This window comes from Kitasatospora sp. NPDC034023, assembly GCF_055575795.1.
The window spans coordinates 113,748-161,074 of sequence record NZ_JBVIRY010000021.1; the positions used below are offsets into that span (position 1 = coordinate 113,748).

Here is a 47,327-nt window from a genome sequence, read left to right on the forward strand (position 1 = left end):
TAACCAACCTGAGGGGAGGTTAGCGCCACCCGGCCCGCTTGACCGCGCCCCCTCCCAAGAGGAGGGCAAAGTCACAGCTCCAAGCCTTGCTACCAGCGGGTATACCCATCCTTCCGCCGACCTCCCCACAGACCCCCCGAGCGCCCCCTTGACAACCGGAGGTTTTTCCGGCGCGTCGGCCTTCCGGCTACAGTCACGGCTGTTCGACCTCGACCGACGACGTCCGTGACCGAGGCCCACCGAGGAGGCAGCCCCCGATGGCTCCCGAAGCAGCCGCCCGTCCGACCCGTGCGCAGCTGCGCCTCGCCGCCCGCGAGCAGTCCCGCGCCGAGCGCCGCGGTGCCGCCAAGGCGGCCACCCGGACGGCGCTGCTGCGGGTCGCGCTCCCGTCGATGGCCGCGCTCGGGGTCGCCGGCGCGGCGGCCGTCACGGTGGTGCAGGAGCAGGACGGGCGGGTGCCGTCGCAGGCCTCGGCGGCCGACGCCCCGGACAACACCGCCGCCCGGACCGCGGCGCGGCAGGCCCTCGCGACCGGCGACCAGGCCCAGGCCTCGCGCGGCGACGCCCGCCGACCGCTGGCCGGCACCCAGCCCACCGACGCCCGGCCGAGCGACCCCCCGACCGCGCAGCCCGCCGCCGAGCCGGCCCCGGAACCGGTCAAACCCAAGGTGGTCATGCCGGTCGCGCAGCACGGCCTCGGCGAGCTGTTCGGCGAGGCGGGCACCCACTGGGCCAACCGCCACACCGGCATCGACTTCCCGGTCGACGGCGGCAGCCAGGTCATGGCCGTCGCCGACGGCACGATCCGCACCCAGTGGAACCCGTTCTACGGCTACATGTCGGTCCTCAAGATGTCCGACGGCACCGAGGCCTGGTACTGCCACCTGCGCGGCTACAAGATCCGCAAGGGGCCGGTGAAGCAGGGCGACGTCATCGCCTTCGTCGGCAGCAGCGGCAACAGCACCGGGCCGCACCTGCACTTCGAGATCCGGCCGGCCGGCAGCGGGCCGATCGACCCGCTGCCGTGGTTCCTGGCCAACGGCCTGGACCCCCGCTAGCGCTACAGCTTCTCGACGGGCGCGTAGCGCAGCAGCAGCTGCTTGCGCCCCTGCGTGCCGAAGTCGACGGTGGCCTGCGCCCGGTCGCCCACGCCCGTCACGGCCACCACCGTGCCCAGCCCGAAGCTGTCGTGGGTGACCCGGTCGCCGACGGCCAGCGAGACGCCGTCGCGCTCCACCACCTTGCCGCCGCGCCGCGCGGACTGCCCCCAGCCCGCCTTCGGCGAGGCCGAGGCCGAGAACGACGACGAGGACGAGGACCCCGAGGACGAACGCGAACTGCCGCCCCCGGACGAGGACTTGCCCCAGGACGAGCCCGAGGAGTAGCCGCGCTGGGCCGGCGCCTGCACCGCCCCGGTGCGCTTCCACTCCACCAGCGTCTCCGGGATCTCCTCCAGGAACCGCGAGGCCGGGTTGTACGCCGGCTGCCCCCAGGCGCTGCGCAGCACCGAGCGGGTCAGGTACAGCCGCTCGCGCGCCCGGGTCAGCCCGACGTACGCGAGTCGGCGCTCCTCCTCCAGCTCCTTGACCTGGTTGAGCGCCCGCATGTGCGGGAAGATCCCGTCCTCCATGCCGGTCAGGAAGACCACCGGGAACTCCAGGCCCTTGGCGGTGTGCAGGGTCATCATCGTGATGACGCCGCGCCCCTCCTCGTCCTCGTCCGGGATCTGGTCGGAGTCGGCGACCAGCGCGACCCGCTCCAGGAAGTCGGCCAGCGAGCCGACCGGCGGCGCGCCGTCCTCCTCGGCGTCCGGCCGCTCGCCCGGGTCCTGCTCGTACTCGAGGGCGACGGAGGCGAGTTCCTGCAGGTTCTCCACCCGGGTCTCGTCCTGCGGGTCGGTGGAGGACTGGAGCTCGGCCAGGTAGCCGGTCTCCTCCAGGACGGCCTCCAGCACCGCCGCCGGACCCGCGCCCGACTCGACGACCTGGCGCAGCCCGGCCATCAGGGTGTTGAACTTCTTGACGGCGTTGGCCGAGCGCGCGGCCATCCCGTACGCCTCGTCCACCCGCGCCAGCGCCTGGGCGAAGGAGATCCGCTCCCGCGCGGCCAGCGCGTCGATCATCGCCTCGGCCCGGTCGCCGATGCCGCGCTTGGGCACGTTGAGGATCCGGCGCAGCGGCACGGTGTCCTCCGGGTTGGAGAGCACCCGCAGGTAGGCCAGGACGTCCCGGACCTCCTTGCGCTCGTAGAAGCGCACCCCGCCGACCACCTTGTACGGCAGGCCGACCCGGATGAACACCTCCTCGAAGACCCGGGACTGGGCGTTGGTCCGGTAGAAGATCGCGACGTCGCCGGGCTTGGCCTCGCCCTTGTCGGTGAGCCGGTCGATCTCGTCGGCGATGAACTGGGCCTCGCCGTGCTCGTCGTCCGCGACGTAGCCGATGACCTTCTCGCCGTGGTCGCCGGCCGTCCAGAGCTTCTTCTCGCGGCGGTTGGCGTTGCGCTCGATGACGGCGTTGGCGGCGCTCAGGATGGTCTGCGTGGAGCGGTAGTTCTGCTCCAGCAGGATCGTGGTCGCGTTCGGGTAGTCCTCCTCGAACTGGAGGATGTTGCGGATGGTCGCGCCGCGGAAGGCGTAGATCGACTGGTCCGCGTCACCGACGACGCACAGCTCGGCCGGCGGCACCTCGGCGAGGTGCGCGGCGGCCGGGTTCACGAAGTCCCCGTCCGCGGTGCGCTTCGGCGCGGCCGCGACGGATCCGCCGCTCAGCTCCCGGACCAGCATGTACTGGGCGTGGTTGGTGTCCTGGTACTCGTCGACCAGGATGTGCCGGAACCGGCGCCGGTAGTGCTCGGCGACGTCGGGGAAGGCCTGCAGCAGGTTCACCGTCGTCATGATGATGTCGTCGAAGTCCAGCGCGTTGGCCTCGCGCAGCCGCCGCTGGTACAGCGCGTACGCCTCGGCGAGCTTCTTCTCCATCGGGTTGGCGGCCTGGTCGGCGAAGGTCTCCTCGTCGATCAGCTCGTTCTTGAGGTTGCTGACCTTCGCCGTGAAGGACTTCGGCGGGAACTGCTTCGGGTCCAGGTCGAGGTCGCGGCAGACCAGCGACATCAGCCGCTGCGAGTCGGCCGAGTCGTAGATCGAGAAGCTGGAGGTGAACCCCAGCTGCTTGGACTCGCGGCGCAGGATCCGCACACAGGCGCTGTGGAAGGTGGACACCCACATCGCCCGGGCGCGCGGGCCGACCAGTGCCTCGACGCGCTCGCGCATCTCGCCGGCGGCCTTGTTGGTGAAGGTGATCGCCAGGATCTCCCCCGGCTGCACCCCGCGGGCGCCCAGCAGGTAGGCGATCCGGTGGGTCAGCACCCGGGTCTTGCCCGAACCGGCGCCGGCCACGATCAGCAGCGGCGACCCCGCGTGCAGCACGGCCTCGCGCTGCGGGTCGTTCATCCCCTCCAGCAGCTGCGCCGGGTCGATCACCGTACGGGCGGCGCCGTTGCGGTACCAGGCGTCCCGCTCCGCGTCAGCGGAGTGGTCGGTCCGGAACAGCCCGTCCGGGATCGCCTCCTCGTACGCGTCGTACGGAACGTCGTCCTCGTACGGCGGGGGCTCCTCGTCGATGGGCGCGTCGGGCTGCTTCGACCCGGCGGCAAGTGCCTCGAAACCGGGGAGCGGAAGGTCGTCAAAGAGGCTACTCATGGCACTCCGAGTCTATGGCCACCCACCGACAAGCCCGCCCGGCCCGGAGGAACCGGACCGGGCGGGCTCGACGCCGGGGGTGATCAGACCAGGCGGCGGGCGGTGGCCCAGCGGGTCAGCTCGTGGCGGTTGCTCAGCTGGAGCTTGCGCAGAACGGCGGAGACGTGGCTCTCGACGGTCTTCACCGAGATGAAGAGCTGCTTGGCGATCTCCTTGTAGGCGTAGCCGCGGGCGATCAGGCGCAGGACCTCGCGCTCGCGCTGGGTGAGGCGGTCCAGGTCCTCGTCGACCGGCGGGGTGTCGGTGGCGGCGAAGGCGTCCAGGACGAAGCCGGCCAGTCGGGGCGAGAACACGGCGTCGCCGTCGGCGATCCGGAAGATCGCGTTCACCAGGTCGGTGCCGGTGATGGTCTTGGTGACGTAGCCGCGCGCGCCGCCGCGGATGACCCCGATGACGTCCTCGGCGGCGTCCGACACCGACAGCGCCAGGAACTTCACCCCGCCCTGCTCGCCCATCACGCCGACCGAGCGGCGCAGCACCTCGACGCCGCCGCCGCCGGGCAGGTGGACGTCGAGCAGGACCACGTCGGGCCTGGTCTCGGCGACCACGCGGACCGCCGAGTCCACGTCGTCGGCCTCTCCGACCACGTCGATGCCGGTCACGTCGGTGCGGCCGATCTCGGCCCGGACCCCCGTCCGGAACATCCGGTGGTCGTCCACCAGGACGACCCGCGCGGTACGCCCGGAGCCTTCGGCCGCGGGGACCCCCATCGGCGCTGCCTCAGTCATTCGTTCTCTCCATCTCCAGCTCGACCTCGGTACCGCCGCCCGCCGCCGGCCGCACCCGAGCGGTGCCGCCGTTGCGCTTCATCCGGCCGATGATCGACTCCCGTACGCCCATCCGGTCCTCGGGCACCGTGTCGGGGTCGAAGCCAGGGCCGTGGTCGCGGACGAACACCGACACCGTCCTCCCCTCCACCTCGGCGTAGACCTGGACCGGTCCCCCGCCACCGTACTTGGCCGCGTTGACGGTCGCCTCCCTCGCGGCCTGCATCTGTGCCGCGATCCTCTCGTCCATCGGGCAGTCGCCGACGATGACCAGCTCGACCGGGACGCCGTGCCGGTCCTCGACCTCGGCGACGGCGGCGCGCAGGCTCTCCGCCATGGTGTCCGGGGCGGCCTCGGCGGCGGCCTCCGGGCGGTACAGCCACAGCCGCAGCTCGCGCTCCTGCGAGCGGGCCAGCCGCAGCACCTCCTTGGGGTCCTCGGCCCGGCGCTGGATCAGGGTCAGGGTGTGCAGCACGGAGTCGTGGATGTGCGCGGCGATCTCGGCCCGCTCCTGGGCGCGGATGCGGGCGGTGCGCTCGGCGCCGAGGTCCTGCCACAGCCGCAGGCCGTACGGGCCGAGCAGTACCAGCACCCCGGCGAGCACCGCGAGCGAGGCCTCGATGACCGAGCCGAGCGCGGAACCGCTGCCCTGCATGGCGAGCAGCGCGATGGTGCCGGCCACCGTGAGCAGCACGCCCGCGCCGACCCGGGTGTAGGCGCCGCGCCGCTTCTCGCCCTCCTCGATGCCGAACCAGCGCTGCCAGCGCGAGTCGTCGGCCTGCCGCCAGACCAGCGCGACGCCGACGCCGATCGCCAGCAGCGGCCAGGTGTACGGCTTGGCGGTCTGCCAGCCGAGCACGTTGAGCAGGGCGATCAGGCCGATCACGACCATGACCAGGGCGGCGAGCTGGGCGAGGCCGCCCTGTCCGCTCTTGCCGGTCGGCGCCGCGGCTTCGCCCTCCGCGAGCGGCGCCACCGGCTCGCCCTGCAGGGTGTGCTGGAGCAGTTGACGCAGCCGCCCGAGCCAGCCGCCGGCGGGGCCCTTGCTCAGCAGGCCGCTCTGCAGCCCGGGCGCGGCCGGCACGAACACGCCGTTGAGGTACACCCATTGGGCGCCGCCGCGCTGCGAGGGCTCGCCGATGCCGATCGGCACCACGAACCAGAACGCGGCGTACAGCAGCGCGCCGATCCCCTGCGCGAAGAACAGCAGGACGAAGGCGAGCCGCACCCAGCGCACCGGCAGCCCGAGGTGCACCGCCAGACCGTGCGCGACGCCGCCGAGCATGCGGCCCTGCGGGCTGCGGTAGAGCCGGCGGTACGGCGGCTTCCCGCCGTCGGACGCGTTGGACTCGGCGCCGGCCGACGGCACGGCGTCGGAGGCGATGGTTCGGGGGTCGGTACCGGGGGCTGCCACGCCACCGATGGTTCCACGCGCGGCCCCGCGGGCGCATCAGGGTGTGTCCCTAGCCCGTATCAGGGACAAGTCAGGGTACGGGCAGGGGCGCTCCCGGTTGGGCCGGACCCGTACCTGCCGGAAGGATGGTGTCCATGACCGAGGACCCCCGCATCGAGGAGGCCGGGCCCGCCGCCCCGCCGGAGCCGGAACGCCCGCCGCTGACCAGGGCCGAGCACCGCCGTGTGGTGGCAGGCGTCTGCGGCGGCCTCGGCCGGCACCTGGACATCGACCCGGTGGTCTTCCGGGTGGTCACCGTGGTGCTCTGCCTCTCCGGCGGGCTCGGGCTGTTCCTGTACGGCCTGGCCTGGCTGATCGTCCCGACCGACGACCCGTCCAAGGGCCGCGGCGGGCGCACCGAGCTCCAGCGGGTGCTCACCGGACGGGTGGACGGCCAGTCGGTCGGCGCGGTGCTGCTGACCGTGATCGGCACCGGGGTGTTCTTCTCCTCGATGGGCGACGGCGACCAGATGTTCCCGCTGCTCCTGCTCGCCGGCCTGGTCTTCCTGGCGGTGCGCTACGACCCGGACCGCCGCCGCGGCCGGGGGCGTGGCCGCCGGCACGGGGGTCCGTACGACCGCCACTTGCCCGGGTCCGAGTCCGAGGGCCACCTCTGGCCGCAGTCGGCGCCGGACGAGGCTGCCCGCGCCCGGCACGCCGCCGACCGGGCCGCCGGAACGGTCCCCGCCGACAGTCCCGCCCCGGGCGCGAGCGGGTACCTGTGGGACCCGCGCCACCCCGAGCGCAACCCGTACGGCGCCACCTCCGCGACCGCGACCCCGCCGTTCGGCACCCCGGTGCCGCCGGTCGGCGGCCCGGCCCAGCCCTGGTGGCAGCGCGCCGACCTGCCCGAGGGCGACCCGCTGCGCAAGGAGCACCCGAAGCGCCGCTCCGAGCCCGCCGTCGTACGGCACCCCCGGGAGCGCTCGGCGCTCGGCTTCTTCGGCTTCCTGCTGGCGATCGGCGCGGCCGCCGCGGTCTGGTCCGCCTCGTCGAACCACCACAACCCCACCGTGCTGAGCGCGACGGCGCTGGCCGCCGCGCTGCTGGTGGTCGGCCTGACCCTGCTGGTCGGCGCGAAGTTCGGCCGGGCCCGCAAGCTGGCGGCGACCGGCCTGCTGCTCACCCTGGCGCTGGCCTTCGTCGGCCACTCGCCGGACTCGATGAGGAACGCCGTCGGCGATCGCGACTGGACGGTCACCGCGGCGTCCGACCTTCACGACCGGTACAACCTGGGGGCGGGCAACCTCCGGCTGGACCTGTCCGGGCTCGCCCCGGCCGGCGGCACCCTCGCCACCAAGGTCGACCTCGGCGCCGGCGACATGACCGTCACCGTGCCGGCCGACGTGACGGTGAACGTGACCGCCCGGGTCGGCCTCGGCGACGTCACCGTCCCCGGCGACCGCAGCAACAGCACCGGACGGCACAGCTATCTGATCGACCCGGCCGACGGCCAGGCCTCCAAGGGCACGCTCAACCTCGAACTCGGCATCGGGCTCGGCAACATCAAGGTGGTCCAGCAGTGAGGAAGCACCGGCTCGACCTGTTCTCGCTGATCGCGGGCGCACTGTTCACCGTGCTCGCCGTGCTCTACCTGGTCGCCGCGCTCAACGACCAGTCGGTGAACGGGCGGATCGTCATCCCGGTCACCTTCATCGTGCTCGGCGTCGGCGGCCTGGCCGGCGCGGTCGCGGCGGTGGCCCGGCGCGGCCGCCCCGGCCGCGAGGAGTAATCCGCCCCGAGTCGCCGCCCCCGGACTCCCGCTCCCGAGCGAGCCCCCGGCCCTGGGCCTCAGCTCTGCTGCGGGCCCAGGGTCAGCTTGTCCCCGTCCTTGGTGACGGTGTACTTCGGCAGCGGCTTGACCGCCGGCCCGTTCACCACCGCGCCGGTCGCGGCGTCGAACCGGGAGCCGTGGCAGGGGCAGTAGAGCCGGCCGTTCTTCGGGGCGTCCACGGCGCAGCCGGAGTGGGTGCACACCGAGGAGAGGCCGCAGTACTGGCCCGCCGTGGGCTGCACGATGTAGACGGCGTCCCCGGTGGCCGGGTCCTTGACCTGGGCCGAGCCGCCGACCGGCACGCTCGCGGCGGACACCGTGGGGGCGGGCCCCGGGGCGGCGGAGACCGGGGCCGCCGACTGCTTGGGCGCGGCGCCCTTGTCCCGGCCGAAGGTGCGGGTCAGCGAGCCGGTGAGCAGCCCGGCCCCGCCGATCGCGACGGCCGCGATCCCGCCGTCCACCAGTGCCCGGCGCCTGGCGTGGTCCTCGCCCAGCCCCCGCGCGCGGTCCCGGCCGGCCCGGCGGGCGAGGTAGCCGTCCACCGACAGGTACGGGGTGCCGGCCAGCACCAGCGGGGTCCAGGCCATCAGGTAGGCGAGGTCGTTGCCGAGGTAGTACGGCGAGACGCTCCAGCTGACGGTCAGCCAGAGGCTGAGGTTGAGGAGCGCGCCGCCGAGCGCGGCGGCCCGGCCCCAGAGGCCGAACAGGGTGCCGAGGCCGACCGCCAGCTCGCCGAAGGCGATGGCGAGCGCGAACAGGGTCGGGTGGTCGAGGGCGGGGCCGAGCAGGAACAAGATCGGGCTGCCGCCGGCCTTGGCCGCCTGGGTCTGGGAGACGAAGGAGGCCGGGTCGCCCGCCCCGGCCAGGTAGTGCGCGTCGGAGAGCTTGTCGAGGGCGGCGTACCCGAAGGTGACGCCGAGGAAGAGCCGCAGCGGGAGCAGTGCGTACCTGGACCCGAGGGCCCGCCGCTGCGCCGCCCGGTCGGCCCGGTCGGCCGCTCCCCCGCCGGCCGGCACCGAGTTGCTGGCCTCCGACATCCCGCACACCTTCCCTCTCGGCCTGTCACTCCCTGACAGGTCCGGTCCGCATTCTGCCCGCTCCTGACCGCTTTCGGTGGGAGGTCCCACCCGGGGAACGGCGCCCGCACCGCGAACGGCCGCGCCGCCGTTCCCTTCCATACGGGAACGACGGCGCGACCGTTCAGGCTCCGGTCGTCGGTCTAACGGCCGGCGGGAGTGGTCACTCCCACTCGATGGTGCCCGGCGGCTTGCTGGTGACGTCGACGACGACGCGGTTCACGTCGCGGACCTCGTTGGTGATCCGGGTGGAGATCCGGGCCAGCACGTCGTACGGCAGGCGCGACCAGTCCGCGGTCATGGCGTCCTCGGACGAGACCGGACGCAGCACGATCGGGTGGCCGTAGGTGCGGCCGTCGCCCTGCACGCCCACGCTGCGCACGTCGGCGAGCAGCACGACCGGGCACTGCCAGATCTCGCGGTCCAGACCGGCCGCGGTCAGCTCCTCGCGGGCGATCGCATCGGCGTCGCGGAGCAGGTCCAGGCGCTCCTCGGTGACCTCGCCGACGATCCGGATGCCCAGGCCCGGGCCCGGGAACGGCTGACGCTGGACGATCTCCTCCGGCAGGCCCAGCTCCTGGCCGACCATCCGGACCTCGTCCTTGAACAGCTTGCGCAGCGGCTCGACCAGCTGGAACTGCAGGTCCTCGGGCAGGCCGCCGACGTTGTGGTGGGACTTGATGTTGGCGGTGCCGGTGCCGCCGCCGGACTCCACGACGTCCGGGTACAGGGTGCCCTGGACCAGGAAGTCGACCGACTCGCCCTGCTCGCCGGCCTCGGCGATGATCTCGGCCTGGGCCTGCTCGAAGACCCGGATGAACTCCCGGCCGATGATCTTGCGCTTCTCCTCGGGGTCGGTGACCCCCTTCAGCGCGCTCAGGAAGCGCTCGGCGGCGTCGACGACCTTCAGCTGCACGCCGGTGGCGGCCACGAAGTCCTTCTCGACCTGCTCGGTCTCGCCCTTGCGCATCAGGCCGTGGTCGACGTAGACGCAGGTCAGCCGGTCGCCGATGGCCTTGTTGACCAGGGCGGCCGCGACCGCGGAGTCCACGCCGCCGGACAGGCCGCAGATCGCGCGCTTGGTGCCGACCTGCTCGCGGATCAGGGCGATCTGCTCCTCGACCACGCTGCCGGTGGTCCAGGTCGGAGCGATGCCGGCGCCGCGGTAGAGGAAGTGCTCCAGGATCTGCTGACCGTGGTCGGAGTGCAGCACCTCGGGGTGGTACTGGACGCCGTACAGGCGGGCCGCGTCGTTCTCGAAGGCCGCGACCGGGACCACGTCGGTGGAGGCGGAGACGATGAAGCCCTCCGGCGCGGCCGAGCAGGCGTCGCCGTGCGACATCCACACCGAGTGCTGCGCGGGGACACCCTCGAACAGGGTCGAGCCGGAGCGGGAGACGGTCAGCGGGGTGCGGCCGTACTCGCGGGCACCGGTGTTGTCGACAGTGCCGCCGAGGGTCACGGCCATCAGCTGGAAGCCGTAGCACATGCCGAAGACCGGGACACCGGCCTCGAAGATCGCGCGGTCGATCTGCGGCGCGCCCTCTTCGTAGACCGACGACGGGCCGCCGGAGAGGATGATCGCCTTGGGGTTCTTGGCGAGCATCTCGGCGACCGGCATGCTGCTCGGCACGATCTCGCTGTAGACCCGCGCCTCACGCACCCGACGGGCGATGAGCTGGGCGTACTGGGCACCGAAGTCGACCACCAGGACGGTGTCGTTGTCCGGCGCGGACTGGACGGGAATTGCAGAGGACACAGACGGCCTTCCGGCAGCGGTATCGAGGTGTCACGCGGAGCCGCCTCCCCCTGCGGGGCTGCGGTGGCGACGGGCGTGGGGTGTCTGGCTCCGATTCTACCGGGCTGTCCGGTTTCACTCGTCTGCCCATCCAAAGGACCGTGACCGGACGGGGCCGCGATTCGTTGCTTCAGACGACCGCACGGCCGCGCCGCGTCCGCCAGACGCGCCGACCGACCCCCGCGGGGGCATCGCCGTACGGCTGCAGGACCACGCGTGGAGCTTCACCCCAGTCCACCGGCGCATGTGGCGCCGCCGCCCGGCTCCGCCGGGAGCGCGGCTCCGTGGGACCGTGCGCGGGTGCCGCGGTCGGCGAGCAGGGGACAGCGAACCCGGCCGCGACTGGGCCGAGAGGTGGGACGGCCGGAGTCCGGGGACGCCCGGGACCGGCCGTCGCACCCCCGGCCCGATCCGGGGCACACCCGGCGCACGCCCCCGGCCGTCCCGCGCCGCTACGCGCGTCCCCGTGCGCCGCACCCTCCCGACCACTACGCACCGTGATCATCGGCGGTCGCCCTGACAGCAAATGGACAGGGTCGAACTGTGCCGAATCGGTTGCAGAGCGAGCCCCTCGTCCAGCACGATGCTCGTTGTAAGCGGTTCTCCCGGCGACCTGACGGCTCACCGAGAGGGCCCGCCGACGACGTTCCGCAGCCGCCGCCCAGCCAGGCGACAGCGGTTTTCACTTCACGCTCCGTGAGCGAGGGACCGGCGCAGACCTGCGCGCCGCCTGCCGCTCCACGAGCGCGCGCCCCAGACCGCCGGCCACCCACGCCGGAGCCGCGAGGGCGCGACCCCAGGCCAACCGACACGACGGCGCTCCTCCCCCGGCGCCGTCACCCCAGCACCGGCGCGGCCCTGACGCCGAGTGCTGAACGACAAAGGGCCCCGCTCCCCCGCGGGGCCCTTTGCCCGTTCCGGACGCCTCCGCCCCCCGGTCCGGCCGCCCTGTGCCGTCCGGACCCTTCGGACCTCAGGGGTGCTCGCGCCAGACGCTCGGGTCCACCGACTCCTCGCCCCGGGCCTGCGGCGCGTCGGCGGGGACCGGAGTCCCGGCCGCGGGGGTGGGCGGCGCCTCGTGCGAGCCCAGCACCTCGCTCACCCCGGCCCCGGGGGCGGTCGGCCCGTCCTGCGGCACGGCGGCCTGCGCGGGGACACCGTGCGGCGGACCGCTCTGCACGGGAGCTCCCTGCGCCGGACCGCCCTGCGCGGGGACGCCGTGCGGCGGCGTCGGCCCGTACGGCACCTCCGGCGGCACGGGCGCGGGCGCGTACGGATACGGATGCGGATGCGGAGCAGTGCCCGGCGCGCCCCCGCCGCGGACCGCCGCCAGCAGTGGCGGCACCAGCAGCGCGCCGGCCACCGCCCAGGCCGCGTTGGCCGCCAGGACGGTGAGGAAGGTCAGCCCGACCGAGTTCTCCTGGGACACCGCCGTGTCGGTGGCCCGGCTCCAGCCCGCCACGGACGAGGTCCGGGTCATCATCGCCCCGGCCACCGCCATCAGCGCGGTGAGCGCCGTGGCGTGCACCGCCGCCAGGCGCAGCCGGTCGGCCGCGTCCAGCTGTCGCCGGTACGCCGTCCAGCCGAGCAGGCCCGCAGCGGCGAGCGCCAGCAGGCCGGCCCAGCGCCAGTCGGCGGTCACCTGGTCGCGCAGGTCGAAGAAGGAGAGGTCCAGGTCCTCGCTGCGGTCGCCCCAGGACGTCTTGCCGCCGGTCATGCCGCTGTGCGCCTGGAAGGTCGCGCCCGAGCCGAAGCCGAGCAGGGTGAGGCCGAGGTTGGGCAGGAAGGCCAGCGACAGCCCGGTCTGCCCGCCGCTCGTGCTGTTCGCCGCGACCAGGACGAAGGCCGCCGTCGCGGACAGGGCCACCGACAGCGCCATCGCCTGGCCGGCGGTCAGCGCGGCCACCGCCCAGCCCCGCACCGACCGGCTGCGCCAGGCGGCCCAGCGCAGCGCGTCGGTGCCGTAGACGGTGAAGGCCAGCAGTCCGGCCAGCACCACGGTCCAGCCGACCGCCTCCGGCCAGCCGGCGCCCGCGGTGATCACCGGCCGGGCCAGGTCCTGGCCGCTGGTACCGGTGTAGTCCGGGATGTCGTAGGTGTCCTGCGGCTGCCAGGTCGTACCGCCGACCGCCCAGAGCACCGTCGTCACCCCGGCGAGGACCAGGGCGGTGCGCAGCGCCTCACCGGCGGCCTGGACCCGGGTCAGCTGGCCCTCCACCGCCTTGCGCCGCCGCAGCCCGGCCCGCAGGCCGAACCAGAGCGCCAGGCACCACAGGGCGGTGACGGTCATCGGCGCCACCCGGAAGACGATGTCCATCCGTTCGGCGTGGCCCCGGCTCAGCGGGCTCTGGTACCCGAGCTTGAACGGCGCGCCGAGCGCGTTCAGCGCCATCGACAGTGTCGCGCCGAAGCGGTCGCCGAAGTCGGGCGACCGGAACCGGTACTCGTACTGGTAGTCGCCCGGGATGGCCGCGATCAGCGCGGCCATCAGCAGCACGACGGTCGGCGCGACGGCCGCCCTGAACGCCGGGCGCCAGTCGGGCCCGGTCAGCAGACGGCGGACGGGCGGCGGCTGGGTGTACGGCGTCCCGGCGCCCCACGTGCCCACCGCGGGCGGGGCAGGCGGGGCAGGCAGAGGCGGGGCCACCGCAGGCGGGGCCGGCAGGGGCGGGGCCGCGGCGGGCGGGGGCGGGGGCGGAGGCGCGAGCGGCCGCCCGCACGAGCCGCACGCCGACGCCCCCTCCACCGAAGTCGCGCCGCACGATGCGCAGTTGGCCATGGACCGGTTCCCCCCGCTCGACGAGTCCCTGGGTTGCCCCAAGGAGCCCGTTTATCCCATCGGACCCGAACGGATGTCAACCGGGAACAGGGGCAGGCGGATTGGGGGGTCGGACCGGCTTCAGCCGCGCTTCTCGGGAACCTCCGGGACGGGCAGCAGCGGCAGTCGCAGCGCGCCGAACGCGCTCTCCGGCACGGCCGGCCGCACCGGCGCCACCGGGGTGACCCGCCGGTACGCCTGGTCCTGCGCCGGGCGCCGGTCCGCCTCGCCCTTGTTCGGCCACATCGACAGGGCGCGCTCGGCCTGCGCGGTGATGGTGAGCGAGGGGTTGACGCCGAGGTTGGCGGAGACGGCCGCGCCGTCCACCACGCTGATCCCCGGGTATCCGTACAGCCGGTGGTACGGGTCGACCACGCCGGTCTCGGGGGCGTCGCCGATCGGGCAGCCGCCGAGGAAGTGCGCGGTCATCGGGATGTCGAAGATCTCGCCGACGGTGCTGCCCGCGAAGCCGTTGATCTCGTCGGCCAGCGCCTGGGCGCCCTTTTCGGCGGCGGGGATCCAGGTCGGGTTGGGCTCGCCGTGGCCCTGGCCGGAGGTGAGCCGGGGCTTGCCGAGCGGGCCCTTCTTCAGCGAGACGGTGATCGAGTTGTCCAGCGACTGCATCACCAGGCCGATGATCGTCTTCTCGGACCAGCCGCGCTGGTTCATCGAGCGGGCGAAGGTCACCGGGTGGCGCACCGAGTTGCCCAGGTAGCGCAGCCAGCGCGGGACCGCTCCGCCACCCTTGACCTGGGCGATCGACAGCGCGCCCATCGCGTTGGAGCCCTTGCCGTAGCGGACCGGCTCGATGTGGGTGTTGGCGTCCGGGTGGATCGAGGAGGTGATCGCGACGCCCTTGGTGAAGTCCGCCTTGGTGCCGTAGCGCCGGTCGGTGGTCTGCGCGCCCACCAGGGCCTCGGAGTTGGTGCGGGTCAGCTCGCCGAGCCGGGCGGAGATCCGGGGCAGGTGCCCGGCGTCGCGCATCCGGTGCAGCAGCGACTGGGTGCCGTAGGTGCCGGCCGCGACGACCACCCGGGCGGCGGTGATGGTCCGCGCGCCCGCCTTCACCCGGTCCGTCTTCGAGCGCGAGTCGGTGCGGCGCACGTCCACGGCGAAACCGTGGTTCCCGTCGGCACCGGGGAGCTCGCGGATCCGGGCCACCGTGGTGAGCGGGTGGATCTCCGCGCCGCCCCGCTCCGCCAGGTAGAGGTAGTTCTCGGTGAGCATGTTCTTGGCGCCGTGCCGGCAGCCGGTCATGCACTCGCCGCACTCCACGCAGGCCTTGCGGGCCGGGCCGGCGCCGCCGAAGTACGGGTCGGCGACCTCGTCGCCGGGCGCCGCCTTGGCCGTGCCGTCGGTGTCCTTGCCGTCGCCGAAGAACACCCCGACCGGTGCCATGTGGAAGGTGTCGCCGACGCCCATCCGCTCGGCGGCCGCCTTGAGGTGGACGTCGGAGGGGGTGACGGTCGGGTTGAGCCGGACCCCGAGCATCCGCTGCGCCTGGTCGTAGAACGGCGCCAACTCCTCCTGCCAGTCGGTGATGTGGCGCCACTGGCGGTCCTCGAAGAAGGCCTTCGGCGGCACGTACAGGGTGTTGGCGTAGTTCAGCGAGCCGCCGCCGACCCCGGCGCCGGCCAGGATCAGCACGTTGGCGAGCAGGTGGATCCGCTGGATGCCGTACAGCCCGAGCTGCGGAGCCCACAGGTAGTTCGGCAGGTCCCAGGAGTTCCTGGGCAGTTCGTCCCGGTCGAAGCGCCGTCCGGCCTCCAGGACGGCGACCCGGTAGCCCTTCTCGGTCAGCCGCAGCGCCGCGACCGATCCGCCGAAGCCGGATCCGACCACGACCACGTCGTAGTCGAACTCCGTCGCACCGCCGGACTCCACCATCTGCCACCGCTCCTTCGCCGGGATGAACATGCCTGTGGGAACCGCGAGTCGGGCCCCGCACGACCGCGGGGCCCGGCTGTCGCGGGGGCCTACCTGAAGCGCAGCGCCTTGAGCGCGCGCAGCCCGCCGGTCATCACGGCGGCGAACTGCTTGTCGTCCAGGCCGAACGAGGGCGCGATCGGCATCAACCGCTGGGTCGCGATGGTCTGCGCCTCGGTGAAGCGCAGGATGCCCTCGGCGCCGTGCCGGCGGCCCAGCCCGGAGTCGCCCATGCCGCCCATCGGGGAGGCGACCGAGCCGTACGCGGCCGCGTAGGCCTCGTTGACGTTGACCGTCCCGGTGCGCAGCCGGGCCGCGACCGTCCGGCCGCGCCGCCGGTCCCTGGTCCAGACGCTGGAGTTCAGGCCGTACGGCGTGGAGTTGGCGGCGGCCACCGCCTCGTCCTCGGTGTCGAAGCGGTAGACGGAGACGACCGGGCCGAAGGTCTCCTCGGCACAGACCGCCAGGTCCGGGGTGACGCCGTCGAGGATGGTCGGCTCGAAGAAGAACGGGCCGAGGTCCGGCCGGGCGCGGCCGCCGGCCACCACGGTGACGCCCGCCTTGACCGCCTCCTCCACGTGCCGGGTGGTGGTCTCCAGCTGGCGGACGGAGACCAGCGAGCCCATGTCCGCGCCGTACGCGAGGCCGCCGCCGAGGCGCAGCGCCCGGGTGCGGGCGGCGAAGCGCTCCAGGAACTCGTCGGCCACCGAGCGGTGCACCAGCAGCCGCTCGATCGAGATGCACAGCTGCCCGGCGGAGGAGAAGCAGGCCCGTACGGCGCCCGCGGCGGCGGCGTCGAGGTCGGCGTCGGAGAGCACCAGCATGGCGTTCTTGCCGCCGAGTTCGAGCGAGGCGCCGACCAGCCGGGCGGCGGCGCGCTGGGCCACGTCGCGGCCGGTGCGGGTGGAGCCGGTGAAGGAGACGTAGTCGGCGTGCTCCACCACGGCGGGGCCGATCACCGGCCCGTCGCCGATCACGACCTGCCACAGGTCGCCCGGCAGCCCGGCCTCGACCAGCAGCTCGCGGGCCCACAGCGCGGTCAGCGCGGTCTGCGTGTCGGGCTTGTTGACCACGGCGTTGCCGGCCACGAAGGCGGGCAGGGCGTCGCCGATGGACAGCTCCAGCGGGTAGTTCCAGGGCGAGATGTGGCCGATCACGCCCTTGGGGCGGCGGGCCTCGACCGCGTGGGTGAGCACCGGCAGCGCGCCACCGTGCCGCTTGTCCTTGAGGTACGTGTGCGCGGCGCGCCCGTAGTGCCGGGCGGCCATGGCGACGGCCAGCACCTCCTCGAAGGCGTGCAGTCGGGCCTTGCCGGTCTCCGCCTGGATCAGGTCCAGCACCTCGTCCTGCCGCTTGAGCAGCAGGTCGTGGAAGCGCAGCAGGACGGCGGCGCGGCGACGCACCGGCAGCGCGGCCCAGGCCGACTGGGCGCGGCGGGCCAGCTGGAAGGCGACCTCGACGTCGGCCGGGGTGGACTGAGGCAGGCCGGCCAGCCGCTCGCCGGTCAGCGGGGCGACGGTGTCCACCAGGTCGGGCTCGCCGGCGGCGGTGACGCCGGCGGCCAGCCGGTCGACCAGGGAGCGCGGGACGGCCGCTGCGACGGTCCGGCCGCCGCCGGGGGCCGCCGGGTTGCCGGCGCCGGGGTGTTCGGTGGCCACTGCATCTGCTGTGAGGTCCGACATACGGCGCAGCCTAGGCCTTCGGGGGCCGGTCCGGTACCCGTCGGTAACAAGAATCTGCCGCAGTCGGGCGAAAGCGGACGCTCCGGCCGTCGAAGCGTTCCGGCCGTCGAAGCGTTCCGACGTGGGCGCCGTGGGCGCCGTCGGCTCAGCGGGTCGGCGCGAAGTAGTGGAGCACCGCGTTGAAGCGCTGCTCGGCCTCGTTCCACTCGTTGCCCCGCTCCGGGCTGGACGAGTAGATCGCGTAGCTGGTGCCGTCGTCGTCGATGAACTCGGCCTCGATCGCCCGCCGCCGGCCGCCGCCCTGGGCGGCGTAGCTGAACTCCCAGACGGCCGCCTCGTGGCCGTTGACCGCGACGCTGGTCATCTTGTGCTGCTTGTAGTCCTTCAGGGACTTGGAGACGGAGCTCTCCATCTGCCGCATGTGCTCCAGCGGCTTGACCGACTGCCCGACGGTGACGGCGAACTGCAGGTAGTGCGTCTTGTTGTCGGGGCTGTAGTAGATCTGGTTGTCGGACGCGGCGGTGCGCTGCCAGGCCGGGGTGCCCGAGGGCAGCGGGAAGCGGAAGCCGGCCGGGTCGTCGACCCAGTGGTAGCCGTCGGGCGCCGCGCTCGGGGGGCTGGCGTCGCTGCTGGGCCCCGGTCCGGTCGACTCGACCGGACCGGTCGGCGTCGGGTCGTCGGAGCCGTCGCCCACCACGTGCTGGGTGGCGAGGAAGGTCCCCGCGGCCGCCAGCAGGCCGACGGCCACCGCGATGGCGACGATCTTCGCGGTGCTGCGGCGCTTGGCCGGGCCGCGCGCGGGCGTGACGGAGTGCGGTACCGGCGCGACGGGCGCGGTGTGCGCCTGCCCGGCGGCCACCCCGCCCCCGGAGGTGTCCTGGACGGCGGGGGCCACGACGCCGGAGGCCGCGACGGCAGCGACTGGGGCGGCTGCGGCGGGGTCACCGGCGGACGCCCGCGGCTCGGTCGGCCCCTCGGAGCCCTCGGTGCTCCCGTCCGGGGCCTCCGCGGCCTCCGCCCGGTGCTCTCTGCGGTCCACCACCGGTACCGACTGGGTGGGCAGCCGCACCGGCGCGACGGCCTTGAAGCCCATCGTGTGCCCGGCCTGCACCTCGGCCAGCATCCGGGCCACCTCGTCCGCGGTCGGCCGGTCAGCCGGGTCCTTGGCCATCAGCGCGGCCAGTACCGGCCCCAGCGGCCCGGCGCGGCGCGACTCCGGCAGCGGCTCGTCGACCACCGCGGCCAGCGTGCTGATCGGCGAGTCCCGGCGGAACGGCGACTGGCCCTCGACCGCCGCGTACAGCGTGGCCCCGAGGCCCCACAGGTCGGAGGCCGGGCCGGGCCGCTCGCCCTGGGCGCGCTCCGGCGCCAGGTAGTCCGGCGAGCCGACCAGGTCGCCCGGCCGGGTCAGCTCGGTCGAGCCCTCGTACTTCGCGATGCCGAAGTCCAGCAGCACCACCCGCCCGGTGCCGCGCTCCAGCAGCACGTTGGCCGGCTTCACGTCCCGGTGCAGCACGCCCAGCTGATGGCCGCGGTGCAGGGCGGCGAGCACCTGGCTGCCGACCTCGGCGGCGGCGCGCGGCTGCAGGGTGCCGTCCTGGCTGATCACGTCGGCCAGCGAGCGGCCGTCGACCAGCTCCATCACGATCCACGGCCGGCCGTCCTGCTCCAGCACGTCGTGCACGGTGATCACACCGGGGTGCTTGATCCGCGCGGCCGCGCTGGCCTCGCGCTTCATCCGGGTGTGCAGGATCTGCAGGTCCTCCTCGGGCAGGTGGTTGACGGTCAGCTCCTTGACCGCGACCTCCCGGTCGAGCATCCGGTCCCAGGCCCGCCAGACGGTGCCCATGCCGCCCCGGCCGAGCCGCTCGCCGAGCTCGTACCGCCCGGCCAGCAACCGCTCCGCCTCGGCCGCCTCCGGCCGGTCCTGCACGCCCATCCGCGACCGCTCCCCCACACATTCCGCCTGCCGTCACCGCGACGGATGGCCTGGTGCAGACCACTGTTCGAACAAATCCCACGCACACATTAGGCGTACGGTGCCGCCCTCGGTAATCACGCCCACCTCCCGGACCAGCGGTGCCGGATCCGCCCGGGCCGTCAGCCTGCGAACAGCACCACGGCGACCATTCCCAGCGCCAGCAGGACAAAGACGCCCCCCACCAGCAGCGGACCCAGGAGGGAGGGGGGTATCCGCGGCGGTTTCACCCCGCCACCGGGCCCGTTACCGGCGCCGTCGCCCGCCCCGGCCTTCCCGGAACCCCCGGCGTTTCCACCCCGTCGGCCGACCCGGGCGCCCCGGCGCGGCCGCACCGGCACCAGCGGCGCCTCCGGCTTCAGCGTCACCGCCCGCGCCACCCGCTCCTCGTCCACCGGCTCCGGCGCGCCCGCCAGCAGCTCCACCAACTCGCGCCACACCGCCTCCGCGGTCGGCCGCAGCACCGGGTCGGGCTGCAGCAGCCGCTCGACCAGCGGCCCCAGCGGCCCGCAGACCGCCGAGTGCTCGCGCCGCCCGTCCCGTACGGCCGTCACCAGCTCCGGCACGCCGCCCTCCGGGTACGGCGAGCGGCCGGTGACCAGCCGGTGCACCAGCACCCCTAGCGCCCAGCAGTCGCCCGCCGGGCCGCCGTCCAGCGGCCAGCGCTCCGCCACCGGGCCGACCAGGGTGGCCCGTACGTCGTACCGGCGCCGTCCGCCCGGCCCGCCGAGCTCCTCGGCCAGCGCCTCCTCCGCCACCCCGGCGAGCAGTCCGCCGAGCATCGCCGCACCGTCCTCGCAGAGCAGCACCGACTCGGCGGTCAGGTTGCCGTGCGTGAGCCCGGCCCCGTGCAGCGCCCGCAGCGCGCCGGCCAGGTCCGCCGCCAACTCGGCCGCCCGGTACGGCGGGACCGGCCCGCCGACCAGCAGTTCGGCCGCCGTCAGCCCGGCCGGCCGCTCCTCCGCCGTCCACAACAGCTCGCCCTCGACGAAGGCCCCGACCCCGCGCAGCAGCCGCGGGTGCGCGGCCGGCGCGGCCGAGCCGACCGCCGCCACCCGCCGCACCAGCCGGTCCGCCTGGGCGGGTGCCACGTCCTCCGGGTCCTGACCGGCGGTCAGCAGCGCGGGCAGCTCCAGGGCACGCAGCAACACCGATTCGCCGGTCCGCTCGTCCACCGCCTGGGCGCGGAAAGGTTCGGGACGGTCCGTCAGCCGGTACCGTCCCGCCAGCAACTGCCCGGGGCCGCCTCGCATGCCAGTTCCTCTCGCTCACCGAGCAGCCTACTGAGCGGCTCCTTTACGCTCGGTCCCATGGACTGGACCGATCTGATCGACACCGCCTTCAAGGTGACGGGAAACAACAACCAGGCGAACCGGGCGGAGGCCGTCCGCACGGTCGAGGGGACGGTCATCGACGGCGAGAAGCCGGTCGCCTCCACCGCCGGGCGCCACCCCGACCACTTCCGCAAGGGGATGCTCGTGCTGACCACCCATCGGCTGCTCTTCCTGAAAGACGGGAAGCCGCCGGTACCGGTTCCGCTCACCGCCGTCACCGACGCCACCGTGACCCGCACCAAGCTCAACGGCGAGGTGCTGACGGTCGTCGCGCTGACCGGCTCGCACCGCTTCGAGGACGTGGTCAAGGCCGACGTCTTCGCCGAGCAGGTACGGGAGTCCGCCCGGCTCGCCCGCACCGCCCCGCCGGCCGCGCCCGCCGCCGCCGCCGCACCGACGGACCCTGCCGCGCTCGGCGAGGGCGAGCAACTCGTCGGCCGACTGGAGCGGTTGGCCGCCCTGCACGCCTCCGGGGCGCTCACCGAGGACGAGTTCACCCGGGCCAAGCAGCGCCTGATCGGCTGAACCCGTCCCCGCTGAACCCGTCCCCCGTGGGCCCAGCGCTGGCTACGGCGCGGGCTGGAAACTGCCGAAGACGACGTCCCGGACCGGGGCCTGCGCGGACCACTCCGCGTCCGGGACGATCCAGTAGATCGAGTAGCCGTACTTGGCCGGAGTCCCGGTCACGAAGCCGCGGTTGAGCGAGTGCGTCTTGGGCGTGCCGCTGGTCCACTCCCAGTCCGCGGCGTTGGTCCACTGCCGGTAGGAGATCGCGGACAGGTTCAGCCGCTGGTAGTTGCTGACCTGGCCGCGCAGGCCGGGCTCGGACTCCTGCCAGTCGGCGACGGCGCTGGCGCCCGGCGAGGTCGTCCACTCGATCCGCAGCTGGCTGCCGTCGGCCGCGTTCTTGAAGATCCTCCGGTTGGCGTCCGAGCTGCTCGGCTGCAGCCAGTCCGGCAGCACGACCGAGAAGCCGCTCGGGTCCTTGTACTCGTGGTACCCGGCCGGCACCGCGCCGCCCGGTGCGGGCTGCGCCGGGGTCTGGGCGGGCACCGGGGGCTGCACGGGAGCCGCGGGCGTGGTGGCGCCAGGCGTGGTGGCGGGCTGCGCGGGCACGGGAGCGGCGGGCGTGGTGGCGTCCGTGCCCGGCGTCCCGGGGGCGGTGCCGGCGGGCACCGGCTCCGGCGCGGGCGGTGTGGCGCTCGGCGTGGCGTCCGTGGTCGCCGCCCCCGGCGTGGTGGCGCCCGCGCTGTGGGTGGCCGCGCCCTTCGTGTCGCCGGTGCCGCCACCGAGGGCCTGGACCACCGCGACCACTCCCGCGATCAGCAGCAGCACCACGACCACGGTGGCGATGGCCAGCCGTCGCCGGCCGGTGCGCGGGTTCGCCCCGGCGGCCTGCGTCGCGCCCAAGGTCCACTCGCTGGTCACCGGCCGGATCGGCTCGGGCACCGGCTCCGCCGCCGCCGTGACGGGCTCCGCCACGGCGGCGGCGGGCGGCTCCTCGTCCCGGGCCCGGCTGCCCACCCGGACCGTCCCCAGCAGCCCGCCCACGGTCCGCTTCCGGCCGTCCTCGGGCCTCTTCGGCTCCGGCTCCGACTGCGGCTTCGCCTCCGCCGGCGGCTTCGACTCGGACTCGGCCTTCGACTCCGCCGCGGCGGCCGGCTTCCCCATCGGCACCGCGTGCTCGGTGGTCGACTCGGCCCTCACGGTCGCGTCCGCGACCACCCGCTTGAGCATCGACCGGGTCTGCGAGGCGTCCAGCCGATCGGCCGGGTCCTTCTCCAGCAGCCCCTCGATCACCGGCCGCAGCGCCCCGGCGTTCACCGGCGTGACCAGGTCCTCGGTCATCACCGCGGTCAGCGTGGCCAGTGCCGAGCCGCGGTCGTACGGCGGCCGCCCCTCGACCATCGCGTACAGCGTGCCGCCCAGCGACCACAGGTCGGCCGGCGGCCCGGGCTTCTGCCCGCGGGCCCGCTCCGGGGATATGTACGAGGGCGCGCCGACCAGCATGCCGGTGGAGGTGACCGAGGCGTCGCCCTCCACGCTGGCGATGCCGAAGTCGGTCAGCACGACCCGGCCGTCCTCGCCGATCAGCACGTTGGAGGGCTTCACGTCCCGGTGCAGGATGCCCAGCGCGTGCGCGGCGATCAGCACGCCCAGCACGTCGAGCGCGATCTCGGCGGCCCGGCCGGGCGCGAGCGGCCCGTCCTCGCGGATGACGTCGGCCAGCGAGCGGGACTCGACCAGCTCCATGACGATCCACGGCCGGTCGTCCTCGTCGACCACGTCGAAGACGGTGACCGCGGAGGTGTGCCGGATCCGGGCGGTCGCCTTGGCCTCGCGCAGCGTCCGGACGATCAGCCGGTGCTTCTCCTCCTCCTCGACGCTGGCGTTCATCCGCAGTTCCTTGACCGCGACGGTCCGGCCGAGCATCTCGTCCTCGGCGCGCCAGACAGTGCCCATGCCGCCGCGTCCGAGCACGCCGTTCAGGCGGTAGCGGCCGGCCAGGAGGCGGCCGGTGGAACCCTTCGCCTGGGTCATTCGGAACGTTCCCCCATGTGCTGCTGGCGGTCGTGGTGACGGCGCGTCGGACCGGCCGGGCCCGAACGCCCAAGCCTCCATCATCCCCTGTCCCGGGGGCCCAGGACCACCCGCCCCCCGCTCCAAGCTGGGACGAACCGGAACGGGTGCGGCGCTCCGTGCCCGATCTGTGATCGAAAACTCGCCAAGATCCGTTCGATTCACTGCTACCGTTCGGCAGCTCATCGTCTTTTCCGGGGGGATTCGACGCCCATGACCGCACCCGCACCGGGCACTGACGGCCCCTCGGCCCGGCCGCGCACCGCCCAGCACTACTCGGTCGCACCCCCTCCGACCTCCCCTGACGGCTACGTGGCGCCCGGCATGCCCGGCGCCCCGGTGACGGGTTACGACCCGGTCACCCCCGCGCCCCGGACCACCCCCCGCCGCCGCACCGCCCTGGCCGTCGCCCTCGCCGTCCTCGCCATGCTGCTCGGCGGCCTGGCCTACGGCTGCGCCCCGCTGCGGGCCGCGGACAGCCTCGGCTGGCTGGCCATCGCCCCGGCCGGCCTGGTCGCCCTCCCGCTCGGCCTGCTCGGTGGCCGGAACCGGCTGCTCCCGCCGCTCGGCGCCCTCCTCGCGGCCGGCGCGCTCCTCCTCGGCCAGCTGACCGAACACCTCCGCCGGGTGCACGCCGACGGCCCCGGCCCGCGAGGGCTCCTGTACGACACCCTGACGACCTGGCGTGCCGACCTCCGCCCGCTCGACGCCTCCTTCTACGCCATCGCCCTCGTCGGCGGCTTCCTCCTCACCCGCCGCACCGCCGACCGCGGCTGACCCCCACGGACGACAGCCGCCCCCCGGCCCCCGGACAGCCCGAAGGCCCCCGCCCGACTCCTGGAACCCAGGGAGTCGGCGGGGGCCTTCGTCGGGACGCGACTCAGCGGTCGAGCGCCGGGGTGACCGTCACCTCGACCCGCTGGAACTCCTTGAGCTCCGTGTAGCCGGTGGTGGCCATCGCGCGGCGCAGCGCACCGAACAGGTTCATGGTGCCGTCCGGGGTGTGCGACGGACCGGTGAGGATCTCCTCGGTGGTGCCGACCGTGCCGAGGTCCACCCGCTTGCCGCGCGGCAGCTCCTCGTGGACGGCCTCCATGCCCCAGTGGAAGCCCTTGCCCGGGGCGTCGGTGGCGCGGGCCAGCGCGGCACCGATCATCACGGCGTCGGCGCCGCAGGCGACGGCCTTCGGGATGTCGCCGCTGTAGCCGACGCCGCCGTCCGCGATCACGTGCACGTAGCGGCCGCCGGACTCGTCCATGTAGTCGCGGCGGGCGGCGGCCACGTCGGCGACGGCGGTGGCCATCGGCACCTGGATGCCGAGCACGTTGCGGGTGGTGTGGGCGGCACCACCACCGAAGCCGACCAGCACGCCGGCCGCGCCGGTCCGCATCAGGTGCAGGGCCGCGGTGTACGTGGCGCAGCCGCCGACGATCACCGGGACGTCCAGCTCGTAGATGAACTGCTTGAGGTTGAGCGGCTCGGCGCCGCTGGAGACGTGCTCGGCCGAGACGGTGGTGCCGCGGATGACGAAGACGTCGACGCCGGCGTCCACCACGGCCTTGGAGAACTCGGCGGTGCGCTGCGGCGAGAGCGCGGCGGCGGTGACCACGCCGGAGTCGCGGACCTCCTGGATCCGCTGCTTGATCAGCTCGGCGCGGATGGGCGCGGCGTAGACCTCCTGCAGCCGGCGGGTCGCGGTGGACGCGTCGGTGATCGAGGCGATCTCGTCCAGCAGCGGCTGCGGGTCCTCGTAGCGGGTCCAGAGGCCCTCGAGGTTCAGCACGCCCAGGCCGCCGAGGCGGCCGATGGCGATGGCCTGCTGCGGCGAGACCACACTGTCCATGGGGGCTGCCAGGAACGGCAGCTCGAAGCGGTAGGCGTCGATCTGCCAGGCGATCGAGACCTCCTTCGGGTCCCGGGTACGGCGGCTGGGGACGACGGCGATGTCGTCGAAGGCGTACGCCCGGCGGCCGCGCTTGCCTCGCCCGATCTCGATCTCAGTCACTTCGAGCCCTTCTGCTGTGTTGCTCATGCCCGCCGGGTCACCCCGGCCGCACCCAGTATCCCGTACTACCGGCGGCCCCGCCCCGACGGCCCGTTCCCCGGACGGGCGAGGGCCCGCCGCTGCGGTGCAGCGGCGGGCCCTCGGTGGTTCGTGCCGTACGGACCGGTCAGCGGGTCGAGTAGTTCGGCGCCTCGACGGTCATCTGGATGTCGTGCGGGTGGCTCTCCTTGAGGCCCGCCGAGGTGATCCGGACGAAGCGGCCCTTGCTCTCCATCTCGGCGATGGTGCCGGCGCCGACGTAGCCCATGGTCTGGCGCAGACCGCCGACCAGCTGGTGCAGGACGGCCGACAGCGGGCCGCGGTACTGCACCTGGCCTTCGATGCCCTCGGGGACGAGCTTGTCGTCCGAGGCCACCTCGGCCTGGAAGTAGCGGTCCTTGGAGTAGGAGCGGCCCTGGCCGCGGGACTGCATGGCGCCCAGCGAGCCCATGCCGCGGTAGGACTTGAACTGCTTGCCGTTGATGAACAGCAGCTCGCCCGGGGACTCCTCGCAGCCGGCCAGCAGCGAGCCGAGCATGACGGTGTCGGCACCGGCGGCCAGCGCCTTGCCGATGTCGCCGGAGTACTGCAGGCCACCGTCGCCGATGACCGGCACGCCGGCCGCCCGGCAGGCCAGCGCGGCCTCGTAGATGGCGGTGATCTGCGGGACGCCGATGCCGGCGACCACGCGGGTGGTGCAGATGGAGCCGGGGCCGACGCCGACCTTGACGCCGTCCACGCCGGCGTCGATCAGCGCCTGGGCGCCGTCGCGGGTGGCGACGTTGCCGCCGACCACGTCGACCCCGACGGCCGACTTGATCTTCGCGATCCAGGCCAGCGCGTTGTGGCTGTGGCCGTGCGAGGTGTCCACCACGAGGAAGTCCACGCCGGCCTCGACCAGGGCCTGGGCCCGGTCGAACGCCTCGGCGCTGGCGCCGACGGCGGCGCCGACCAGCAGCCGGCCCTCGGCGTCCTTGGCGGCGTTCGGGTACTGCTCGGCCTTGACGAAGTCCTTGACGGTGATCAGGCCCTTGATCCGGCCCTCGTCGTCGACCAGCGGCAGCTTCTCGATCTTGTGGCGGCGCAGCAGTGCCATCGCGTCGACGCCGGAGATGCCGACCTTGCCGGTGATCAGCGGCATCGGGGTCATGATCTCGCGGACCTGGCGGCTGCGGTCGGACTCGAAGGCCATGTCGCGGTTGGTGACGATGCCGAGCAGCTTGCCCGCCTCGTCGGCGATCGGCACGCCGGAGATGCGGAACTTGGCGCACAGCGCGTCGGCCTCGGCCAGCGTGGTGTCCGGGCCGACCGTGATCGGGTCGGTGACCATGCCGGACTCGGAGCGCTTCACCAGGTCGACCTGGTTGGCCTGGTCCTCGACCGACAGGTTGCGGTGCAGCACGCCGACGCCGCCCTGGCGCGCCATCGCGATGGCCATCCGCGCCTCGGTGACCTTGTCCATCGCCGCGGAGAGCAGCGGGATGTTGACGCGGACGTTCCGGGAGACCCGCGAGGACGTGTCCACCTGGTTCGGCAGCACCTCGGAGGCCCCGGGCAGCAGCAGGACGTCATCGAACGTGAGCCCGAGCATGGCGAACTTCTCGGGTACGCCTGCGGCGTTGTAAGACATTTGGGGGGTACCTTCCGTGGCCGGCCTTATCCGCTCACGCCCTGAGGGTGGGGGCGCATTCATCGCTCACTCGCGCAGACCGCCGAAGCCGGGTGCAATGGGAGGATCCTCCAAGGGGACCCCGCGCGCACCCGTGAAACTTTGGCAACCCGCCCAGGCGCCGATACCCCATGGTACTGGCACCGCGAATGTGTCCTCGTGTGCCCTTGACAACAACCCCGCCCCGTTGCTTGCCCCAACCCCAGCCGACAGCCCCAGCCGACAGCTACCCCCAGTGGCCAGCCGGCGAGAACGGCCGAGGTCAGGAGGACTCCTCCGCGAGCGCCCGCAGCCGGCTGAGCGCGCGGTGCTGGGCCACCCGGACGGCCCCCGGCGACATGCCGAGCACCTCGCCGGTCTCCTCCGCCGACAGCCCGGCGGCCACCCGCAGCAGCACCAGCTCGCGCTGACGGGCCGGAAGGTTGGACAGCAGCTCCTTCGCCCAGGCCGCGTCGCTGCTCAGCAGCGCCTGCTCCTCCGGGCCGAGCGCCTCGTCCGGCACCTCCGGCAGGTCGTCCTGCGGGACGACGGTCGAACCGGGCCCGCGCATCGCGGCCCGCTGCAGATCGGCGATCTTGTGGGCGGCGATGCCGTACACGAAGGCCTCGAACGGCCGCCCCTGGTCCTTGTACCGGGGCAGCGCGCAGAGCACGGCGACGCAGACCTCCTGCGCGACGTCGTCCACGTGGTGCCGGGCCCCGCCGGGCAGCCGGACCAGCCTGGCGCGGCAGTACCGCAGCGCCAGCGGGTGGACATAGGCGAGCAGGGCGTCGATCGCCGGCCCCTCGCCGCGCACGGCGGCCGCGACCAGCTCGCCCACCAGCGGCGAGCTGCCCGTACCGAGCACCGGCGGGCGGCGTAGTCCGACGTCGGCACCGGAACCGCCCGGGCCGTCGGAATCGGCGTACGACGGATCGTGACCCGGGCCGGAGGGCTCGGCCTCCACCGGGTCCGCCTGGCCGGACGCACCGGCGACGTCGTCGCGCATCGGTCCATGGTGCCTGGTCGAGCGGGAAAACGCGGCACCGCGTCCGGAGTTGTGCACCGGAACGTTATGCGCTGCGGCACCGTAGGGCGTGCCGCGCACCACCGGCCCCTCCTGCACCGTGCCGCCTCCCGCCCCGCCGTCGGTGGTTCCGTCCGTCGCGCCGTCCGCCGAGTGTCCTGCGGCTGCGTGGTTCGCCACAGTGCCTGTCCGCTGGTCCCCGAGGTGCTCCACTCCTCCATGGTGCAACCTCGGGACCGTAACGTCACACGCCCGTGCGGCATCCGCCCCGGGGATCACCGGTGGCGCGCCGCACCCGGCGGCGCCGCCGGTGGTCAGCGGACCAGGCCCCAGCGGAAACCCAGCGCCACCGCGTGCGCGCGGTCGGAGGCCCCGAGCTTCTTGAACAGCCGTCGGGCGTGCGTCTTGACGGTGTCCTCGGACAGGAACAGCTCGCGCCCGATCTCGGCGTTGCTGCGGCCGTGGCTCATGCCCTCCAGCACCTGGATCTCACGCGCCGTCAAGGTCGGCGCGGCACCCATGTCGGGGCTGCGCAGCCGGCGCGGGGCGAGCCGCCAGGTCGGGTCGGCGAGGGCCTGGGTGACGGTGGCCCGCAGCTCGGCGCGCGAGGCGTCCTTGTGCAGGTACCCGCGGGCGCCCGCGGCCACCGCGAGCGCGACACCGTCGAGGTCCTCGGCGACGGTGAGCATGATGATCCGCGCGCCCGGGTCGGCGGACAGCAGTCGCCGGACCGTCTCGACCCCGCCGAGGCCGGGCATCCGGACGTCCATCAGAACGAGATCGGAGCGGTCGGCCACCCAGCGGCGGAGGACCTCCTCCCCGTTCGTCGCGGTGGTGACCCGGTCCACACCGGGTACGGTCGCGACCGCGCGGCGAAGCGCCTCGCGGGCGAGCGGGGAATCGTCGCAAACGAGAACGGAAGTCATGACTGTCGTCCTCCGCAGCTGATCCGCGTCACGTTGAGCCTCCTGGCTGGTACGAACCTCTCCGACACGGCCGATCGGCGGCAGACTCCGTGCTGATCGCCCCAACTTGCCCGCGATCGTTCCCGATGTCCGACGCCCGCTAACCGCCTCCGCACTTCCAACGACCGTCACTCGAATGAGTTACGGCCTTCAGGGCCATCTCCACCACTGTACGTGGCCGACTCGTTACCGATCAGCCGCATCGCGGTGCACACGCCGCACTTTTCCGCAGCTCGCGCGCGGTGGGCGTGCGACCCGCACACCGATTCGGTGCGTCGCGCGCCCGTTGGCCACCCAATTGCCACGCCCGCGCCCGCCGAAGGCCCTTGCCCACTTTGCCCGTTTTTATAGCTTTCGTATGGTCATTGACTGTTGTGCCAGTGTGTGGGTGACTTGTCCATGGAGTCGCCTTAAGTCATATTTCCAGGTGTCCACACCAGTGCATCGAAGCCCCGCCGTACCGCTCGGCAGCAGCCCGCCGAGTTCCCGGCCTGCGGCCGACGGCCTCTGAAGGGAATGAGCCATGGCAGATTTCTCCCGCCTCCCCGGTCCCAATGCGGACCTCTGGGACTGGCAGCTCTCCGCAGCCTGCCGTGGCGTGGACAGCTCGCTCTTCTTCCACCCGGAGGGCGAGCGCGGGGCCGCGCGCAGTTCGCGCGAGGCCAGCGCCAAGGAGGTCTGCATGCGCTGCCCGGTGATCGCCGAATGCGCGGCGCACGCCCTGGCGGTCCGCGAACCGTACGGCGTCTGGGGCGGGATGACCGAGGACGAGCGCGAGGAGATGCTGGGACGCTCGCGGCACCGGCTGGTGGAGGTCCCACTGGCCCCGCCGGCGGTCGCGCAGCGCTAGACCCGCCTCCACGACGCGCCGTGAAGAAACGTTTCTTCGCGGCGCCTCAGCCCGCTCACAGTCGGTACGGGACCTACGGGAGTTCCGTCACCCACCGTCAGCGGGCGCCCGCCGCCTCGGCCAGCCGCTCCAGCATCAAGGCCACAGCCGGCACCTCGGCCAGGTCCGGCAGGGTCAGCGCGACCACCCGGCGAACCGCCGGCGCCCCCGAAGCCGTCCGCACCGGCACCGTCGACACGCCGTCAGGGCGCACCGACTGCAGGGCCAGCCGGGGCAGCACCGCCACCCCCAGCCCGGCCGCCACCAGGCCGACCACCGCCGGGTAGTCGTCCGTCGCGAAGTCGATCCGGGGCTCGAATCCGGCCCCCGCGCAGAGCTCCACCAGGTGCCCCCGGCACTGCGGGCAGCCGGCGATCCACTGCTCCCCCGCCAGCTCGGCCAGCTCCACCGGCCCGCCCCGCCCGGCCAGCGGGTGGGCGGCGGGCAGCAGGCCCACCAGCGGGTCGTCCAGCAGCGGGGTGACCACCAGATCGGACCAGTCGGTCCCGGCCGACAGCTGCTGGGCCTCCAGGTTGGCCTCGGCCCGCGCCTCGCGGGGGGTGCTGTGCGCGGACACCGGCAGCGCGGCCGCGCCGTCGGACTGCGGGTAGCGGAAGGCCAGCGCGATCTCGCACTCGCCGCCGCGCAGCATCGCCAGCGACTCCGGCGGCTCCGCCTCGACCAGCGACACGCGCACCCCCGGATGGCCGTCCCGCAGCCGGGCTACGGCGGGCGGCACCAGGGTGGAACTCGCGGTCGGGAAGGAGACCAGTCGCACCCGGCCGGCCCGCAGTCCGGCGATCGCGGCCACCTCCTCCTCGGCGGCGGAGAGCCCCGCCAGGATCCCGGTGGCATGCTTGAGCAGGACCCGCCCGGCCTCGCTGAGCTGCATCCCGCGGCCCGAGCGGACCACCAGCGGGGTGTCCACGGACTTCTCCAGGGCCTTCATCTGCTGACTGATGGCAGGCTGCGTACACCCCAGCTCACGGGCGGCGGCGGAGAAGGAGCCGGTGCGGGCGACGGCACGCAGGACGCGCAGATGGCGGGCCTCGATCATGCCTTAGTTATAAGGCAATCTTTGCGTTCTGCAAAATTCTACTGATGATTGAAGCCTCAAGCCGCGCCGCCCCGAGCGGCGTCACGGGCGAGCGGGCGAGCAAGCGCCCCGAGCGGCGTCACGGGAGAGCGGGCGAGTAACCGCCCCGAGCCGAAGGGGCGCGCCGGTGCCGAAAGGGAGAAGCGAGGGAGCGCCGACCGTCGACACCGGGTCAGAGCGCCCCGGAGGCGAGTGGGCGAGTAACAGCCGGAGGCCCGGCCCGACACCCCTCGCGGGGTGCGGACCGGGCCTCCGGTCAGTGGTTCGGACCTCAGTGCGAGTGGCCGTGACCGTGGGAGTGGCCGTGACCGTTGTCGGCCTCCTCCTCCTTCTTCTCCACCACGAGGGTCTCGGTGGTGAGCAGCAGGGAGGCGATCGAGGCGGCGTTCTCCAGGGCGGAGCGGGTGACCTTGACCGGGTCGATGACGCCGGCCTTCAGCAGGTCGCCGTACTCGCCGGTGGCCGCGTTGTAGCCGTGGCCGGTCTCCAGCTCGGCGACCTTGTGGGTGATGACGTAGCCCTCGAGGCCGGCGTTCTGGGCGATCCAGCGCAGCGGCTCGTGCAGCGCCTTGCGGACGACCGCGACACCGGTCGCCTCGTCACCCGACAGGCCCAGGCCACCGTCCAGCACCTTGGCGGCGTGGACCAGGGAGGCGCCACCGCCGGCGACGATGCCCTCCTCGACCGCGGCACGGGTCGCCGAGATGGCGTCCTCCAGGCGGTGCTTGCGCTCCTTCAGCTCCACCTCGGTGGCGGCGCCGACCTTGATGACGCAGACGCCGCCGGCCAGCTTGGCCAGGCGCTCCTGCAGCTTCTCGCGGTCCCAGTCGGAGTCGGTGGCGGCGATCTCACCCTTGATCTGGGCGACGCGGCCGGCCACGGCCTCGGTGTCACCGGCACCGTCGACGACGGTGGTCTCGTCCTTGGTGATGGTCACGCGGCGGGCGGTGCCCAGCACGTCCAGGCCGACCTGGTCGAGCTTGAGGCCGACCTCCTCGGAGATGACCGTGCCGCCGGTCAGGGTGGCCAGGTCGCCGAGGATCGCCTTGCGGCGGTCGCCGAAGCCCGGGGCCTTGACGGCGACGGCGTTGAAGGTGCCACGGATCTTGTTCACGACCAGGGTCGACAGCGCCTCGCCGTCGACGTCCTCGGCGATGATCAGCAGCGGCTTGGTGGCACCGCCCTGCAGGATCTTCTCCAGCAGCGGCAGCAGCTCCTGGATGGAGGAGATCTTGCCCTGGTTGATCAGGATGTACGGGTCCTCCAGGACCGCCTCCTGCCGCTCCGCGTCGGTGACGAAGTACGGCGACAGGTAGCCCTTGTCGAACTGCATGCCCTCGGTGAAGTCCAGCTCCACGCCGAAGGTGTTCGACTCCTCGACGGTGATGACACCGTCCTTGCCGACCTTGTCGATCGCCTCGGCGATCAGCTCGCCGACCTGGGTGTCCTGCGCGGAGAGGGACGCGACGGCGGCGACGTCGTCCTTGCCCTCGATCTCGCGGGCGATGGAGAGCAGGTGCTCGGAGACGGCGGCGACGGCCTTGTCGATGCCCTTCTTCAGGGCGGCGGGGCCGGCACCGGCGGCGACGTTGCGCAGACCCTCGTTGACCAGGGCCTGGGCCAGCACGGTGGCGGTGGTGGTGCCGTCACCCGCGACGTCGTTGGTCTTGGTGGCGACCTCCTTGACGAGCTGCGCGCCAAGGTTCTCGTACGGGTCGTCCAGCTCGACCTCGCGGGCGATGGTGACACCGTCGTTGGTGATGGTCGGGGCGCCGAACTTCTTGTCGATGACGACGTTGCGGCCCTTGGGGCCGATGGTCACCTTGACGGTGTCGGCCAGCTTGTTGACACCGCGCTCCAGCGAGCGGCGGGCGTCCTCGTCGAACTGCAGGATCTTCGCCATGTTCCCTATTCCCTCGGGGCTGCGGCCGGCCCGGCCGCCGAACTACGTGAACCAACAACCACGCCCCGGGCCACTGTCACGAAGGACACGGATCCGGGGCGGGTCGGGGACGACTTACTTCTCGATGATGGCGAGAACGTCGCGAGCGGAGAGCACCAGGTACTCCTCGCCCTGGTACTTCACCTCGGTGCCGCCGTACTTCGAGTACAGGACGATGTCACCCACGGCGACGTCGAGCGGCAGACGCTGGCCGTCCTCGAAGCGGCCCGGGCCGACGGCCAGGACGACGCCCTCCTGGGGCTTCTCCTTGGCGGTGTCCGGGATAACCAGGCCGGAGGCCGTGGTGGTCTCGGCGTCGAGCGGCTGGACCACAATGCGGTCCTCGAGCGGCTTGATGGCAACCTTGCTGCTGGTGGTCACGTCCGAGCTCCCCTTCGGAGATTACGGGGTTTTCTAACGGGTAGGGCGAGCCTGCGGGTCTGCCGTCGCGGGGGTCAGACACACGTTCTCGCATTAGCACTCCCCCGGTGGGGAGTGCCAAGGACGACCATAGGCCTGTGTTAGCACTCAGTCAACCAGAGTGCCAACGACGCGCCCGTGAGGTCCGGGAATGACGGATGAGTACTCGTACTCATGTGCGCCCGGCCGACCGCTCGACACACTCGTGCCATGACCGATACCCCGGTACGCGTAGGACCGTCCCGCACCGACGACATCCTGCTCTCCGCGGTTCTCCTGCCGGTGCTCGCGGTGATCCCGCTCGTCGCGTTCTGGCTGACCCTCCGGCTCGGCTTCGCCGCCACGGACGCGGCGGACGTGATCGTCCCCGTCGGGCTGCTCATCGGCGTGGCCGCCGGCCTCGGAGTGCCCCTGTCCGTCGCCTTCCGTACCCGGCGTGCCGGGTACGCGGTCCTGCCGGCCGCCGCCGCCGTGGCGCCCTTCCTTGTGCCGGGCTGGGCGATGGCGGACTACCCCGGCCTGTGACCCGCGAGAATGGCCCCGTGGACACCGAGAACCTCCAGCCGCTGCTGACGCCCGAGGGCCAGGCCCTGCTCGCCGAGTTGCGCGAGTTCACCCCCGAGGAGGAGCTGGCGCTGGCCACCCGGCTGCGGCGCGAGCACCCGGCGGAGCTGGTGTCGGCGGCCTTCGGGCAGGCGCGGCTGCGGCAGCGGGCGCGGGCGAAGTTCGGGGCGGACGCCGACCTGATGTACTTCACGCCCAACGGGGTCGAGCAGTCCACCCGGCGCAGCGTCGCCGAGTGGCGGGCGCGGCGGTTCGCCGAGCTGGGCGTGCGGCGGCTGGCGGACCTGTGCTGCGGCATCGGCGGGGACGTGCTGGCGCTGGCCCGGGCGGGCATCGAGGTGCTGGCCGTCGACAAGGACCCGGCGGCCTGCGCCGCCACCGCCGCGAACGCCGCCGCGCTGGGCCTGGCCGAGCTGGTCGAGGTGCGCTGCGCGGACGTCGCCGACGTGGACGTGGCCGGCTACGACGCGGTGTTCACCGACCCCGCCCGGCGGACCTCGCGCGGCCGGGTGTTCGACCCGGAGGCGTACGCCCCGCCGCTCTCCTGGGCGGTCGAGGCCGGCCGGCGGGCCCCGATCGGGGCGCTGAAGGTCGCGCCGGGCATCCCGCACGAGGCCGTCCCGGCGGACGCCGAGGCCGAGTGGGTGTCCGACCACGGCGACGTCAAGGAGGCGGTGCTCTGGTTCGGCACCAAGGCCGCCCACCCGCACCGCGCCACCCTGCTGCCGCAGGGCGCCGTCCTGACCGGCGGCGACCTGCCCGACCCGCCGGCCGGCCCGGTGGGGCGCTACCTGTACGAGCCGGACGGCGCGGTGATCCGGGCGCACCTGGTGGCCGAGGTCGCCGAGCAGGTCGGCGGCCGGCTGATCGACCCGAAGATCGCCTACCTGACCTCGGACGAGCTGGTCGCCACCCCGTACGCGCACGCCTTCGAGCTCACCGACGTGCTGCCCTTCCACATCAAGAAGCTGAAGGCGCTGCTGCGCGAGCGCGGGGTCGGCACGGTGGTGATCAAGAAGCGCGGGATGGCGATCACCCCGGAGGAGCTGCGCCGCCAGCTCAAGCCCTCCGGCCCGAACACCGTCACGGTGATCCTCAGCCGGACCGACCACGGCCCGCTGATGATGCTGGGGCAGCCGGTCCGCGCGTCGTAGCGGCCTACGGGGCCCTACGGGGCCTACGCGGACTACGAGGCGGGGGCCTGGATGTAGTCCTCCAGCCGGGCCACCGAGAAGCCCTGCTCCTGGATCCGGGCCAGCAGGTCGCCGAACATCTGGGTCATCGTGGCGCCCTTGAGCTCCTTGGGGCCGCGGAAGTGCGCCAGGATGATGTCGCCGGGCTTCAGCTTCTTGTCCCCGGCCTGGTACTGCATGTCGTGGATCTGCATCGATTCGCGCCACAGCACGATCGCGCGCGGGCCGCACTCCTGCACCGAGGTGTTGAGCGTCGGGGTGTTGGCGCCGTCGCCGAACGGCGGGCGGAACAGCAGCGGGGCGGTGCCGTACTGCTGGGTGAGCGCGGCCTGGTCGTCGCAGATCTCGGACTTCTGCTTGTCCGGCGACAGCTTGCTCATCACCGGGTGGGTGACGGTGTGGTTCTGGATGTGGTTGCCCAGCGCCTGGAGCGGCTTGAAGTAGCCGTAGTCGTTCTTGACGATGTCCTTGGTCAGGAACATCGAGATCGGCACCTTGAGGTCGGTCAGCATCTCGACGAACTTCGGGTCCTTCTCGGCGCCGTCGTCGATGGTGATGAAGACCACCTTGTCGGTCGTCTTCACGTCGCTGAACACCGGCACCGGGCCGGTCCGTTCGAGCTTGACGGGCTTGTCGGCGGGCGCCGCCGGGGCGGGCGCGAGCGGGGTGAGGTTCCACTTCGCCCAGGCCGCCGCGCCGGCGACCGCCCCGGTGGTGGCGCCCGGGGAGGCGCCCCCGCCGGCCGGGGCGGCTCCGGTCGGCCGGGGCGCGGCCGGCGGCGCCGTGGTGGCGGCCGGGGCGCCGCCGCCTCCGTTGTCGCCGCACGCGGTGGCGAAGGCCAGCAGGGCCAGCGCTCCCGCCGCGTAGGTCCTGGTCCTGGTCCTGCTCCGCCCGTTCCTGCTCACCGCACCGCGCTCCCGGCTTCCGTCCAGCTTTCTCTCAGCTATGCACGGTAGCGGCGGGCCCGTGGTTCCCCGCACAGGACTATTCGACGTGCTCGCTGGTGAAGGACCAGCGGTGCACCGGGCGGCCGAGCAGCACGGCCGGCGGGTCGGCGACCGGCGCCGGCTCGCCGCTCCACCAGGTGATCAGCAGCACCCTCTCGCCCGGGGCGGAGAACAGTTCGAGGCGCTCCAGACCGGCCGTACCGCGCAGCGCGGGCAGCGCCGATTCCCGTACCCAGGCGGCGAGTTCGGCCGCGCGGCCGTCGGCCGCCCGGGCCTCCCACATCGCGGCGACGGTCATCAGGCGCCGCCGCCGAGGGCGTCGTAGGCCCGGCCGTGGACGTCCTCGTGCCCGAGGCCGGCAGCCGGGACGTGGACCTCGGTCACCGGCAGCGAGGAGTCGGCCGACAGGTCGAAGGCGGACGGCGCGCGGTCACGCCACACCATCTCGGCGCCGAGCGCCGCGACCATCGCGCCGTTGTCGGTGCACAGGCCCGGCCGGGGCACCCGCAGCCGGATGCCGGCCCGGTCGCAGCGCTGCTGGGCCATCTCGCGCAGCCGCGAGTTGGCCGCCACACCGCCGCCGATCATCAGGTGGTCGACGCCGTTGTCCTTGCACGCCTTGACGGCCTTGCGGGTGAGCACGTCGGTGACGGCTTCCTGGAAGGACGCCGCCACGTCGGCGATCGGCACCTCCTCGCCGGCCCGGCGCTTGGCCTCCACCCAGCGGGCGACGGCGGTCTTCAGGCCGGAGAAGGAGAAGTCGTACGCGGGGTCGTTCCGGCCGGACAGGCCGCGCGGGAAGGCGATCGCCTTGGGGTCGCCCTCGCGGGCCGTCCGGTCGACCACCGGGCCGCCGGGGAAGCCCAGGCCGAGCACCCGGGCGACCTTGTCGAAGGCCTCGCCGGCCGCGTCGTCGATGGTCGCGCCGAGCGGGCGGACGTCGCTGGTGATGTCCTCGCTGAGCAGCAGCGAGGAGTGCCCGCCGGAGACCAGCAGGGCCATCGTCGGCGAGGGCAGCCGGCCGTGCTCCAGCTGGTCGACGCAGATGTGCGAGGCGAGGTGGTTGACCCCGTACAGCGGCTTGTCCAGCGCCCAGGCGTACGCCTTCGCGGCGCTGACGCCGACCAGCAGCGCGCCGGCCAGGCCGGGGCCGGCGGTGACCGCGATGCCGTCCAGGTCGCTCGCCTTGACCCCGGCGGTGTCCAGGGCGCGCTGGATGGTCGGGACCATCGCCTCCAGGTGGGCGCGGCTGGCGATCTCCGGGACGACGCCGCCGAAGCGGGCGTGGTCGTTGACGCTGGAGGCGACCGCGTCGGCCAGCAGCGTGGTGCCGCGCACGATGCCGACGCCGGTCTCGTCGCAGGAGGTCTCGATGCCGAGGACGAGCGGTTCGTCAGCCATGGGGGGTGTCCTCAATGTCCTTCGGGTCGGTGCTGTCGGTGCGGTCAGTGCGGTCAGGGCTCGGGTGGTCGAGGCGCATCACCAGCGCGTCGACGTTGGCGGGCTGGTAGTAGCCGCGCCGGATGCCCACCGGTTCGAAGCCGTGGCGCTCGTACAGCCGCTGGGCGCGCGGGTTGTCCACCCGCACCTCCAGCAGCAGCTCGGCGCAGCCGCGCCGGGCGGACTCCCGGATCAGGTCGGTGAGCAGCGCCGTGCCGAGGCCGCCGCCCTGGTGGCGGTCGTCGACGGCGATGGTCTGGACGTCTCCCTCGCCGGCGATCGCCATCAGCCCGGCGTAGCCGACGATCGCGCCGTCGGCGGCGGTGGCGACGGTGTAGTGGCGGGTGCCGCCGGGGTGGGCCTCGGCCAGCTCGGACCAGAACATCCCGGTGGACCAGGCGTCCTCGGGGAAGAGCCGCAGCTCCAGTTCCATCACCGGCGCGATGTCCCACCAGCGCATCGGGCGCAGGGTGGTGCCGTGGTTCACGCCGGGAGCACCGCCTTGTAGCCCGCCGGCACCTGGGCGTCCGGACGGCGCAGGTACAGCGGGACGTTCGGCAGCAGCTCGCGCCCGGCGGCCAGCTCGGCGGCGGCGAAGCCGGCCAGGGCTCCGGCCGACACGTGCTCGGGGCCGTGCGCGCCCGGGAAGGCGTCGGGGTACAGCAGCGCGCCGGCGCCGACGGAGCGGTGCTGCGGGGGCAGCTCGGCCGGGCGGTCCACGCCGGGGCCCTCGGTGCGGCGGCCCTCAGCGTCGTACGAGGCCCAGTAGACCTCCTTGCGGCGCGCGTCAGTGGCCACCGTGAACGGCTCCCCGCTCAGGCCCTCGACCTCGGTCCGGGCCTGGAAGGCGATCGCGTCCAGGGTGCAGACGCCGTGCACCGGCAGCCCGAGGGCGTGGCCGAGCGCGGCGGCGGTCACCAGGCCGACCCGCAGGCCGGTGTACGGGCCCGGGCCGACGCCGACCGCGATGCCGGTCAGCCGGTGCTTGTCCACCCCGGCCGACCTCAACACCCGGTCGATCGCGGGCAGCAGCAGTTCGCCGTGGCGTCGGGCGTCGACCTGGTGGGCCTCGGCCAGGACGGCGGTGCCGTCGTGGACGGCGGCGGTGACGGCGGGGGTAGCGGTGTCGAACGCGAGCAGCAGCACGGGTCAAGGTTAGACCGACGTTGGGCCGACCGGCCGATCGGCAAGGTGTACCGACCGGGAACACACATCCGAGGCGCTGCGACCCCGACGGACGGACCTGGCACGATAAGGCGGTACGTAAAAAGACGGCAGCGGGAGCGGCACGTGGCGAAGATGGGTCCTGGAGTGGTGGTCACGGGGCTGACCCTGGGGGCCCTGGCGGTGGTGAGCCTGCTGGCCTTCCAGGCCAACGGCGCCCAGGACCGGGCGGGCGCTCCCAAGCCCTCGGCCGCCACCACCACGGCGGCCGGCACGGCCACCGCCGCGGCGCCGAGCGCCTCGGCCACCCCGACCGTCCCGCCGCTGCCGGCCACCTCGGGCACCGGCACGCGGGTGGTCTACTCAGTGAGCAGCCACTACGTCTGGCTGGTCGACCCGAAGAAGATCCCGCAGGTCGCGGCCGCCTTCCAGGTCGTTCCGGGCACGGTCGAGCCGGCTCCTGGCAGCTACGCGGTGTACAGCCGCACGGCGACGACCACCGGGACGGACGGCCGGCAGATCGAGCACGTGGTGCGCTTCGCGCAGCAGGCCGGCGTGGTGTTCGGCTTCAGCGCGGCGGTGGACGGCGCGACCCCGACCGCCGACCCGAAGGCCAAGACCGGCGGTATCCGCAGCGGCCGCGCCGAGGGGCAGCTGCTCTGGGACTTCGCGCCGAAGGACACCAAGGTGGTCGTGGTCGCCTGAGGGCGCCGCACGCGCAGGCCGACCTCACGCGCAGGCGGATCTCACGCGGCCCGGGGCGTCTTCGCCTCGGGCTCCTCGGCCTGTCTCGGCTCCGGCTCGGGCGGGGTGGACACCGCCTCGGCGGCCGCGCAGGCGGCCAGCAGTGCCCGCATCGGCTCCCCCGGAGCGCAGCGGGCGGACTCTCCGGCCCCGGCGGCGCGGACGGCGCGTTCCGGGGCGGGGGTGGTGCTCGACATGGCGCCTCCCTAGTTAGGCAGACCTAACCGCAGCACCCATCCCACCACGCGCGGTACTCCGCCCGCAACATCTTGCCGACAGCCTGTCGGCAAGATGTCGCGACCCGCCGCCGCTCCGGTCCGGCGGGCTACTCCTGTCCGGCCAGCTTCGCGAGCTCCACGTCCGCCCAGCGCGGGCCGATGCCGGTCAGCAGGACCCGGCGCGGGTCCTGGTCGTCCCCGTCGGCGGTGTCGCCCAGGGCGCGTTCGATCCGGACCTCCAGCCGGTCCTCGGACAGTCGCTCGACCTTGCCCTCGCCCCACTCGACCACGACCACCGACTCCGGCAGCGAGACGTCCAGGTCGAGGTCCTCCATCTCGTCCAGGTCCCCGCCCAGCCGGTACGCGTCCACGTGCACCAGGGCCGGGCCGCCCACCAGCGAGGGGTGCACCCGGGCGATCACGAAGGTCGGCGAGGTCACCGCCCCGCGGACCTGCAGCCCCTCCCCCAGGCCCCGGGTCAGCGTGGTCTTCCCCGCTCCCAGCTCGCCGGAGAGCAGCACCAGGTCCCCCGGCCGCAGCAGCGCGGCCAGCTCCCGGCCGAGCCGGCCCATCCGCTCCGGGGTGGGGACGGTGAGAGTGGCGTGCGAGCCCATGCGCGTGTCTTGCCCTTCGGTCCGTACCGGCGCACCGACCACCGGCCGCCACCGCTACCGTGCCACATCGCCGCCCCCGGGTGCGGCGGGCGGGTGCCGGGACGGGGCGTCAGGCGGGGTCGACGGCCGGTTCGGTGGCCGTCCCGGCAGCGGTCCCGGCAGCGGGCTCGGCAGCGCTCTCGGCGGCCGGTCCGCGGGCCAGGTCGAGGACGGCCCCGGGCAGCGGCGCGGCCCCGGCGAAGTCGGTGGCCCGGCGCAGCAGCAGTGCCAGCTTGCGGTCGACCAGCTCCGGGCGCTCCAGCATCACCAGGTGCCCTGCACCGTCGGCCAGGACCAGTTCGGCGCCCGGCAGCCGCTCGGCCATCGCCTCGCTGTGCGCCGAGGGCGTCAGCAGGTCCTTCGTCCCGGCCAGCACCAGGGCCGGCAGGCCGCGCAGGGCGGCCAGCGCCTCGTACTTCTCGTGCGCGCCGAACACCGGGTAGAACTCGGCGACCACGTCGATCGCGGTGGCGTCCAGCAGCTGCTCGGCGAAGCGCACCACGCCGGGGTCGACGTCCCGGCTCCCGAAGGAGAACCTCCTGTAGAAGACGGCGGTCACCTCCGAGCCCAGCCGCCTGGTGGCCTCCACCAGGTCGACCTGGCGGCCCAGCAGCTTCACCATCCCGGGCGCGACCTTCTTGAACAGCTTCGCGCCGGCCTTGGGCAGGCCGAGGTTCACCTGGTTCCAGTCGCCCGCGAGCGTGCCGATCAGGGCGACCCCGGCGACCCGCTCCCGGAACAGCTCGGGGTGCTGGTCGGCCAGCGCCATCACGGTCATGCCGCCCATCGAGTGGCCCACCAGCACCAGCGGCCCGGTCGGCGCGACGGCGTCGATCACCGCCTTGAGGTCGCCGCCCAGCTGGTCGATGCCGGCCGGCTCGCCCGCCAGGTACGAGCGGGAGCGCTCGGAGCGGCCGTGGCTGCGCTGGTCCCAGAAGACCAGCCGCATGCCCTCGCGCAGCGCGGCCCGCTGGAAGTGCCAGCTGTCCTGGTTGAGGCAGTAGCCGTGGCAGAACACCACGGTCAGCGGCTCGGACGAGTGGATGTCACCGTCCGGCAGGTCCCAGCCGGCGCCGTCCAGTTCCACGTACAGCTCGGTGCCGTCCGGCGCGGCCACCGTCCTCGGGCGCCCGCGCAGCGAGCCGTACGGGGCGCTCGCGTCCAGCTCGACCCGGGCCCGGCGGCGCATCGCCCGCCCGACGGTCAGCCGCTCGATCGCCACCCCGGCGGCCGCGCCGGCCGCCAGCACGCCGACCGAGATCCCGATCACGCCCGCCCGGCTCACCCCGGAGGCCGCGCCGGCCGCCTTGGCGACCGCCGCGACCGCTCCGTCCCCGGTCGGTGTCTCGGTCATGCCGACGTGTCCTCGGCGTGGCTGCCGCCCAGGTAGCGGCGGGGTACCCGGGCGCCGATCCGGGTGACGATCTCGTACGCGATGGTCCCGCAGGCGCGGGCCCAGTCCTCGGCGGTGGGCTCGCCGCGCTCGCCGTTGCCGAACAGCAGCGCCTCGTCGCCGACCCGGGGAGTGTCCCCGCCCAGGTCCACGACGAACTGGTCCATCGCCACCCGGCCGGCCACCGTGCGCCACTTGCCGCCGATCTGCACCGGGCCGGTGCCGCTGGCGTGCCGGGGGACGCCGTCGCCGTAGCCGAGCGGGACCAGGCCCAGGGTGGTCGGTCCGGGCGTCGTGTAGTGGTGGCCGTAGCTGACCCCGTGCCCGCCGGGGACCTCCTTGACCAGCGCCAGCCGCGCACCCAGCGCCATCACCGGGCGCAGCCCGAAGTCGGCCGGCGAGCCCACCTCGGGCACCGGCGACAGTCCGTACGCGGCCAGGCCGGTGCGGACCAGGTCGAAGTGCGACTCGGGCAGCAGCAGGGTGGCCGGCGAGTTCGCCAGGTGCCGCACCTCGGGGCGCAGCCCGGCCGCCTCGGCCGCGGCCAGGGCGGTGCGGTAGGAGTCCAGCTGGGCCTGGATCGACGGGTGGCCGGGCTCGTCGGCGGCCGCGAAGTGCGACCAGACGCCGACCACGGTCAGCAGCCCCTCGGCCTCGGCGCGCCGGGCGGCGGCCACCAGCCGCGGCCAGTCGTGCGGCTGGCAGCCGTTGCGGCCGAGGCCGGTGTCGGCCTTCAGGTGCACGCGGGCCGGGATGCCGGTCTCGCGGACGGCCGGGAGCAGTTCGTCCAGCGCCCACTGGCCGCTGACCGAGATGTCCAGGTCCGCGCGGAGCGCCTCGCGCCACGGCCCGCCGGGTGTCCACAGCCAGCACAGGATCCGGGCGTCTTGCGGACGGATGCCCGCGGCCCGCAGCGCCAGCGCCTCCTCGGGCGTCGCGCAGCCGAGCCAGCCGACCCCGTTGGCGACCGCTTCGCGGGCGCACTCGACCGCACCGTGGCCATAGGCGTCCGCCTTGACCGCGAGCATCACCGCCGCGCTGCCGACGCGCTCGCGCAGCGCGGCGAGGTTGCCGCGCAGGGCGGCGAGATCGATGGTCGCCTCGGCCCGTACGCCGTCGGTGAGGGTGGCGGTGCCGATCGTGTTCGCAGTTGTCATCAGGGTCAGTCTCCCAGACGTCCCGGAGTCCTCGCCGAACGGCCCATCGGCGCGGCGGCCGACGACCGGGCCTCACCCACCGCACGGACCTGCGGTGAACCGCTCGTCACCGCCTGCTCGGACGCCGGCAGCGGAGCGTTCGGTTCCGCTCCGCCGACTCGCCCAGGCGATCCGCCGCACCGCCGGCTCTCCCCGGCCGCCCGCCGCACCGCTAGCGTTCCCGGACCGCCCGCCAGACCGCGGGCAGTGCCTCGGCCACCGCCAGGGCCGTCACGGGCGCGCCCGGCGCCCCCGCCGCCTCGCGGCCCGCCAGGCCGTGCAGGTAGGCGGCCACCGAGGCGGCGTCCAGCGGCGACAGGCCCGCCGCGAGGAGCGAGCCCGCCAGCCCGGCCAGCACGTCGCCGCTGCCCGCGGTAGCCAACCAGGAGGTGCCGGTGGGGTTCACCCGGACGGCGCCGCCCGGGTCGGCGACCACCGTGGTGGAGCCCTTCAGCAGGACGGTCGCGCGGTAGACGGCCGCCAGCCGGCGGGCGGTGGCCAGCCGGGCGGCGGCCAGGTCGTCGGCGGCCGGCGGCGGGGTGCCGTCGGCGCCCGCGAGCAGCCGGGCGGCCTCGCCGGTGTGCGGGGTGAGCAGGGTGGGCGCGGTGCGGCCGGCCAGCGCGGCCGGGCCGAGCCGGCCCAGCTCGGTCAGCCCGTCCGCGTCCACCAACACCGGGACGTCGCTCGCCAGTGCCTCGGTCAGCGCCTGCCGCGCCCCCTCGCCGCCGCCCGGCCCGACCACCCAGGCCTGCACCCGCCCGGCCCCTGCCGGTCCGCCCTCGGTGACCAGCGTCTCCGGGAAGCGCCGCACCACCTCCTCGGCCGCCGCGCCCACGTACCGGACGGCGCCCGCGCCGCCCCGCAGCGCCCCGGCGACGGCCAGCAGCGCCGCCCCCGGGTAGGTCGCCGAGCCGGCCGCCACCCCGACCACCCCGCGCCGGTACTTGTCGCTCTCCGCGCCCGGCAGCGGCAGCAGCGCCGCCACGTCCGCGTGCTGCAGGGCCGTCACGTCCGGTTCCGGCGGCTCCAGCCCGATGCCGACCAGCTGCACGGCGCCCGCGTACGAGGCACCCGGGTCGACCAGCAGCCCGGGCTTGTACGTGCCGAAGCAGACCGTGACGTCCGCGCGCAGCGCCGCGCCCGGCACCTCACCGGTGTCGGCGTCCACCCCGCTGGGCAGGTCCACCGCGACCACCACCCCGCGCCGCCCGGCCTCCGTGTACGGCCGGGCCTCGGGGCGCAGCCCGCCCCGGCCGCCGATGCCGACGATCCCGTCCAGCACCAGGTCCGCGCGCGAGAAGTCGGCCAGGCCGACGTCCCGCTCCGCCGTCACCCGTCCGCCGGACGCCCGCAGGGCGGCCAGCCCGCCCGGGTGCGCCCGCTCCGGCGCGAGCAGCACCGCCGTCACCCGCGCCCCGCGCCGGGCCAGCGCGGCTCCGGCGTACAGGGCGTCACCCCCGTTGTCCCCGCTGCCCGCCAGCACCACCACCCGGCTGCCGTACACCCGTCCCCGACGCCGCGTCAGCAGCCGCGCGCACGTCGCCGCCAGCCCGACGGCCGCCCGCTGCATCAGCGTGCCCTCCGGCAGCCGCGCCATCAGCACGGCCTCGGCGGCCCGGACGGCTTCCACACGGTGGGCATGACGCATGACGGCGCTCCTCCAGCGGTCGGCTACCGCCGACGCTATCCCGCAGGAAGCACGACGGCGCCCCTGCGGTAGGACACAGCCACCGCAGGGGCGCCGTCACCGGCGGGCACGGACCTACTCGACGGTGACCGACTTCGCCAGGTTGCGCGGCTGGTCGACCTCGTGGCCCTTGGCCGTGGCCAGCTCGCAGGCGAAGACCTGGAGCGGGACGGTGGAGACCAGCGGCTGGAGCAGGGTCGGGGTGACCGGGATGCGGATCAGGTGGTCCGCGTACGGCACGACGGCCTCGTCGCCCTCCTCGGCGATCACGATCGTGCGGGCGCCACGGGCCCGGATCTCCTGGATGTTGGAGACGATCTTGTCGTGGAGGATCGACCGCCCGCGCGGCGAGGGCACGACCACCACGACCGGCAGCCCCTCCTCGATCAGCGCGATCGGGCCGTGCTTGAGCTCGCCCGCCGCGAAGCCCTCGGCGTGCATGTACGCCAGCTCCTTGAGCTTGAGCGCGCCCTCCAGGGCCACCGGGAAGCCGACGTGGCGGCCGAGGAACAGCACCGAGCGGGCGTCGGCCAGGGAGCGGGCCAGCTCGCGCACCGGCTCCATGGTCTCCAGCACCTGCTCGAGCTGCTTCGGCGCGTCGCCGAGCTCCTTGATGACGGCGAAGATCTCGTCGCCCCACTTGGTGCCGCGCACCTGGCCCAGGTAGAGGGCGACCAGGTAGCAGGCGACCAGCTGGGTCAGGAACGCCTTGGTGGAGGCGACCGCGACCTCCGGACCGGCGTGCGTGTACAGCACGGCGTCCGACTCGCGCGGGATGGTGGAGCCGTTGGTGTTGCAGATCGCCAGCACCTTGGCGCCCTGCTCACGGGCGTGCCGCAGGGCCATCAGGGTGTCCATGGTCTCGCCGGACTGCGAGATGGCGATGACCAGCGTGCCCGGGCCCATGATCGGGTCGCGGTAGCGGAACTCGGAGGCGACCTCGACCTCGCAGGGGATGCGGGTCCAGTGCTCGATCGCGTACTTGGCGATCATGCCGGCGTGGAAGGCGGTGCCGCAGGCAACGATGACGACCTTGTCGACCGACCGCAGGTCGGCGTCGGAGATCCGCAGCTCGTCGAGGGTGAGCCGGCCGTCGGTGCCGATCCGGCCGAGCAGGGTGTCGGCGACGGCCTTCGGCTGCTCGGCGATCTCCTTGAGCATGAAGTAGTCGTAGCCGCCCTTCTCGGCGGCGGAGGCGTCCCAGTCGACGTGGTACTCACGCACGTCGGCGGGGGTGCCGTCGAAGTTGGTGACGGTCACGCCGCTGCGGCGCAGCTCGACGACCTGGTCCTGGCCCAGCTCGATCGCCTCGCGGGTGTGCGCGATGAAGGCGGCGACGTCCGAGGCGAGGAAGTTCTCGCCCTCGCCGCGGCCGACGACCAGCGGCGAGTTGCGGCGGGCACCCACGACGACGTCCGGCGCGTCGGCGTGCACGGCGACCAGGGTGAAGGCGCCCTCCAGCCGGCGGCAGACCACCCGCATGGCCTCGGCGAGGTCGCCCTGGTACGACTCGCCCAGCAGGTGGGCGACGACCTCGGTGTCGGTCTCGGACCGGAGGGTGTGGCCGCGCTCGGCGATCTCGGCCCGCAGCTGGGCGAAGTTCTCGATGATGCCGTTGTGCACCACGGCGACCCGCAGGTCGTCGTCCAGGTGCGGGTGGGCGTTGGCGTCCGTCGGGCCGCCGTGGGTGGCCCAGCGGGTGTGGCCGATGCCGGTGGTGCTGCCGGGCAGAGGGGCCTCGGCGAGCGACTTCTCGAGGTTGGCGAGCTTTCCGGCCCGCTTGTCGGTGGACAGGCTCCACTGCCCGTCGGAGTCCTGTACCTGCACCGCGACACCGGCCGAGTCGTAACCCCGGTACTCCAGGCGCTGCAGGCCTGCGATTACTACGTCGAGGGCGGACTGCGCGCCCACGTATCCAACAATTCCGCACATGCGTGCCAGCATAAGGGCGGTTCTGTGGCCGTATTCCCGCCTTGCGAGAACGCTGCGTGACCGACACCACAACCACCGTGAACGCCGCTACGGCTCACAATGGAGCATGTGCTGACCGAACTCTGTACGCGGGGCGACACCACGCCCGGCCCGTCGCCGTCCCCCTACGTCGACCTCAGCAGGGCCGAGTGGAGCGCGCTGCGCGAGCGAACGCCGCTGCCTCTGACCGCCGAGGAGGTGGAACGGCTGCGCGGTCTGGGCACCGCTCTCGACCTCGACGAGGTGCGCGACATCTACCTGCCGCTGTCACGGCTGCTGAACCTGTACATCCATGCCACGCACGAACTGCGCGGCACCCTGGGCACCTTCCTGGACACCCCGGACACCGAACGCACCCGGACCCCGTTCATCATCGGCGTGGCCGGCTCCGTCGCCGTCGGCAAGTCGACCACCGCGCGCCTCCTCCAGGCGCTGCTGGCCCGCTGGCCCGAGCACCCCCGGGTCGAACTGGTCACCACCGACGGCTTCCTGCTGCCCAACGCCGAGCTGCGCCGCCGCGGCCTGATGGCCCGCAAGGGCTTCCCCGAGTCGTACGACCGCCGGGCGCTGATGCGCTTCGTGGCGGACGTGAAGGCGGGCAAGGAGCGCGTCAGCGCGCCGGTCTACTCGCACCTGGTGTACGACATCGTGCCGGACGAGCGGCTGACCGTGGAGCGCCCGGACATCCTGATCGTCGAGGGCCTGAACGTGCTCCAGCCGGCCCTGCCCGGCAGCGACGGGCGCACCCGCCTCGCGGTGGCCGACTACTTCGACTTCTCGATCTACGTCGACGCCCGGACCGACGACATCGAGCACTGGTACCTGGACCGCTTCCGCAAGCTGCGGCAGACCGCCTTCCAGGACCCGAACTCCTACTTCCTCCGCTTCACCGAGGTGCCGGAGGAGGAGGCGATGGAGTACGGCCGACAGGTCTGGCGCACCATCAACAAGCCCAACCTGCTGGAGAACGTGCTGCCGACCCGCGGCCGGGCCACCCTGATCCTGCAGAAGGGGGCGGACCACAAGGTCCGCCGGGCGCTGCTGCGCAAACTCTGACGACCCGACAGAGAGCCCCCGCCGGAACCCGGATGCTGTTGGTTAACTCCGCCCCGTTGGATCTCATCCAACGGGGCGGAGTGCTGCGAAGGGTGAGATGCGGGTTTTGGCGAGTGGTCTGCCG

39 protein-coding genes and 1 pseudogene are annotated in these 47,327 nt (G+C 73.7%); 10 read left to right on the top strand and 30 right to left on the bottom strand.

What is annotated here, in order from left to right; all coding sequences use genetic code 11:
* The first annotated feature begins 257 nt into the window (after nucleotides 1-257).
* Entirely contained in the window at nucleotides 258-1,058 is an 801-nt protein-coding gene (locus ACZ52R_RS26295; RefSeq protein ID WP_465616238.1) for a M23 family metallopeptidase, read from the top strand.
* A 2-nt stretch (nucleotides 1,059-1,060) separates the two neighbouring features.
* Here the strand turns inward: ACZ52R_RS26295 and pcrA are convergent, their stop codons facing one another.
* The 3 genes from pcrA to ACZ52R_RS26310 all read right to left on the bottom strand — a co-directional run bounded on the left by pcrA (nucleotide 1,061) and on the right by ACZ52R_RS26310 (nucleotide 5,812).
* Nucleotides 1,061-3,700: a DNA helicase PcrA gene (gene pcrA / locus ACZ52R_RS26300; RefSeq protein ID WP_465754261.1), complete on the bottom strand. Its 2,640-nt coding sequence runs from the start codon at nucleotides 3,698-3,700 to the stop codon at nucleotides 1,061-1,063.
* Between the two features lie 83 nt (nucleotides 3,701-3,783).
* A complete protein-coding gene (locus ACZ52R_RS26305) occupies nucleotides 3,784-4,488 on the bottom strand; it encodes a LuxR C-terminal-related transcriptional regulator (RefSeq protein WP_465616234.1) in 705 nt (234 codons plus the stop codon).
* The gene (locus ACZ52R_RS26310) at nucleotides 4,481-5,812 is read right to left on the bottom strand and encodes an ATP-binding protein (RefSeq protein WP_465616373.1); all 1,332 of its coding nucleotides are present in this window, start codon (nucleotides 5,810-5,812) and stop codon (nucleotides 4,481-4,483) included. The genes ACZ52R_RS26305 and ACZ52R_RS26310 overlap by 8 nt, the downstream gene beginning before the upstream one ends.
* A gap of 263 nt (nucleotides 5,813-6,075) precedes the next feature.
* On the opposite strand from ACZ52R_RS26310, the gene ACZ52R_RS26315 reads away from it, so the two are divergent.
* Nucleotides 6,076-7,506, top strand: coding sequence for a PspC domain-containing protein (locus ACZ52R_RS26315; protein ID WP_465616232.1), 1,431 nt, complete (start codon nucleotides 6,076-6,078; stop codon nucleotides 7,504-7,506).
* Nucleotides 7,503-7,712: a hypothetical protein gene (locus ACZ52R_RS26320; protein WP_360495131.1), complete on the top strand. Its 210-nt coding sequence runs from the start codon at nucleotides 7,503-7,505 to the stop codon at nucleotides 7,710-7,712. The genes ACZ52R_RS26315 and ACZ52R_RS26320 overlap by 4 nt, the downstream gene beginning before the upstream one ends.
* Nucleotides 7,713-7,771: 59 nt before the next feature.
* On the opposite strand, the gene ACZ52R_RS26325 is transcribed toward ACZ52R_RS26320, so the two are convergent.
* The 8 genes and pseudogenes from ACZ52R_RS26325 to ACZ52R_RS26360 form a co-directional block, all read right to left on the bottom strand.
* Nucleotides 7,772-8,215: a ubiquinol-cytochrome c reductase iron-sulfur subunit gene (locus tag ACZ52R_RS26325; RefSeq protein WP_396288793.1), complete on the bottom strand. Its 444-nt coding sequence runs from the start codon at nucleotides 8,213-8,215 to the stop codon at nucleotides 7,772-7,774.
* 48 nt (nucleotides 8,216-8,263) lie between these two features.
* Nucleotides 8,264-8,791 (bottom strand): annotated as a pseudogene (locus tag ACZ52R_RS26330) (DoxX family membrane protein); the annotation flags it as partial.
* 202 nt (nucleotides 8,792-8,993) lie between these two features.
* Entirely contained in the window at nucleotides 8,994-10,589 is a 1,596-nt protein-coding gene (gene guaA, locus ACZ52R_RS26335) for a glutamine-hydrolyzing GMP synthase (protein WP_360495125.1), read from the bottom strand.
* 1,012 nt (nucleotides 10,590-11,601) lie between these two features.
* Nucleotides 11,602-13,236: a hypothetical protein gene (locus ACZ52R_RS26340; RefSeq protein WP_465754262.1), complete on the bottom strand. Its 1,635-nt coding sequence runs from the start codon at nucleotides 13,234-13,236 to the stop codon at nucleotides 11,602-11,604.
* 291 nt (nucleotides 13,237-13,527) lie between these two features.
* Nucleotides 13,528-15,333: a GMC oxidoreductase gene (locus ACZ52R_RS26345; protein WP_465754263.1), complete on the bottom strand. Its 1,806-nt coding sequence runs from the start codon at nucleotides 15,331-15,333 to the stop codon at nucleotides 13,528-13,530.
* An 89-nt stretch (nucleotides 15,334-15,422) separates the two neighbouring features.
* Nucleotides 15,423-17,054, bottom strand: coding sequence for a succinic semialdehyde dehydrogenase (locus tag ACZ52R_RS26350; protein WP_465616223.1), 1,632 nt, complete (start codon nucleotides 17,052-17,054; stop codon nucleotides 15,423-15,425).
* 145 nt (nucleotides 17,055-17,199) lie between these two features.
* A complete protein-coding gene (locus tag ACZ52R_RS26355) occupies nucleotides 17,200-18,993 on the bottom strand; it encodes a serine/threonine-protein kinase (RefSeq protein WP_465616221.1) in 1,794 nt (597 codons plus the stop codon).
* Nucleotides 18,994-19,154: 161 nt separating this feature from the next.
* Nucleotides 19,155-20,285, bottom strand: a complete 1,131-nt coding sequence (locus tag ACZ52R_RS26360; protein WP_465662418.1) for a protein kinase family protein — start codon at nucleotides 20,283-20,285, stop codon at nucleotides 19,155-19,157.
* A 57-nt stretch (nucleotides 20,286-20,342) separates the two neighbouring features.
* Between ACZ52R_RS26360 and ACZ52R_RS26365 the strand changes: the two genes are divergently transcribed.
* Nucleotides 20,343-20,891, top strand: a complete 549-nt coding sequence (locus tag ACZ52R_RS26365) for an SHOCT domain-containing protein (RefSeq protein ID WP_465662419.1) — start codon at nucleotides 20,343-20,345, stop codon at nucleotides 20,889-20,891.
* A 42-nt stretch (nucleotides 20,892-20,933) separates the two neighbouring features.
* Here ACZ52R_RS26365 and ACZ52R_RS26370 read toward each other — a convergent pair whose 3' ends face one another.
* Nucleotides 20,934-22,907, bottom strand: coding sequence for a serine/threonine-protein kinase (locus tag ACZ52R_RS26370; protein WP_465754264.1), 1,974 nt, complete (start codon nucleotides 22,905-22,907; stop codon nucleotides 20,934-20,936).
* Between the two features lie 252 nt (nucleotides 22,908-23,159).
* Here ACZ52R_RS26370 and ACZ52R_RS26375 point away from each other — a divergent pair, with 252 nt between their 5' ends.
* Entirely contained in the window at nucleotides 23,160-23,723 is a 564-nt protein-coding gene (locus ACZ52R_RS26375; protein ID WP_465754265.1) for a hypothetical protein, read from the top strand.
* Nucleotides 23,724-23,826: 103 nt separating this feature from the next.
* On the opposite strand, the gene ACZ52R_RS26380 is transcribed toward ACZ52R_RS26375, so the two are convergent.
* From ACZ52R_RS26380 to ACZ52R_RS26395, 4 genes are all read right to left on the bottom strand, one after another.
* Nucleotides 23,827-24,951 (bottom strand): GuaB3 family IMP dehydrogenase-related protein, encoded by a 1,125-nt coding sequence (locus ACZ52R_RS26380; RefSeq protein WP_360495099.1) that lies wholly within the window; start codon nucleotides 24,949-24,951, stop codon nucleotides 23,827-23,829.
* A 166-nt stretch (nucleotides 24,952-25,117) separates the two neighbouring features.
* Nucleotides 25,118-26,620: an IMP dehydrogenase gene (gene guaB / locus ACZ52R_RS26385; protein ID WP_360495096.1), complete on the bottom strand. Its 1,503-nt coding sequence runs from the start codon at nucleotides 26,618-26,620 to the stop codon at nucleotides 25,118-25,120.
* 301 nt (nucleotides 26,621-26,921) lie between these two features.
* On the bottom strand, nucleotides 26,922-27,647 hold the full coding sequence (locus ACZ52R_RS26390; protein WP_465616211.1) for a sigma-70 family RNA polymerase sigma factor: 726 nt from the start codon (nucleotides 27,645-27,647) through the stop codon (nucleotides 26,922-26,924).
* Between the two features lie 332 nt (nucleotides 27,648-27,979).
* Nucleotides 27,980-28,591: a response regulator transcription factor gene (locus tag ACZ52R_RS26395; protein ID WP_014136228.1), complete on the bottom strand. Its 612-nt coding sequence runs from the start codon at nucleotides 28,589-28,591 to the stop codon at nucleotides 27,980-27,982.
* A gap of 562 nt (nucleotides 28,592-29,153) precedes the next feature.
* Here ACZ52R_RS26395 and ACZ52R_RS26400 point away from each other — a divergent pair.
* Nucleotides 29,154-29,480 carry a WhiB family transcriptional regulator gene (locus ACZ52R_RS26400; protein ID WP_049654358.1) on the top strand — a complete coding sequence of 109 codons (327 nt, stop codon included), beginning with the start codon at nucleotides 29,154-29,156 and terminating at the stop codon, nucleotides 29,478-29,480.
* Between the two features lie 97 nt (nucleotides 29,481-29,577).
* Here the strand turns inward: ACZ52R_RS26400 and ACZ52R_RS26405 are convergent, their stop codons facing one another.
* The 3 genes from ACZ52R_RS26405 to groES form a co-directional block, all read right to left on the bottom strand.
* The gene (locus ACZ52R_RS26405; RefSeq protein WP_465662423.1) at nucleotides 29,578-30,576 is read right to left on the bottom strand and encodes a LysR family transcriptional regulator; all 999 of its coding nucleotides are present in this window, start codon (nucleotides 30,574-30,576) and stop codon (nucleotides 29,578-29,580) included.
* A gap of 310 nt (nucleotides 30,577-30,886) precedes the next feature.
* The gene (groL, locus tag ACZ52R_RS26410; protein ID WP_360495088.1) at nucleotides 30,887-32,518 is read right to left on the bottom strand and encodes a chaperonin GroEL; all 1,632 of its coding nucleotides are present in this window, start codon (nucleotides 32,516-32,518) and stop codon (nucleotides 30,887-30,889) included.
* A gap of 114 nt (nucleotides 32,519-32,632) precedes the next feature.
* Complete coding sequence (groES, locus tag ACZ52R_RS26415; RefSeq protein WP_014136232.1) at nucleotides 32,633-32,938, bottom strand: co-chaperone GroES; 306 nt, start codon at nucleotides 32,936-32,938, stop codon at nucleotides 32,633-32,635.
* Between the two features lie 249 nt (nucleotides 32,939-33,187).
* Here groES and ACZ52R_RS26420 point away from each other — a divergent pair, with 249 nt between their 5' ends.
* Together ACZ52R_RS26420 and ACZ52R_RS26425 are read left to right on the top strand one after the other, a co-directional pair.
* Nucleotides 33,188-33,502, top strand: a complete 315-nt coding sequence (locus ACZ52R_RS26420) for a hypothetical protein (RefSeq protein WP_465662425.1) — start codon at nucleotides 33,188-33,190, stop codon at nucleotides 33,500-33,502.
* Nucleotides 33,503-33,519: 17 nt separating this feature from the next.
* Nucleotides 33,520-34,695, top strand: a complete 1,176-nt coding sequence (locus ACZ52R_RS26425; RefSeq protein ID WP_465754266.1) for a THUMP-like domain-containing protein — start codon at nucleotides 33,520-33,522, stop codon at nucleotides 34,693-34,695.
* 32 nt (nucleotides 34,696-34,727) lie between these two features.
* On the opposite strand, the gene ACZ52R_RS26430 is transcribed toward ACZ52R_RS26425, so the two are convergent.
* The 5 genes from ACZ52R_RS26430 to tsaB form a co-directional block, all read right to left on the bottom strand.
* Nucleotides 34,728-35,639, bottom strand: coding sequence for a polysaccharide deacetylase family protein (locus ACZ52R_RS26430; protein WP_360495079.1), 912 nt, complete (start codon nucleotides 35,637-35,639; stop codon nucleotides 34,728-34,730).
* 79 nt (nucleotides 35,640-35,718) lie between these two features.
* Nucleotides 35,719-35,979, bottom strand: a complete 261-nt coding sequence (locus tag ACZ52R_RS26435; protein WP_465616203.1) for a hypothetical protein — start codon at nucleotides 35,977-35,979, stop codon at nucleotides 35,719-35,721.
* Entirely contained in the window at nucleotides 35,979-37,082 is a 1,104-nt protein-coding gene (gene tsaD, locus ACZ52R_RS26440) for a tRNA (adenosine(37)-N6)-threonylcarbamoyltransferase complex transferase subunit TsaD (protein ID WP_465616201.1), read from the bottom strand. The genes ACZ52R_RS26435 and tsaD overlap by 1 nt, the downstream gene beginning before the upstream one ends.
* On the bottom strand, nucleotides 37,075-37,581 hold the full coding sequence (gene rimI, locus ACZ52R_RS26445) for a ribosomal protein S18-alanine N-acetyltransferase (RefSeq protein WP_465754270.1): 507 nt from the start codon (nucleotides 37,579-37,581) through the stop codon (nucleotides 37,075-37,077). Before rimI ends, tsaD begins: the two co-directional genes overlap by 8 nt.
* 23 nt (nucleotides 37,582-37,604) lie before the next feature.
* The gene (tsaB, locus tag ACZ52R_RS26450; protein WP_465616199.1) at nucleotides 37,605-38,267 is read right to left on the bottom strand and encodes a tRNA (adenosine(37)-N6)-threonylcarbamoyltransferase complex dimerization subunit type 1 TsaB; all 663 of its coding nucleotides are present in this window, start codon (nucleotides 38,265-38,267) and stop codon (nucleotides 37,605-37,607) included.
* 153 nt (nucleotides 38,268-38,420) lie between these two features.
* On the opposite strand from tsaB, the gene ACZ52R_RS26455 reads away from it, so the two are divergent.
* Complete coding sequence (locus tag ACZ52R_RS26455; RefSeq protein ID WP_360495408.1) at nucleotides 38,421-38,990, top strand: hypothetical protein; 570 nt, start codon at nucleotides 38,421-38,423, stop codon at nucleotides 38,988-38,990.
* A gap of 41 nt (nucleotides 38,991-39,031) precedes the next feature.
* Here the strand turns inward: ACZ52R_RS26455 and ACZ52R_RS26460 are convergent, their stop codons facing one another.
* From ACZ52R_RS26460 to glmS, 6 genes are all read right to left on the bottom strand, one after another.
* Entirely contained in the window at nucleotides 39,032-39,226 is a 195-nt protein-coding gene (locus ACZ52R_RS26460) for a hypothetical protein (protein WP_465616197.1), read from the bottom strand.
* A gap of 128 nt (nucleotides 39,227-39,354) precedes the next feature.
* Nucleotides 39,355-39,861, bottom strand: coding sequence for a tRNA (adenosine(37)-N6)-threonylcarbamoyltransferase complex ATPase subunit type 1 TsaE (gene tsaE, locus ACZ52R_RS26465; RefSeq protein WP_465616195.1), 507 nt, complete (start codon nucleotides 39,859-39,861; stop codon nucleotides 39,355-39,357).
* A gap of 109 nt (nucleotides 39,862-39,970) precedes the next feature.
* Nucleotides 39,971-41,254: an alpha/beta fold hydrolase gene (locus ACZ52R_RS26470; protein ID WP_465754267.1), complete on the bottom strand. Its 1,284-nt coding sequence runs from the start codon at nucleotides 41,252-41,254 to the stop codon at nucleotides 39,971-39,973.
* On the bottom strand, nucleotides 41,251-42,450 hold the full coding sequence (alr, locus tag ACZ52R_RS26475; RefSeq protein WP_465754268.1) for an alanine racemase: 1,200 nt from the start codon (nucleotides 42,448-42,450) through the stop codon (nucleotides 41,251-41,253). The genes ACZ52R_RS26470 and alr overlap by 4 nt, the downstream gene beginning before the upstream one ends.
* 211 nt (nucleotides 42,451-42,661) lie before the next feature.
* Nucleotides 42,662-44,137, bottom strand: a complete 1,476-nt coding sequence (locus ACZ52R_RS26480) for an NAD(P)H-hydrate dehydratase (protein WP_465616189.1) — start codon at nucleotides 44,135-44,137, stop codon at nucleotides 42,662-42,664.
* A 114-nt stretch (nucleotides 44,138-44,251) separates the two neighbouring features.
* Complete coding sequence (glmS, locus tag ACZ52R_RS26485) at nucleotides 44,252-46,108, bottom strand: glutamine--fructose-6-phosphate transaminase (isomerizing) (protein ID WP_360495056.1); 1,857 nt, start codon at nucleotides 46,106-46,108, stop codon at nucleotides 44,252-44,254.
* 99 nt (nucleotides 46,109-46,207) lie between these two features.
* On the opposite strand from glmS, the gene coaA reads away from it, so the two are divergent.
* Complete coding sequence (gene coaA, locus ACZ52R_RS26490) at nucleotides 46,208-47,203, top strand: type I pantothenate kinase (RefSeq protein ID WP_360495053.1); 996 nt, start codon at nucleotides 46,208-46,210, stop codon at nucleotides 47,201-47,203.
* Nucleotides 47,204-47,327 lie beyond the last annotated feature (124 nt).

What these genes read in the sequence shown, in the direction of transcription:
- ACZ52R_RS26310 (WP_465616373.1), bottom strand. Translation starts at nt 5,812, where the DNA reads ATGCTCGGCGGCGTCGCGCACGGTCTGGCGGTGCACCTCGGGCTGCCG.
- ACZ52R_RS26435 (WP_465616203.1), bottom strand. Translation starts at nt 35,979, where the DNA reads ATGACCGTCGCCGCGATGTGGGAGGCCCGGGCGGCCGACGGCCGCGCG.
- guaB (WP_360495096.1), bottom strand. Translation starts at nt 26,620, where the DNA reads ATGTCTTACAACGCCGCAGGCGTACCCGAGAAGTTCGCCATGCTCGGG.
- ACZ52R_RS26305 (WP_465616234.1), bottom strand. Translation starts at nt 4,488, where the DNA reads ATGACTGAGGCAGCGCCGATGGGGGTCCCCGCGGCCGAAGGCTCCGGG.
- coaA (WP_360495053.1), top strand. Translation starts at nt 46,208, where the DNA reads ATGGAGCATGTGCTGACCGAACTCTGTACGCGGGGCGACACCACGCCC.
- ACZ52R_RS26370 (WP_465754264.1), bottom strand. Translation starts at nt 22,907, where the DNA reads ATGACCCAGGCGAAGGGTTCCACCGGCCGCCTCCTGGCCGGCCGCTAC.
- alr (WP_465754268.1), bottom strand. Translation starts at nt 42,450, where the DNA reads ATGACAACTGCGAACACGATCGGCACCGCCACCCTCACCGACGGCGTA.
- rimI (WP_465754270.1), bottom strand. Translation starts at nt 37,581, where the DNA reads ATGCGCTGGTGGGACATCGCGCCGGTGATGGAACTGGAGCTGCGGCTC.
- ACZ52R_RS26470 (WP_465754267.1), bottom strand. Translation starts at nt 41,254, where the DNA reads ATGACCGAGACACCGACCGGGGACGGAGCGGTCGCGGCGGTCGCCAAG.
- ACZ52R_RS26345 (WP_465754263.1), bottom strand. Translation starts at nt 15,333, where the DNA reads ATGGTGGAGTCCGGCGGTGCGACGGAGTTCGACTACGACGTGGTCGTG.
- ACZ52R_RS26455 (WP_360495408.1), top strand. Translation starts at nt 38,421, where the DNA reads ATGGGTCCTGGAGTGGTGGTCACGGGGCTGACCCTGGGGGCCCTGGCG.
- ACZ52R_RS26375 (WP_465754265.1), top strand. Translation starts at nt 23,160, where the DNA reads ATGACCGCACCCGCACCGGGCACTGACGGCCCCTCGGCCCGGCCGCGC.
- ACZ52R_RS26360 (WP_465662418.1), bottom strand. Translation starts at nt 20,285, where the DNA reads ATGCGAGGCGGCCCCGGGCAGTTGCTGGCGGGACGGTACCGGCTGACG.
- ACZ52R_RS26420 (WP_465662425.1), top strand. Translation starts at nt 33,188, where the DNA reads ATGACCGATACCCCGGTACGCGTAGGACCGTCCCGCACCGACGACATC.
- glmS (WP_360495056.1), bottom strand. Translation starts at nt 46,108, where the DNA reads ATGTGCGGAATTGTTGGATACGTGGGCGCGCAGTCCGCCCTCGACGTA.
- ACZ52R_RS26315 (WP_465616232.1), top strand. Translation starts at nt 6,076, where the DNA reads ATGACCGAGGACCCCCGCATCGAGGAGGCCGGGCCCGCCGCCCCGCCG.
- ACZ52R_RS26355 (WP_465616221.1), bottom strand. Translation starts at nt 18,993, where the DNA reads ATGGGCGTGCAGGACCGGCCGGAGGCGGCCGAGGCGGAGCGGTTGCTG.
- ACZ52R_RS26400 (WP_049654358.1), top strand. Translation starts at nt 29,154, where the DNA reads ATGGCAGATTTCTCCCGCCTCCCCGGTCCCAATGCGGACCTCTGGGAC.
- ACZ52R_RS26390 (WP_465616211.1), bottom strand. Translation starts at nt 27,647, where the DNA reads ATGCGCGACGACGTCGCCGGTGCGTCCGGCCAGGCGGACCCGGTGGAG.
- ACZ52R_RS26460 (WP_465616197.1), bottom strand. Translation starts at nt 39,226, where the DNA reads ATGTCGAGCACCACCCCCGCCCCGGAACGCGCCGTCCGCGCCGCCGGG.
- pcrA (WP_465754261.1), bottom strand. Translation starts at nt 3,700, where the DNA reads ATGAGTAGCCTCTTTGACGACCTTCCGCTCCCCGGTTTCGAGGCACTT.
- ACZ52R_RS26365 (WP_465662419.1), top strand. Translation starts at nt 20,343, where the DNA reads ATGGACTGGACCGATCTGATCGACACCGCCTTCAAGGTGACGGGAAAC.
- ACZ52R_RS26405 (WP_465662423.1), bottom strand. Translation starts at nt 30,576, where the DNA reads ATGATCGAGGCCCGCCATCTGCGCGTCCTGCGTGCCGTCGCCCGCACC.
- groL (WP_360495088.1), bottom strand. Translation starts at nt 32,518, where the DNA reads ATGGCGAAGATCCTGCAGTTCGACGAGGACGCCCGCCGCTCGCTGGAG.
- ACZ52R_RS26350 (WP_465616223.1), bottom strand. Translation starts at nt 17,054, where the DNA reads ATGTCGGACCTCACAGCAGATGCAGTGGCCACCGAACACCCCGGCGCC.
- tsaE (WP_465616195.1), bottom strand. Translation starts at nt 39,861, where the DNA reads ATGGGCTCGCACGCCACTCTCACCGTCCCCACCCCGGAGCGGATGGGC.
- ACZ52R_RS26480 (WP_465616189.1), bottom strand. Translation starts at nt 44,137, where the DNA reads ATGCGTCATGCCCACCGTGTGGAAGCCGTCCGGGCCGCCGAGGCCGTG.
- ACZ52R_RS26395 (WP_014136228.1), bottom strand. Translation starts at nt 28,591, where the DNA reads ATGACTTCCGTTCTCGTTTGCGACGATTCCCCGCTCGCCCGCGAGGCG.
- tsaD (WP_465616201.1), bottom strand. Translation starts at nt 37,082, where the DNA reads ATGGCTGACGAACCGCTCGTCCTCGGCATCGAGACCTCCTGCGACGAG.
- ACZ52R_RS26295 (WP_465616238.1), top strand. Translation starts at nt 258, where the DNA reads ATGGCTCCCGAAGCAGCCGCCCGTCCGACCCGTGCGCAGCTGCGCCTC.